This is a genomic window from Nostoc sp. (genome assembly GCF_036917635.1).
GTDB lineage: Bacteria > Cyanobacteriota > Cyanobacteriia > Cyanobacteriales > Nostocaceae > Nostoc.
Genome location: NZ_JBALCW010000032.1, coordinates 1 through 57,671, shown reverse-complemented (window position 1 = coordinate 57,671; position 57,671 = coordinate 1). Strand labels below are relative to the sequence as shown.

Here is a 57,671-nt window from a genome sequence, read left to right as displayed (position 1 = left end):
AAAGTCAACCCTTTGCAGGACTCCCATAAGCAATGCTGACTGAAATTTTACCTTTCCGCTTTGAGTTAGACACGATCGCGATCGCTGGAGCGAGTTTGTGGTCATTAGCGCTATATCTAGGTTTATCAAGAGTTAATCAATGGGTAATCGAGCAACTCAATCGCTGGTTTAACTTTGCCGAGCGATCGCTTTATACCAGCCAATCAGAATTTGAAAAGACTCGTAAAGCCAGAGAATCCCAAAACTCTTTCTACGCTTCATTATTTAGCATTGTACCTTTTTTGGTAGTTGGTGCTTTATGTAACTGGGTTCTGGAAATTAGTCTAGGTCAGAGTTGGGGAATTAGTACAGGTATATTAGCTTGTATGGGCGCCGGTATTTATGAACTTGGGCGCAGGGATGGCGAATCTTCAGATTAATTGCAAAGTTATATTTTACCAATAGAAGGTGCAAGGGCTTCATGCACCTTCAACAATCAGTATTTCTTCATCTGTTAATCCATAGAGTTCATACACTAATTGATTTATTTGTCTATCTGTAGCTTTAATTTGTTGTTGAATTCTTTTTTTAGCTGGGGGTGTTTGTGCTTGATTTAGTTGTTTATGGAGTGCAAGCATTTGTTCAACAAGCTGAATTATTTGATTATAAATGTTTTTTTCCTGAGAATTGGAAAAATCAATCAATCGAATTGGTAATTGTTCAATAAACTGAGTAAAATAACGAAAAAAGCCTCCTCGTATTGTGGTACTAATATTTTTTAGATAAAAATCTAAAACTTTACTGTTGAGTAATCCTAAAATATATTTAATTGATTCTTGAACATTATTTTTAAGTATAATTCCATAACCACTGGTAAATGCATAATCTCCTTTTTCATCCCAAGCAAAAGAAGCTCGATTTGCAATATCAGGGACTAATATTTTTGGTTTTTTCATCAATTCTATATTTTTAGGGTAAATATAAGCATACCAATCTAAACCAAGCATTTTTCCTTTTTCTCTATTTTCCAAAAATTGTTTAGTTTGCATTAGATAAGCAAAAGTTAAGGGATAGTTATTACGAAATTTATCTTCATTGATAAGATGAACATTTCCATTTGTTTGTTCATAAGGAATAATTAATAACTTACTGGAATATAAAAGTTGATACGGCTTTATTTCCCTACCCTGTAAAAAGAGAGAAGTTAAATTAGATTCAATTGTAACTATTTTATTTAAAGCTTTAGAATATACCTGTAGCAAATTATCTTCTTGACGAATAAAATCTACAACATATATTTCATTAGCACTTGTTCTAATACCTTGAGAGATATTAGTTTTTAGCTGACTTAAACTGATAAATTTATCGTTATTGAATTTATCAAATAAAACAGAATTTTTACTTTTACCAAAATCCCAAGTTTGACTTGTAAGAGATTTATCAATTACCAGCGTTTCTTCTGCATTCTCATTAATAATCCATTTTAACAAATCTTTAACTTGAATAAAACTTACCTCTGATTGTTTTGTTTTAGACAAGAAGCACAAACAAGTATAAGTTGAAACCTTTGGAAAAACTTGTTGATCTCCAAAATGAACAATCTTTTCAAGAAATTTACCTTCAGAAATTAACCTTCTTAAAGATTCTCCATACTGAGCATTAAAAAACTTATGGGGTAAAATAAAACCTAAATAGCCATCCTTTTTTAATAAATTCAAACCCTTTTCTACAAAAATAACATAAATATCATAATTTCCCTGACTAGCAGAAACATATTGTTTTTTATAAAACTTAACTTCCAGAGAAGCCCATTCTTTTAAAGCTTGAATTCTAATATAAGGAGGATTACCAATAACCACATCAAATCCCCCTTGCTTCATAATATTTGAAAAAGCTGATTTCCAATCAAATATATTAACTCGATAAGCTGTATCTTCATCTAGCAAATTAAGCTTATTATTTTGATAAAATTCTCCATCTATCAAAGAATTACCACACTGAATATTATTATCTAAATCGGGTAAAGCTCTTTCCTTAAATAATGTTAACTGTTTCGTGATTGTTTCCCCTGACTCACCCTGTAAAACCTTTAACAACAAAGATAACTTAGATGTTTCTACCGCTTGCTGATCAATATCGACCCCATAGATATGAGTTAATAAAATTCGCTTTCTTTCGGTTGAAGTTAAACGCCAATTACTAGCTGTGATTTGATATATTTTACTTTTGTATTTTTTGAAATTTTTAAGATACTGCTGTAAATACCAATCTAATAAAAATTGATAAGCCACAATTAAAAAAGAACCTGAACCACAAGCCGGATCAAGGATTGTGATTTCTTGTATTTTTTCTGGTTTTTTACCCTCTAAAACTTTACCAATAGTTTGTTTAACAATATAGTCAACAATATAGCTAGGAGTGTAATAAACACCTCCTGCTTTTCTAACTTCTGGTTTATCTTCAATAACTGCTTGGCGACTTGCTGATAAAGTAATTACTTTACCCAAAAACTGCTCATAAACCTGGCCTAAAATTTCCACAGGAATAACGGAAAACTCATAAGGACTTTCAGGAAGATAGAGTTTTCTGATAATTGGTTTTAAAGTAGTGTCATCAATTTTGAGGTTGAGGGTAAAATCGTCTGGATTATCCCGTCCTTTTTCAGTTTGAAAATGAAACAATCCAGAATTATAACGATAATCTGCATTTCTAAATAAACGCCCTAATTCTCCATAAATATTTTCTAATCTTAATAAATTAAATAACTGCTCATAGATTTCAATTCCCCTATCTTCGCAGATACGTAAAAAAACAATTCTGTTAATTGTCATTTGCACTGCACAATTTAACTCACGTTGTTGAATTTGCAGGTTGCGCCAAGCAATATTAGCAGCTAAATTTTCTCGCCAATTTTCAATTTCCTGTAAAAAAGCTTTATCAACGGTAATCCCTGATTTAACTTTAGTTCCGGCAAATTTATCTAAAGAACCATTTAATACCGCTTCTTTAGATAAAAGATTATAGATTTCGTGCCATTTATCTACATATTCTGTATATTTAAAATATATAACTCTAGCTGTGGATGCTGAATCATTTTTATTCGGCATGATTCGACAATCATAAATAGCAAATTCTTCAAAATCAGTTAAAATGCTCAGGGGTAATTTTGCTGACCATCCATAACGCCTAAGTTGAAAAGCAGCACTAATATTTGTTCCTACATTCACCGCAGGTTTTTTAGCTTCGACAAAAAACTTTCTAGCTCCACCAATACGAAAACTATAATCAGGAGCTTTAGCTTTTTTGGTATCACTAATTTTTAAACTATCTTCGTGAACAACATCTTTATAAATATCAGAAGCTTGTTGTTCATTTCTAATATCCCATCCTAACGCTGCAAAAAAGGGATCAATAAATTCAATTCTAGTTTGTGTTTCATTTAAACTACCAGCCCGATATAAATCTATTGAAGAGTGAAAATGATCAATGAGTTGAATAATGCTAAGTGGTACAGTCATAATTAGTCTTTAAAATGGTTGAATTGAACGAGGAATCGCTCACTACAAACCAATTTTATTTTACCTTAATTCTAATCTTCAAAATTATCAATTTCTTCCTTCACCAAAATTGCTATCTTCTGGGCTGCACCGCTTTCGCCACGAATATTACGGAGTTTAGCGTGCATATCGTCCAATTTTTCTGGATGCGCCAAAAAGTCTAAAACCATTTCCCCAATTTCTGGCGGTTGGACTTCACCCATAAGTTCTGGCACTATCTCTTCTTGTGCCCAGATATTTGGCCATGCTAATAAACCTTTACGTCTTACAAATGTTAGGAATAGCCAATTGATCGCGTTTGCAAATGCCGTACCTACCCCTGGCAGATTTGCCAACAACCCAGGTAAACCATCCCAAGCACGCATGGCATCAAGTTGCTGTGTTGGCAGCAAAACAATCATTGGCACTGCTAAAGCACCGAGTTCGGCAGTGTTTGCACCCACTGTAGTCAAGCAGATACAGCACTGGGATAATAAGTGATATGCAGGGTTTTCTTGCCACAGTTCCACAGTTAAGCCCGTTGTTGTTTTGAGCAATGCCTTGCTGTTAGCGTCCTCTGGGACAATTAAGGAAGCACCGCCAAAGCCAAATGTTTCAGCAATAGGGTTCTTTTGGGGATCGGCAAAACTAGCTAAAGTTTGTAAATCCAAAGTTGGGGCTACAGGAATCACAAATTTAGTTTGCGGCCTTTTAGCGTGGATGTATTCGGCAATGCTTAGACTTAATGGCACTCCTTGGGCTAATTTTGCCGCTTTTGAACCAGGGAGTAAACCAATTAATTCAGTCTTGTCTTCTACCTTGTGGGAAGTCGCTGACGCGTCTATGTCATTAGTCATTTGTCCTTTGTCGTTTGCTAAGGACAAATGACCAATGACTAATGACGAATGACTACTAGCTTCTACCATCAAATCACCGACAACGGTAAATTTGTGAGCATATTTCTGGGAGACATCGGCAACAACTTCAGGTTTCATCACGCCAAAGCGATCAATCCACTTATGCCAACGGGCTGACCATTCGGCGTAAATCACTGTGCGATATCCGAGCTTTTTGCCTATGACTACAGGGAAAATTTGATCGCCACCGAGAAAAACTACTACACCGTGACTTCTCCAATCCCAATTCTCAAAGGTTTTACCCCAAAGCAAAAATTGCCAAAAATGCTCTGCTGGCTGTACTCTATCTACTTCTGGGTAAGAAAGAGCGATCGCAGCCTCTTTACCACTACCATTTGAGCAAGGTGATAATACCACAGAAATCCTCACTACAGAGCGATCATTCCCCAGTTCTTGCCGCAATGCCTTCACTACTGGACGCACCCAGGTTGTTACTTCACCGGGGCCATTGGAAAGGATGAGAATATCTACTTGAGTCATTAGTCAAGAGGCAAATATTACCTAATTCGTTCTTATGTTATAGGTATATACTGTAGCTTGTGGGTGGGATTTGATAACGTGTTCTATATTTAATTTGCATAAAGTCGGCAGTCAGAATACAGTCTAATCTTGGATTTTGAATTTTGAATTGCTTATCTGTCGTCTAAATGCCTAGCCTGAAACTATCCTTAAATGGACTGCAAATTGTCAAACAAGCTCGTCAGGAAAAAGGTTGGACAATTGATAATCCACGCTGGTTAGAGGAAGCAAGTCAAATCCTCGAACCTGGTCGTGACTGGGAAAATGCAGAAGTGTTTGCTGCGGGTATATCTTTACCGACATGGAAACGCTTCCTCAAAGGAAATGCCATTGATGCTTCTGTATTCAAAGCGTTTTGTCAAGTTTTGAGTTTGAATTGGCAAGACTTGCTCGAACGTCCTCTTCATTCGTCTCTATCTGGTATATCCCAAGTTCCAAATATTCCTTTGTTCTTTGGGCGGCGTTACGAACTGGCAACACTCACCCAGGCAATTGAGCAAGGAACGCGCCTGATTGCAATTACAGGGATGGGCGGTATCGGTAAAACGGCTGTAGCAGCAAAACTTGCCACAGTTTCTGAATCCAGGTTTCAGCAAACTTTGTGGTTTCCGTTTCATCAGACTCCACCAACAATCGATTCACTTCTACTTCTAGCGCCAAAAACCCTGTTAGTTTTTGATGGTTGGGAGCGGATTTTGGGTGGCGGGCTAGGCCAACGTGCGGGGCAATATCGTTTAGAATACGAGTCTTACGCTGGTTTTCTGCGATCGCTAGTGCAAACAAATCATTCAAGTTGCGTAATTTTGACTAGTCGAGAACAACCAGAGGGATTAAATCTCTTGAGTGGGAATGGTGCAGTTATTTTCCCACTCGGTGGTTTGATGGAAGGTGCAATTGAGCTTTTGCAGCATCATCAACTCATCTTTGATGCCCAGCAATGGATTGCCCTGGTAAATCAGTATGGTGGCAATCCCTTATTTTTGAACATGGCAGCAAATTTTATTCACGAATTATTTGCTGGGGATGTGGGAGAGTTTTTAGCCTCTGGAACCATAGTTGCTGGTGAATTTGAGCCACTAGTGGGGGAATGGTTGAGGCATATTTCGCTGCTGGAACAAACCCTAATCAAGTATTTGGCTACACAAGTGCAGGGATTGACTCGTAAAGAGATACTATTACAACTTACAAATTATGCCTCAAATGGAGATATTTTAGCTGCGCTTCTATCTTTAAAGCGCAGAGCATTAGTAGAAACGATGAAAGACGGTGAGCAGGAACGCTTTTTTTTACAACCTGTGATTCTCAAATGTGTACAGCGTTTGTTTAAATCGTAAGAGTAGTAGCCAAACTTATTTAACCACCGCCACCGCCCCCCACTATTTGCTAAAAAGAAGGATTTTTACGTTATGGGTAGTGGCCAACGCTAGTTGCTCTACTTGAGGAAACCCCATCGCCTTTGGCGTCTCCCCTTGCGAGAAGACCGCACTGGCTCCCCTACAGTTATTGACAATGGTGCAATATTTCAGTACTGCGAATATAGAATAATGGTGCAGATATGATGCAAATTCAAAAATCATCGTTTGTTTTCTTCACTTGTTAAACTACTAGGATTAATATTAATTAATGGGACAGAACCATTACCACCAATTACCATTGGAAAGCGTCCATCCCATTTTTCTATTGCTTGTTTTTGTAATAACTGTGATGTTAAAGTTAGTCGCTGTAATCTTTGTGCTTCTGCTTGACCTTTGGCACGGTTGATTTCTGCTTGAGCTTCTTGAGTGGCTTTTTTTACAATAAATTCTGCTTGTTTAGCCTCTTGTTCTGCTACTTGTTTAGATTCAATAGCTGCACTAAACTCTGGAGAAAATTCAAAATTTACTAGAGAGATATCATCAACAATCAAATTATAAGCTGCCATACGTTTTTTGAGAGATTGATCAATTTCTTCTTTAAGTTCTGTTCTTCTAGTTATAATTTCTTCCGCTGTTTTTTTAGCAGTTGCTGCTTTCAGTACCTCAGATACAGCAGGAGTAATTATTCCTGTAATGATTTGTTGCTTATCGCCTATTCGTTGAAAAATTTTATTGACTCGTGTCGGCTCTACGTGCCAGTTTATGGTGAGTTCTGTTGTAATTTTTTGAAGGTCTTTAGAAGCAGCATAACATTGGAAGCTATTTTGTTGTACACGCACGCTCAGTTTTTTGACTGACGTGACAATTGGCGTAATTGCGTGAATGCCTTCATCTAAAACTTCATCTTGGACTTTGCCAAACTTCATCACAACGCCCCGTTCACCAGCGTTAACAATGCTGAAAGGACGGAAAATAATTACCAAAAATAACAAAAATATTCCCATTCCCCCGGCAAAATAAAACTTCATTGGAGATTCAGTAAAAGTGTTTCTCATATAGCTAATATTTCTCACTGCAAGTTTTTACAATCTCATTATCGGGATTTGATATAAGTCAAGCAAGGTCAAGTTTTAGATCATTTAAACTGAACTAAATTTGCGCTTGACAAATATACGAAAACATAATTTTTTTTAATAAATTCCCAATATAAAGATACTGACCGGGCTGTGACATGATTGATAGAAAACCCTAGACTGAGCAAGAAAGCCAAGCAGAATACAACAATTCTTTGGGCTGATTTAGTCCACATAATTTAAATCACTCTATAAGTTGTAAATAAAGTCCGCCTTTTTAAGGGAAGTGCGGTCTTCTCCCTACAGCCCTTCTGGCATTTTACGGCAGGCGCTAGCCTCTATCTTTGGAAGAACTACGATGTATATACATCTCTCTAAAAAAGAAAACTCGTTGTAGATCCCCTATCTTAGTTCGCGGTATAATACTGCTTTAACTGATTGCCACAATGGAATAGTAAGCGTATGGAGCAATATGGCAAAAATAATCGATAAGCCCAACCCTTGGAGGAGGTGAATCAAAGGGTTAAGTGCTAAAAGAGACAATTCTGAGTGTTGCCATTCTGCTAGCCATACTGCGATCGCAGGGGAGAACGCTAATATATAAAGTGGCATTGTCAAGAACCAAGTAGCGACCAAAATAAAACCGATCTGGATAATATACGAGGCTGATTGCTGTTTGCTAATGCGTAGAGATTGCCTTATATTGCACTGCTCCACAGCAATTAATAAATTTGACAGAAACCATCTTGCTTCAAGCCAGACTCGGAGCAAAATACTCAGCAAAATTAGCCAACCTCCCCACTTTGAGGTAACAATCGAAAGACTATAAAGAATAAAATTTATGTAAATATCGGCAAGCCAAAATTGCCAAATTTGATGTCGAATTCGTTGAGTATTAACCACCAGCATTTCAGGCTGCCCGATTAACGCTTGATAAGCCAGTAAACCAATCAAAGATTGTTGTGAGAGTCCTTTCGCCCAAGCAAAGATACCCAGAGCTAACATGATGATAAGTAGAATTCCGGCAATCGGTAGAGAAATTGAACTTGCGAAGTTTTGGGATTGCGGAACCAGGGTCATAAAAGCAAAAGGGTAGATTAACAAAAGTGCTGTAATCAATAAAATGAACCACAGCAAATTACAGACTAGAAACCAGATGCTAGAAGCCAGAGCAATCTGGAAATATTGGATAAAATTTGCGCGGTAAAGCGTCATGCCTTGGTGAATGATGCTCCAAGGCGCAAGGATCACTCGTTGGCTGCGATAGTTCATAACTTCCTCTAATCATTGAAAGCGGCTCATTAGTAATTTCGCTGTTTTGGATTGTGTAATCTAGTTAAGTTTCGGCTCACCGCCTAACTGATCTAAAATTGAGCTTGAAAAAGCCGGAATCGAGAGGGAAGAATGTGTTCTATGGAATTATTACTAACCTCAACACAAAATAGAAGCCGCATGGAACTGCTGCACCAAAAAGAAGACATCATTGCCCATAAGTATCGGATTCTAGATACCTTGGGACAAGGTGGAAGTGGGACGACATACCTTGCTCAAGACTTAAAAAGTACTCAACAAGTGGCTCTCAAAGCCTTATCGCTGCACCGAATGACCGACTGGAAAATGATGGAGTTGTTTGAGCGAGAAGCAAAAATTCTCTCGCAACTCAATCATCCGGGTATTCCTCAATATTTAGGATATTTTCAGATAGACACCCTTAAAGACCGTTATTTTTACATTGCCCAGCAACTGGCAGAAGGTAAGACACTGGCGGCGTTGGTGGAGAGTGGATGGCGCACCAGTGAAGATGAGGTGCGGCAAATCGCTATACAAATATTAGAAATTCTGGTTTATTTGCACTCTCTCAAGCCTCCTGTAGTCCATCGAGATATCAAGCCGCAAAATATTATTCGCCGTGACGATGGGCTGGTGTTTTTGGTGGATTTTGGGGCTGTACAACATACCTATTACACAACTTTTATGCGTGGAAGTACAGTAGTAGGAACTTATGGTTATATGGCTCCCGAACAATTTCGCGGACAAGCTGTGCCTACCACTGATTTGTATGCTTTAGGAGCAACTTTATTATTTCTTTTGACACACTGCTCCCCCGCAGATTTGCAGAGTGATGGGTTAAAAATTAATTTCCGTCCCCGCGTGCAGATTAGTGAAGAATTTGCCGATTGGCTAGAGAAAATGTTAGAGCCAGATACGGAAGATCGTTTCTCTTCGGCAGAGAAAGCCTTGGAAGTATTGCAGGGTAGGCGAAAGCTGACTGTGAAATCGAATGTCTCTGTTCGGTGGAAAAAAATAGTTGGAGTTGCTGTTACTGTTGTTGCTGCTGTTAGTGCCGTTACTGCTATTACCCTGTTAAATTCCTACAACTCGCATATCTTAAGCAGCATTGGATTTACGAATATGGCTGGCAGGAATACACTTGACATAGCAGTAGAACAAACCAACCAAGTTGCAGAACAGCTGGTTTCCAAGGGTGCTGACCCAGACGCTCCTATTACTACTGCTATTATTATTACTGCTATTACTGCTATTACTGCTATTACTCTGTTAAATTTCTACAAGTGGGATATCTTAAGCAGCATTGGATTTACGGATATAGCTGGCAAGACTCCACTGCATTTGGCAGCTGAACAAGGCAACAAGCAAGTTGTAGAACGGCTACTTTTCAAGGGTGATGATGTCAATGCCAAGAGCAGCTATGGCGAGACTCCACTGCATTTGACAGACGACCTAGACATAGTAGAACTGCTGATTGCCAAGGGTGCTGATGTCAATGTCAAAAATAAATTTGATAGGACTCCCGCGCAAGAAAGGAGACTACGTGAGATAGCGCGTAGAGAGCATTAGTTCTGTCAATTTACTTAAGTATCGATAAATCTAACAAAATAGCACTAAAAAAACATGGAAGTATTGCACAAAGCCGAAGAAATTATCAATCAACGGTATCGCATTCTACGTAAATTGGGACAGGGTGGAGTCGGTATTACCTACGCAGCCGTTGACTTAGAAAACGATGAACAAGTAGCGCTGAAAGTTTTGTCATTGCGCCGCATGACTGACTGGAAAAAGATGGAGTTGTTTGAAAGGGAAGCACAAATTCTTTCTCAACTCAACCATCCAGCAATTCCTCGCTACTTGGATTATTTTAAAGTAGATACTAACTCTGACCGTTCCTTTTACATAGCTCAACAATTAGCGCCTGGAACTTCTCTAGCAACGCTAGTAGAAAATGGCTGGCTTCCTGACGAAGAAGAAGTTAGGCAAATAGCCACTGAAATGCTGAAAATTTTGATTTATTTACACTCCCTAACACCGCCAGTTATTCATCGTGACATCAAACCGCAAAATATTATTTTTGCTTCTGAAAAAAGGACGTTATTCATATTTCTTAGAAGAAAGTTATTGCTATCTGATATAAAGAGCTTATTCCTAGTAGATTTTGGAGCAGTAGCAGACACATATCATAATACTGTGACTGGCGGCAGTACAGTCGTAGGAACTTTCGGCTACATGGCACCAGAACAGTTTCGTGGACAAGCTTTTCCATCTACTGATTTATATGGTTTGGGAACAACTCTACTATTTTTGTTGACAGGAAAATCTCCCTCTGATTTACCACAGCGTAAACTCAAAATTGATTTCCGTCCTGACGTTAATATTTCCAAAGATTTTGCAAACTGGTTAGAACAAATGTTAGAACCAGTCAGTGCTGATCGTTTTCCTTCCGCAGAGGTAGCCTTAGCAGCATTATTAGGTCAAATAGCACTCATACCCCGGCGACCAAAGAAAAGTCATCTAATTGTGAGCGTAACTGAGAATAATTTAATTGTAAAGATTCCACCAGGGTGTTTTTACAACAATTACAGTTTTATATTTTTATTTTTTTGTCTAGTTTTTTCTGGTTTTTTGGGGCTAGTTTATTGGGTTATATTTTTTGATTATATTAGTTATTTTTTGTCGCTAATATTATTATTTTTTTTATTTGGGGGATTGTATATTTCAGTCATAATATTATGTATTTTTCCACCCATTTTATTAACTGTTCAATTCTTATTCAAGCTACTATTCTACAAACCTTTGTCTCAATCCATAACTTTATTTCTTAATTCTGTATCAAGTACTCTGCTGGAAATTGATCAGGACTATATCATCTTAGAACGATGGTTACTTGGTTCGTGCATTCAGTCAATCAAAATTTCCAAGTCAGATATTATTAGTGTGGGATTGAAGGGTATAATGCATTATAATTTTTCTAATATCCTAATTCTTTATTCTTTGAAAAACTATCAGATGGAAGAGAAAAAAAGTATTAAAATAAATAAACGTTTTCGGTTTGGTGCATTTTTGACGCAGCAAGAGAAAGAATGGCTGGTGTGGGAGATAAATAATCGCCGATAGACAGTATTGTTGACCTCAAAGCTTAGTGTCTTCGTCATATGGTAAGCTAGAATTTTGTGTCTGCTGTCTTGAGTCTGTCTGCAACTCTATCGTCTCTGTCCATTCCATCTGTCTAATTTTCAGTAATTTCAATGCTGTTTGCATCTAGCCACTGCTGAATTTATGACGTACTGCATCAATCCCGATTGTTCGCAACGAGAAAATCCTGATAATTGTGCAGTATGTGAAAACTGTGGGACGCCACTGATACTGCAAAATCGTTACCGAATTAAGCATCCTATGCAAATTGATAGGTATCGCTATACAGAAGTATTTGAAATTGAAGATTTAGTTAATCAGGATCAGCCCAAGGTTCTCAAGTCACTCAAGGAAGTTACACCGGATTTACTACGATTATTTGACCAAGAAGCATCAATCTTAACAAGTTTGCAGCATCCTGGTTTACCTGCTGGTGAAATGCTATTTCCTCTAGTTTTAAATACAGCTCGCCAATTGCGCTGTTTTGTCATGGAGAAAGTTCCAGGTGAAGATTTACAGAATTGGCTTGAGCGTCATCAATGCGTAACATCCCATAAAACAGCATTAGATTGGCTAAGACAATTGACGCAGATTCTACAATTTGTGCATGAAAATGGGTTTTTTCATCGAGATATCAAGCCGTCTAATATTATGCTCCGCCCCGATGGTCAATTAATTTTAATTGATTTTGGGACGGCGCGTCAGTTGGCGCAAACTATTGTCAATGGCAAATCGGTAACGGTGATTCATTCTGTTGGATATACTGCTCCTGAACAACTTGAGGGACACGCTGTTGTCCAATCGGATTTCTACGCACTTGGCCGGACTTTTATCTATTTAATCACAGGTATTGATCCAGCAGGCGATCGCCGTCAAGATTTACGCCATTGGTATAAGTACATTAAGGATCAACAAACCCCTCAAAAATTTATTGATCTAATTCAGGCGATGACCAATTCTCATCCACAGAAACGTCCGTCAACAACTCAAGCAATTCTAGAAAAGATTGAGAATATTCATAAATATTCATTGGTGCGATGGCAAAAATTATTACTGGGTGCGACTTGTGTTGTTTTACTGTTCGTCGGTGCAAAATGGCTGTATGAGGCAATAACTCTGGCTCAGACTTGCGACTATATTCTAGGCGATCACCTTAGTTGTGGTGAAGAAAGTCTAATTCCTGCAAGCTTTTTGGTAAATGATCACCCGCCACCAGCAAAGCAATTAGCTATTGAACAGTATAGCAGGAAAAATTTTTTGGCAGCTAAGGATCTATTTAAAACTGCTTTCAATCAGGATTCAAATCCAGAAACTTTAATTTACCTCAACAACGCCAAAATTCAAAGCCAATTTCCAGCAGCGCAGATTCGGACGATCGCTGTTGCAGTTCCCCTGGAAAGTAGTACCGATAAAGGTCTAGAAATACTCAGGGGTGCTGCTCAAGCTCAGACTGAGGCATTGAAAAACGGTCTACCATTACGGATGATTATCGCTGATGATAGTAATCGTGACCATAGTAAAGCTGAAAATGATGCCCGCAAAATTGCCCAAAAGTTGGTGAAATATCCAGATTTACTGGCCGTTTTGGGTCATTACAGCAGCGAAGCCACCAAACAAGCCCTACAAATTTATGCCCATGCAGGGGTAGTTTTAGTTTCTGCAACCAGCACCTCAGATAATCTCAAAAGTCCTTTTTTCTTCCGTACTGTCCCTAGCGATCGCATTACCGCTCAAAAAATGGCAACCTACGTGTTCTCCCAACTACGACAGAGACAAGTTGCTATTTTTTCTAGTCAGGGTAGTGAGTATGCCCAATCTCTATCTGGGGCGTTTCGAGAAGCGGCTAAACCGTTTCAGGGTCATGTTATTGACTACCAACCAGCTTTCAATCTCGCCAGCTATGACTTTGATGTCAAAGCCGCATTAAATCAAGCAAAAACCAAAGGTGCAACGGTGATTGTCCTCATCCCAGATGCCGGAGTAGGATTGTATAATGCGATTCCCAATGCTTTACGAGTAATTCGGTCGAATGTCAACCAATCTTGGATTGTTGCGGGTGATAGTCTTTACAGTTCTGAGTTACTCAAACCAGATAAAGCCCTGTCGCTACAGCAAATCCAACGTCTGGTATTAGCGATCGCATGGCATCCCTTAAATGATATTAACTCCTTGTTTGTACACCAATCTCAAATCCTTTGGAAAATTGATCCAACTGATATTACCTGGCAAACCGCCACCACCTATGACGCAGTATTGGTCTTAAGTAAAGCTTTGAAGGCAGATCCAGATCCTACCCGCATCGGCATTCAGAAAACACTTGCAATGCCGAAATTTTCCGTTACAGGCGGCGCAACCGGAGTCATTCAATTTCAAGGGAGCGATCGCCATAATGGCACAATTGCGATCGTTGCAGTGCGTCCCAAGTGTAATTCCAGTGGTTTTGTGTTTACACCGAGCGATCGGACTCTAGTCTGTTATTAAACTGATATAATATGCTCTATGTTTGATAATGTCTGCAAGTTTCTCGCGGAGTCATTTTCAGCCGACTTTGTAATATGGCTACTCGGTGAACCAACAACTCTCACCGAACTGAGTCCATCTGAATTATCCCTCGAACCCATCCGCGCCGATACACTGATTTTATTGCAGTCGGATGAAATTGTCCTACATCTCGAATTTCAAACCGTACCTAAAGCCGATATTCCCTTTCGGATAAGTGATTATCGTTTGCGAGTTTATCGAAAATTTCCCCATAAGCGAATGCGTCAGGTGGTAATTTACCTAAAACCAAGCGATTCTGAGCTAGTTTACCAAACAGAATTTGTTTTAGAAAATAGCCTGCACCGATTTGAAGTAATTCGACTTTGGGAACAGCCAACCGAAATATTTTTTAATTCTCCAGGTTTGCTACCGTTTGCAGCTTTAAGCCAAACCGACGATCAAAGGCGAACTTTAGAAGAAGCTGCTCAAGTTATTGAAGCAATAAACGATACCCGAATCCGCAGTAATGTTGCTGCATCAACAGCAGTATTAGCTGGGTTAGTATTAAATAAAGACGTGATTAAAAGAATTTTGCGGAGTGATATTATGCGCGAATCTGTGATTTATCAAGATATTCTTCAAGAAGGGCTTGCACAAGGTCTTGAACAAGGTATTGAACAAGGTATTGAACAAAAAACTCAAGAGATTGCAGTAAATATGCTCAATGAAGGAGTGGCGATCGCATTAATTGTCCGTGTTACTGGTTTAACTATTGAGCAAGTTCAGCAATTACAAGCTAAAACGGACAATAATCAAGCTCAGTGACATCATCCACAAATTTGTGATTTGATCCAACATATTTTGCAAGAAGGGCTTAAACAGGGGATTAAACAAAAAGTTCAAGAAGTTGCAGTAAATATGCTCAATTCAGGAATAATGATGGCTGGAATACACAATCGAATGCTGTTGATTTCGCTATTAGTCCCGGTACTCCAGTATTGGCACCTGTTGATTCAACAATAATCAGCGTTTGTCAAGCTAGAGGAGCAGATAATCATAATGCTATTTTATTTAGCTCTCCAGATGGTAATTACACACTAATGCACCTTAAAGCATTTGGTTTGTATAGAGGTCAATTTTTCAAAAAAGGACAACAGATAGGTGTAGTAGCTGCTGACACTCCTAATGATCCTAAGTGTGCGATATCTACAGGCCCCCATCTTCATATAAATTTCCCAAACCGCAACCTAGTTGTGGATGGTTATCAAGTTGTAACTATGACGCGTGGGACATACACTTCCAGAAATGGTACTGTTATTGACGACCCCACCCGTGTCAATTTCAGTGGAGTTACTGCTCCTACTGGAGTTAATGTGCGCTCTGGCACTTCCACATCTGCTTCAATTGTTGGAAGATTGGGGGGTACTGTAAGAGTTAATTTTGATGGATGGAAATATGGCGATCCTGTAGCAGATACTTGGACAGGTAAGCCCGATCGCCGTTGGTATCGCATTGCTGGTACTAATAATTGGATAGCAAGTGCTGTTGTTAATGGTAATGCTCCTGGTTCCCAACCTTAATGTTTTTATAGCAATTCTAAATCATTCGTGAAAAACAAGATCCCTGACTTCTTTAAGAAGTCGGGGATCTAAACCTCTGAATTTTAAGCTTATCTATAGCGGGGTTTTTTCTGCAAATTTTCTCGGCAAAAAAGCCCAGATATGCTATCTCCGCCTTGGTACTGCTAGTCGATAATGTTGTTAACAAACATTAGACATCTCCAGAAATTAAATATGCGTAACCTGAAACTCTTGTAGAGACGCGAAATTGTACTTCGTCCCGCAACGAAGAAAGCGTCTCTACATTCATTTTCGGAGATGTCTATTTAAAATCTCTCCCCTCAAAAAATATATTTAATAGTATTAATAACTAAATAGTTAAATATCTATGTAAAGAAAAATTTACATTTAAGTGAGCAAATACTTTTATATAAAGTCAACAATTACAAAGAAATATTTCGTTTTTTATATCGATTTGTGTCAGATACACGATAAAATGCCCTCTGGGTAAGCGTTTTCTGATAAAAAACACATATTGCCTAAAGATCAGAATTTAACGGTGGCTGATAATGCCGCTCTTAACTTCCAGTAGAGAACACGCATCAAAGGAGCCGAAGAAGCATGTTCACCCACGTCAAGTCCACCATTAGACACATTGCGCCTGATAACTTACGCGGACGTAGTTTAATCAAGGTGGTCTATGTCGTGCTTGAGTCCCAGTACCAGAGTGCATTGTCGCAAGCGGTTCGCACGATTAACGCGAACAATCCCAACTTGGCGATTGAAATCAGTGGGTACTTGATTGAGGAACTCCGCGACCCAGAGAATTACGAGGAGTTTAAACGAGAAATTGAGGGTGCGAATATCTTCATCGCTTCCCTCATTTTCATCGAAGACTTAGCACAGAAAGTAGTAGCAGCTGTAGAACCACACCGCGATCGCTTGGATGTTTCGGTTGTCTTTCCCTCAATGCCAGAGGTGATGCGCCTGAGTAAAATGGGCAGCTTTTCCTTGGCACAATTGGGTCAGTCAAAAAGTGCGATCGCGCAATTCATGCGGAAACGCAAAGAAAAATCTGGTGCGGGATTCCAAGATGGGATGCTGAAGCTTTTGCGGACTCTCCCGCAAGTGCTGAAGTTTTTACCGATGGAGAAGGCACAGGATGCCCGAAATTTCATGCTCAGTTTTCAGTATTGGCTAGGTGGTTCTCCAGAAAATCTGGAAAACTTCTTGCTGATGCTAGCTGATAAATATGTATTTAAAGATTTAGACAAACAAAGTTTTGCACCTTCTACATATCAACAGCCGGTGGTTTATCCCGATTTAGGGATTTGGCATCCTTTGGCTCCCGCTATGTTTGAAGATGTCAGAGAGTACCTGAATTGGTATACAGCCCGTAAAGATATCTCTAGCGATCTCAAAGATCCCTTAGCTCCTTGTGTCGGGTTAGTATTACAACGCACTCACCTAGTCACCGGTGATGACGCCCATTATATCGCAATGGTGCAGGAATTAGAAGCATTAGGCGCACGGGTATTACCAGTTTTTGCTGGTGGTTTGGATTTCTCCAAGCCTGTTGAAGCCTACTTCTACGAGCCAATTACCAAAATACAGTTAGTAGATGCGGTGATATCGCTGACTGGTTTTGCTTTAGTGGGTGGACCAGCTAGACAAGACCATCCCAAGGCAATTGAGGCACTCAAACGCTTAAACCGTCCTTACATGGTGGCGTTACCCTTAGTATTCCAAACCACAGAAGAGTGGATGGATAGCGATTTAGGGTTACATCCAATTCAAGTCGCTTTGCAAATTGCGATTCCTGAATTGGATGGGGCAATTGAGCCGATTATATTATCGGGTAGAGATGGGACTACAGGGAAAGCGATCGCTCTGCGCGATCGGGTGGAAGCAGTAGCAGAACGCGCTTTAAAATGGGCGAACCTCCGCCGCAAGCCGAAACTGGATAAAAAAGTTGCGATCACCGTTTTCAGTTTCCCGCCAGATAAAGGCAATGTGGGAACCGCCGCTTATTTAGATGTATTTGCTTCCATCTACGAGGTGATGAAAGCGCTGAAAAATAACGGCTACGACTTACCAGAATTGCCAGAATCAGCCGAAGCATTGCTGCAAGAAGTCATCCATGATGCACAGGCGCAGTACAACAGCCCAGAATTGAACGTTGCTTACAAAATGTCGGTTGCTGAGTATGAGGCGCTGACTCCATACTCTCAAAGACTAGAGGAAAACTGGGGTCCACCTCCGGGACATCTCAATAGCGATGGGCAAAACCTGCTAATTTATGGTAAGCAATTCGGCAACCTCTTCATCGGTGTACAACCGACATTTGGTTACGAAGGCGATCCGATGCGGCTGTTATTCTCCCGTTCAGCTAGTCCTCACCACGGTTTTGCTGCTTACTACACTTACCTAGAGCAAGTTTGGAAAGCTGACGCTGTACTCCACTTTGGTACACACGGTTCCTTGGAATTCATGCCAGGTAAACAGATGGGGATGTCTGGCGATTGTTATCCAGATAACTTAATTGGCTCAATTCCCAACCTGTATTACTACGCAGCGAATAATCCAAGTGAGGCGACAATTGCCAAACGTCGGAGTTATGCCGAAACAATTTCTTACTTGACACCACCGGCAGAAAATGCTGGGTTGTACAAAGGTTTAAAGGAACTCAGCGAATTAATCGCTTCTTATCAAACCTTAAAAGATAGTGGACGCGGTGTTTCCATTGTCAACAGCATCATGGATAAATGCCGGATCGTGAATCTGGATAAGGATATTAACCTGCCAGAAACCGATGCCAGAGATATGAGTACCGACGATCGCGATAATATTGTTGGCAACGTCTACCGCAAGTTGATGGAAATCGAGTCACGGTTGTTGCCTTGTGGATTGCATGTCATTGGGAAACCTCCGAGTGCAGAAGAGGCGATCGCAACTCTGGTAAATATTGCTAGTCTAGATCGTCAGGAAGAAGGACTTCAAGGCTTGCCGGGAATTATCGCCAATAGCATAGGACGTAACATTGACGATATTTACCAAAGTAATGACCGAGGCATTTTAGAAGATGTCCAGTTATTGCAAGATATCACCTTAGCAACCCGTGCAGCAGTTACCGCCCTTGTCCAAGAGCAAATCGACGCAGAAGGGCGAGTTTCTCTAGTTTCCCGGTTGAATTTCTTCAACATGGGCAAAAAGGAACCTTGGGTAGAGGCATTACATAAAGCAGGTTATCCCAAAGTTGACACAGCCACACTCAAACCCCTATTTGAGTATTTAGAATTCTGTCTCCAGCAAGTTTGTGCCGACAACGAACTCGGAGCATTACTCAGAGGTTTGGAAGGTGAATACATCCTACCCGGCCCCGGTGGCGATCCCATCCGCAACCCGGATGTATTGCCCACAGGTAAGAATATCCATGCACTCGACCCCCAATCCATCCCCACAACCGCAGCAATTCAATCAGCTAAAATCGTCGTAGACAGGCTATTGGTGCGTAACAAGTCAGAAAATGAAGGGAAATGGCCAGAAACGATCGCCTGTGTCCTCTGGGGAACCGATAACATCAAAACTTACGGTGAATCACTAGCCCAAATTATGTGGATGGTTGGCGTGCGTCCAGTTCCCGATGCCTTGGGACGGGTGAACAAGTTGGAATTGATATCTTTAGAAGAGTTAGGAAGACCAAGAATTGATGTAGTAATCAACTGTTCTGGTGTATTCCGCGACTTGTTCATCAACCAAATGAACCTGCTAGATCAAGGCGTGAAGATGGCGGCGGAGGCAGATGAACCCTTAGAAATGAACTTTGTTCGCAAACATGCCTTGCAACAAGCTGAGGATATGGGGATTAATCTGCGTCAAGCAGCAACTCGTGTTTTCTCCAACGCTTCTGGTTCCTACTCATCAAATATCAACTTGGCGGTAGAAAACAGTACTTGGGATAGCGAAGCCGAGTTACAGGAAATGTATCTCAACCGGAAATCCTTCTCCTTCAATTCCGATAACCCCGGAATTATGGACGAATCCCGGCAGATTTTTGAAAGTACATTGAAAACTGCTGATGCAACTTTCCAAAATTTGGATTCTTCTGAGATTAGCTTAACGGACGTTTCTCATTACTTTGATTCAGATCCTACTAAGTTAGTTGCAAGTCTGCGCGGTGATGGTAAAAAACCAGCATCTTATATTGCAGATACAACCACAGCTAACGCCCAAGTGCGGACATTATCAGAAACCGTGCGTTTGGATGCGCGTACCAAATTATTAAATCCCAAATGGTACGAGGGGATGCTAAATCACGGTTACGAAGGTGTGCGCGAACTCTCCAAGCGGTTGGTGAATACAACAGGTTGGAGTGCAACAGCCGGCGCTGTGGATAACTGGATTTACGAGGATACTAACGAAACCTTCATCAAAGATGAAGAAATGCAGAAACGGTTGCTGAACCTCAACCCCCATTCTTTCCGCAAGATTGTATCAACTTTGTTGGAAGTGAATGGACGCGGTTATTGGGAGACTAGCGAGGATAATTTAGATCGTCTGCGCGAGTTGTACCAAGAGGTTGAAGACCGGATTGAAGGAATAGACTAGAATTACATGGGCAGGCGTTATGCCTGCCTTAACTTTTCAATCCGAGATATGACTATGAATGCTTTAACCGTCAACCTTCAATCAGTATTGGAACTGACAGATGAGCAGTTTTTTAATCTATGTCAGGTAAACCGTGACTTGAGGTTTGAACGCACTGCAACCGGAGAATTAATTATCATGCCACCAACCGGGGGAGAAACTGGAAATCGTAATGGTAGACTAAATCAACAATTATTTAATTGGTCAGATACTGATGCTACTGGCATCGCTTTTGATTCTTCTACTTGTTTTAAATTACCTAATGGTGCAGATCGTTCACCTGATGCTTCTTGGATAAAGTTAGAACGATGGGATGCTTTAACTGAAGAAGAAAAACAAAAGTTTCCTCCCATTTCTCCTGATTTTGTAATTGAGTTACTTTCGCCAAGTGATAGTTTGAAAGTTGCTCAGGAAAAGATGAGGGAATACATAGATAATGGTGTGCGTTTGGGTTGGTTAATTAATCGTAAATCGCGGCAAGTGGAGATTTATAGATCCGAAAAAGAAGTTGAGGTGTTGGAATCGCCTGTTACTTTGTCAGGAGAAGATGTGTTAAATGGCTTTGTGTTAAATCTTGGACTAGTGTGGTAACAAAATGAAGGCATCCATTGTCAAATAATTTATGTAGGTTAGGAAGGTCAAAATTGAAATGATTCAAACATTTCAAAATAAAGCATTAGAAAATTTATTTAAAGAAAATTTTAATAAAGGAGTCCCTGCAAACTTAGAAAAGAAAATTAGAATCAGACTTGAAGTTATAGACTCAGCGTTAATTGTAGAAGATATTAGATTACCGGGTTATGATTTACATGAATTAAAAGGAGATAGGAAAGGAACTTGGTCAATTAAGGTATCAGCAAACTGGCGTATAACTTTTAAATTTGAAGATGGTGATGCTTATGATGTCAACCTTGAAGATTATCATTAGCTCCTGTGTTAATATTATATTTGGCTAAACAATGCTAAATTAAGTTAACCCAATTATTAAGTAAGAAGTATTAATTATGGATAATTGGCAAGATATTACTGATGATAGATTAGTAAGACCAATACATCCTGGTGAAGTAATTGCAGATATTTTAGATGATTTAGATATTAATACCGCAAATTTTGCAGAAATTTTAGGAGTATCTAATCAAACAATTGAAGAAATTATTAATGGTCAAAAGTCAATTACAGTAGATATAGCAATACGACTTGGTAAAGCTTTAGGAAATGGCCCAAGACTTTGGCTTAATCTTCAGCAAAAAGTTGAGCTTTGGGATGCTTTGCAAAGCCATAAAGAAGAATATGAGCAAGTAATAACATTGGTTTAAAAAAAATTGTGAATAATTATTTTTTAAATAATTGAAATTTACAGCAATTTTCAGGTAGATGAACCAAATTTTTAAATTTCACACAAAGGCATGGTAATACCTTGCCTTTGCATTTATTTGACTTTTCACTGGATGTAAAAAAATAACCGACTTTCCGCACTTCATCGTGTAATATGCGTAGATTTCCCATATGTGGAAAAAAATGGTTAAATCAACAACATAAATCGCCAATGGTATTCAATATTAATACTTAATAATTTGAACATTATTAGGAATTTTTATTGAAAAGATAGATAATACATTTTGAAGTGCGGAATGTGGGAAATAAGACAGGTTAGCGGCAGCTATTTGCGGGTAAGACTGCTTACTCTTGACTCAAGTTGCACTGGTTTTGTTCAAGTGAACAAATTGCTCGCGTACCTTGTAAACGCTCTCCCCTCTGTAAAATTTTTACATTACCAGACAGAATAATTTGCCGTTCTGTTGGCACATATCGAATCTCATCAGCACTGGCTTGAATTTGAGCTTCTGGATATACCCAACTAGCGTTACCGATTGCCCTGACTTCTTTTGTACTCTCATCGTAGTCTTGAACATCTGAGGTGAGAATAATTTGTCCTGTTTCGATCAATTGGGCAATAGTCTGCCCGTTTGCTTTTGTATCATCCTTTGAGTAGAGGAATGCTGAAAACCATTCAGGGATTCGCCCTGAAGTCATGGTTGGAATGACAAAAACAGCAGCGATCGCAAGTGAGGCACAAGCGACTAGAGAGACACGGCGATTTAACCGCCCAAGCAAAAAGTTCATTCGATTCACTCCTTGGTGAGCTTTTTTATTTGCAGGTGATTGGTGAGCCTGTAATAGTTCGGCTTCTAGTTGAGCCTTAAATGTCGGATCTGGCTCAATACTTTCTGCAAGATGAGTGATATCTGAAAGGAAATCTGCATCTTGCTGGGAAAGATTGGTAGGTCGATTGTGTCTAGAATTCATAGTTTTACTCACACTTAGTTTCCAGATACTTGCGTAGGTCTTTCAAAGCTCGACAAACTAGCATCTTGACGGCAGCTTCGCTTTTTCCCATAACCTGAGCCACTTCAATCGCACTCAGTCCAGCAAAAATTTGCAAGGCAACTGCTTCTGCTCGTTCAGGAGTAAGTAAACTTAGGGCTTGGGCAATTTGCTCTAAAGACAATTGACGAGCCACTAATTCATCCGGTGAAATAGAGCCATCTACGATCTGACTGGCTGCTTCCAATGGTAATGTTGGGCGTTTGCGGCGAAAGTAGTCTGCTGTTTTCCGACGAGCAATTCCTAGCAACCAAGCAGCAAATTTGCCTCGCCCTTGAAAACTAGAGATTGCTTCTTGGGCGACTAAAAACGTTTGAGATGTCAAGTCTTGTGCATCATGAATGTTACCAATCCTTGCTAAATGGTAGCTGTAGACAGCTTTGAGGTTGCGTCGGTAAAGTTCTGCAAAAGCCTCAGAACTCTGCTGCGCCTCCTGAGCTAACTCTTCGTCTGATTTCATCCTAAATTCTGGAAGAAATTGACTTTGAAGTGGACAAAACCAGGGGTGATTCATTCATACTTTCCTTTAAATCAGAAATATGGTTCTATTTGGTATGTCGTAGAAAACCATAATTTCGTAACAGCCAGTATCTGAAAAATTGTAGTCAAGGAGCCGAACATTGGTATGCATAAGTTACACTCCGTGAAAGTGCGATCACAACTCTCTAATTAGTAAGCGTTATTGAGAATTGAATGCCTAGATAATGCAATACTGCTCGGTTAAGGAAATAAAGTAGGCTGGAACCCTTCAAATATCGTTTGCCTACCGTGATATTCGACGAGCATTAGTACGACGATTTCCCTATGCTGTGTACTATCGAATTGTTTCGAGTCGAGTGATTATCACAGCAATTTTTCATGGTCGCAAAGATCCAAAATCGTGGCAGACGCGAACCTAATACTGCAATGCAGTGGACAGATAAAAGCCCCTATGCGTCTACGCTTTATTTTTGAGGTTTTCTGCAAGGCGATCGCACTCACTCTTACACAACAGCGATCGCTCACAGGCAAGTTATGAAGTTTTTAGACAGTTAAATTGTCAGTTGCAGCGTTCAATTTGATGGACAAAATCTTCTCCGTTATATTTGAGGTGTACCAGTCGCTTACTTTTTACTCTAAATTAATCAGCATGGATATCACAGCTACTTTGAACGAAATTGCAACTCTGAGTGTTGAAGATAGAATCCGTATTGTGCAGGCAATTTGGGATAGCATTGCGGCTGAGCAAGTTTACCCTGATTTAACCGATGCACAAAAGCAAGAGCTTGATCGTCGAATAGCTGATTCCGATTCAAATCCAGACAACGTGCTGACTTGGAAGGAAATCAAAGCATCAATTAAGGGACAGCAATGAATTATGTCCTGGTATTTCGCCCAGAGGTTCAAGAAGAACTCAATGAAGCGTACAGTTGGTACGAGAGCCAAAAACCTGGTCTGGGCGATGAGTTTTTGGATTGTGTAGACGAGACGGTGAATCTAATTTGCCAGATGCCAGAATCCTATGCAGTTGCCTACCGTGATATTCGACGAGCAATAGTACGACGATTTCCCTATGCTGTGTACTATCGAATTGTTTCGAGTCGAGTGATTGTCACAGCAATTTTTCATGGTCGCAGAGATCCAAAATCGTGGCAGACGCGAACCTAACGCTTAGATATTGCACCATTCTTACACAACAGTCTAACGACAACCTGCTTCTCTACGAGAGGCTACGCCAACGCGTCTACGCACTTTGGGCGATTTTGGGGGTGTAGATTGCGATCGCGCCCAATCTTCCACAAGAAGCGATGTCTAACGACAAGCCGTTACGCGTCTACGCTATGTTTTTGAGATTTTCTGCAAAGCGATACATACGGTGAGCTACGCTAACGCACGTTGGAAAATTTTGGAGGTGTAGTGTACCCCAGCTACGCCCGTCGTAGACATCGCTTATTGAAAATGTAAGGATAAGCGATCGCTTCTATATTTTCAACGATATCATAATATGATATCATTAAATCTGTGGCTATATTCAACTTAACTGTAAGATGGCTGTAATTGTATTGATTAAATGGATCTCAATAACAAACAACGTCAGATTTTAGAGTTAATTTTTACAAATCCTGTACCATCTAATATTCTTTGGAAAGATATTGAAAGTTTATTTATAGCTCTTGGTGCTGATATTACTCAAGGTAGAGGTTCGCGGGTTCGTGTGAAATTAAATGATGTGAAAGCTGTTTTTCACGAACCGCATCCTCAAAATGAGACAGATAAAGGAGCAGTCAAATCTGTTAGAGAATTTTTAATTAAGGCAGGAATTGAAATATGATGACTTATAAAGGATATACAGCTAGTATAGAAGTAGATGTAGAAGCGGGAATGCTTTTTGGCCAAGTCCTAGATATTAATGACGTAATTACCTTTAAGGCAAAAACTGTAGATGAAGCACGTCAAGAATTTCAAATCTCTGTTGATGATTATCTTACTTTCTGTGAAGAACTAGGAGAGGAGCCTGATAAACCATTCTCTGGTAAACTCGCATTCCGCACAACTCCAGAACACCACCGCAAAATATTTATTGCTGCTAAAAAGGCTGGTAAAAGCATAAATGCTTGGATGGATGAAATATTAACTGTTGCTGCGGATAAAGTAATCAATACCTAGAATCAAGCATTATAAATATATTTTTTGTCAAGATACATTCGCTTTTGGTATTGAAGCGATCGCTTTATTTTTGAGATTTTCTGCAAGGCGATATAAATAAACATATTTAGCTTAAAGATAATCGTACAATTGATCTAATTGGTAATATATGAGCAAGCGTTTCGTGCTTCTCATTATATAATTATGAATTTTAGGAATTGCTGAGGAGCAATCATTATGATAGATTGTAAAGTTATTTCTATTTCCTTATTTACAGGTGCTTTTAGTCTAGATTTGGGTATAGAACAAGCAGGGTTTGAGACACTAAGCATAGTAGAAAAAGACCGTGATGCCACTCGGACAATTGCTCTTAATAGACCATTATTACAAGAAAGTGCTGTTCCAAGAGTTATACAAAAAGTCAGTTCCCAAGAATTACTTGAAGAAGGGGGAAGATTTTTAGATTTAGGTAGAGCCTTAGCCCAAAGGTAAGTAGATTTAGTAACAGGTGGTCCACCTTGTCAGCCATTTCTCCCGATGCATTTATGCATCGGGAGTATCAAAACATTGAGTCTACTTTGTTTGTGCAACTGGCTGCACGCGCAAACCCTCAGTCTGATCAACCGTAGGAGTGGCAATCAGCGATTCATTTCCTGTCAAACCTGATGTAATTTCTACTTCAGTACCATAATCTCGCCCAACGGCAACTTTTTGATAATGCACTGTTTGGTCTTTGGTTAGAGTTGCTACCTGCGTACCTCCGGCGTTAACGACTAAAGCACTATCTGGCACAACAAAGGGAGTATTAGCGCGGTTAATAGCAAATTTAACAGTGGCATACATCCCGGGTCGCAGCATAGCGTCGGAATTCTGCACTTCTAATTGTGTTAGCAATGTGCGAGTATTTGGATCTATAGCGTTGCTAGTACGCACTACTTTACCCGTAAACAATCGTTGTGGTAACTCTGTGACTGTAATTTGTGCTGTTTGACCAGTCTGAAATGACGGTGATAAACTTTGTGGAACATTCACATTCACATCTAGCTTGTCATAAGCAGCAATGGTATAAAGGCTGGTATTGCTAGTGTTGCTGTTGCTGGTATTGGTGCTGCCACTACCTGCTGAAATTAAAACACCTGTATTTACGTTACGTGCGGTAATCACTCCTGAGAAAGGAGCAGTGACTTTCTTATAAGACTGCAACACAGTATTGCGCTGGAAGTTTGCTTGACTTGCGTAGACGTTAGCTTGTGCTGCTTTGATGTTGGCAGAGTCAGAATTAACAGTGTTTTGTGCTGCCTCAACGTTGGCAAGATTAGCCTGATATGTAGCATATTTTGTATCTGCATCTTGTTGAGGCACTGCACCTTGCTTTACAAGAACACTCCAGCGTAGCCAGGTTTGACGTGCTATCAATAGATTAGCGCGGGCTTGCTTCAAATCAGAAACACCTTTAGCTAAACTAGCACGACTTTGAAGCACGTTGGCTTGTGCTTGTGCTAACTCTGCCTTCGCTTGCAAAACTTGCTGATCTATGTCTGGTGAATCAATCTCTGCTAACAACTGACCAGCCTGTACGCGATCGCCAATGTCTGCGTACCACCGCCGCAAATATCCAGTACTGCGAGCGTAGATAGTTGTTTGGTTAAGGGCTACAACACTACCAGGGAGTTCCAAATTGCTAGTAGCAGCAGCACGATGGGGAGTGATAACGTTGACTGAGGGTATGGTGCTTGCTTCTTTGACTGCTGCTTGTAATTCTGACCTTTGGCTTAACCGGGGCAGAATACCTATGAGCAGTAGGCTACCAAAAAAAACAGCACCAAGTACACCCCAACCAATTCGACCGATGCCGCGCTTTTGTTTTCTAGAAGTCGTTTGTTGTTGAGAATCAGGAGATAGAGGAGGCTGAGAATCCATAGGTAATACTAATTCGTAATTCGTAATTCGTAATTCGTAATTAAGAAAGTCAGATTCAGTCTGGGTTTGAAGGTTTGAATCTGTTGCCTGATTTTACAAAATTAGTATAATTTGCATGAATTCGGCAGCTAGAGTCATTACCTTCATCGGCTTTGGCAATTTTGAACAATGAAATTGCTTATGACTTACCTTGGGATGATGACAAGGAGTATGCAGTCTGTGGATGTGAGAAAGTTAAATCGTCATCATCCTCATCAATAGGACGAGGTTGTTGACGCCGTAACATGCTATATATAACAGGTACAAAGATGAGAGTCGCAACTGTTGCAGCTGACAAGCCGCCAATTACAGCGCGACCCAAGGGTGCATTCTGCTCGCCACCTTCACCAAGACCGAGAGACATTGGCACCATACCGATGAGCATGGCTAAGGCAGTCATCAACACAGGACGCAACCGCGTATGACCTGCCGCTTGGGCTGCTTTATAGGCATTTTGCCCTTCTTGACGCTGGTCATTAGCAAAAGTAATCAGTAGAATACTATTTGATGTGGCTACACCTATACTCATAATTGTACCCATTAACGAAGGGACGCTAAAGGTGGTGCGGGTGACAAACAGTATCCAGACAATACCAGCTAAAGCACTTGGTAGCGCCATCATAATAATCAGGGGATCGAGCCAAGATTGGAAGTTCACCACCATTAAGCAGTAAACTAGCACAATTGCAAACACAAGTCCTAAACCAAGTCCCAGGAAGGAAGAGTTCATCGTTTGCACTTGCCCTCGGACATTAATCTGACTACCGTGAGGCAATTTTTTCTGATAATCAGCGATGATTCGATTCACATCATTGGCAACTCCCCCCAGATCGCGATTGGAGGAGTTAGCGTAGATATCAAAAACTGGCTGAATGTTGTAATGATTCACAACTTGCATTACTGTGTCGCGTTTGACACTAGCCAAATTACCTAAAAGTTGGGGTGCAGTTTGACCGTTGCCAACTGGCGTATTTTTCAGGCTGTCAATAGAGTCAATTTTGTACTGGGGAACTTGTACAGCAAGGGTGTAACTCACGCCTTTTTTGGGATCGAGCCATTGGTTAATTGCGGCTTGACCGCTTGAACTTAAGGAAGTAAGGACGCTATTGGCAACATCACGCTGAGTCATACCCAGTTGTTGAGCCTCGGTGCGATCTACATTAAGACGTAACTCTGGAGCATCGACAACTTGCTGCATGTGTACATCTACAGCACCAGCAATGCGCTTCATCCGCCCTTCGATTTGTTTGGCAATTTCAAAGTTGGCTTTTGAGTTTTGCAGAGGGCCAGATATTTGCACGTCAACAGCAGCAGGTAAACCGAAATTCAGAATTTGAGTCACAATATCAGCCGGTTCAAAAAAGAAGGTGTAATTGGGAAATGTCGCTTTCAATTTCTGGCGGAGTTGCTTGATGTAAGAAAAAGTTGAACCAGATTCTTTTAAAGACACCAGAATATCAGCATCAGCCGGGCCAATTGTCGCTCCGTTGTAGCCATAGGTAAGGTTAATACCACTATTGGGTAAGCCGATGTTATCCAAAATCTTCGAGAGATTTTCCTTCGGTACAGTCTGGCGGATAACGCCTTCAACTTGGCTGACAATTCTTTCTGTCTCTTCCAAACGAGTACCAGGTAAGGCTCGAACATGTAAGCTAAACTGACCCCCATCGACTTCAGGGAAAAAGTCTTGACCGACGAAAGGCAACAAAACTCCTGCACTTACTATAAAAGCACCAAACAGCACAAAAACTATGCGACGGTGATTCAATGCTGAGGTCAGGACATCGTAGTACCAACTGCGAAATTTCTCAAATTGTCGGTTAAACTTTTCGTGTAGCCCCCATATCCAATCTTTCTTAACAGGTTCGGCAGTTTTCCTTGTTGCCTCTGACCTTTGGTAGTTTTCGCTACCATTACTACCATTATTATTTTGCACTAGCGAATCGCTGTGGCGATCGCTATGACCATTATGATCATCGTTTTCTCTATCCTCGTTTTCTCTATGCCAGTCCGCTTCATGTGGTAGGAGATAATTTGCCATCGTCGGTACTACAGTCCGAGATAGCAGATAGGAAGCAAGCATGGCAAATACTACCGCCATCGCTAGCGGGACAAATAGGTACTTTGCCACTCCACTGAGAAACACAACCGGCACAAAGACAATACAAATACATAATGTTGCTACAAGTGCTGGAGTTGCAATTTGCTGCGCTCCATCTAAAATTGCTCGCTTGATTGGTTTACCTTGTCCGAGATTTCGGTGGATATTTTCAATTTCTACTGTGGCATCATCTACGAGAATACCGACGGCTAAGGATAAACCACCCAAAGTCATAATATTGAAAGTTTGTCCTAAACGACTCATCACAATAATCGAAACCAGCATCGAGAGGGGAATCGATACGGCGACGATTACAGTGCTGCGCCAGCTTCCCAGGAAAATCAAAATCATCAGCGCGGTGAGACACCCAGCAATCAATCCTTCTTTGACAACGCCTTGAATCGAAGCTTTAACAAATACAGATTGATCGAACAAAAACGCTAAATTCAGTCCTGGGGGTAAAGTCGATTGGATGCGAGGCAAAGCTTTCTTTACCCGAGCAATCACATCAATGGTTGAGGCATTCCCACTCTTGAGAATACTCAGTAAACTCGATCGCCTGCCATTTTCACGGACTATGTTCGCTTGCACGGCAAAGCCATCTCTTACCTGCGCCACATCACGAATGTAAGTAACATTACCATTGACTTGCTTAATCGGCAAGTCGTTGAGGGCTGCCACTACATCTGGACTATTGTTAATTCGGACGGCAAAATCCCGAGTGCCTATCTTCATATCGCCTGCGGGCAAAACCAAGTTTTGGGCGCTGACAGCGTTAGTCACGTCTTGGGCAGAAACGCCTTTAGCCAACATCGCTTGGGGATCGATATCAACCATAATTTGCCGAGGTTTACCACCATAGGGCAAAGGTACACTCGCCCCTTGTACTGTTGCTAACTGGGTGCGGACAAAGTTAGTAGCATAGTCGTTGAGTGCTTGTTCTGGCAAGTTTTTGCTGCTAACACTCATCTGGATAATCGGCACGCTAGAAGCGTTGTACTGAATGATGAATGGCGGCGTGATCCCAGGTGGCAAAGGACGGAGAATTGTTTGGCTGACAGAGGTGATTTGAGCGACTGCTGAGGCTATATTAACGCTCGGTTGGAAGAAAACTTTGACGACGCTAACACCACTTAAAGATTGAGATTCAATGTGTTCAATGTCACCAACTGTTGTTGTCATGGCGCGTTCGCTAATTGTCACGATTCGCTCTGCCATTTCCTCAGATGTTGTACCACTATAAGTCCAAACTATGCTGACCACCGGAATGTTGATTGCCGGAAAAATATCAACCGATGTGCCAAATATCGTTACTACACCCAAGATCACAATCATCAAGGCAGCGATCGCGAATGTATACGGAAGACGTAAAGCAATTTTGACGATCCACATGCAATTTCCTTTTAAATGGGTTTAACGCTCTATCAGCACTATTGCCAGAGAAGAATTTAGAATCTTTCTTGAAAGTGGCTTTTGTCAAAAAGTCACAATTTTCTGCATTGCATTAGAAAATAAAAACTCAAACCTATTTCTTGTCTTGTATTAAAAATGGCATCTGATTTTTCATTTTCTAGAGTGATGAAACAGAGTTAGATATATAAAGGTCTACTGAAGATATCGTAAATAAATGTAACGCGTTTTATCTTTTGCGATCTACGTCAGCAGTTATAGATGCTATTAACAAAATATTTCTTAACATTAACCAGACAGGTGACTTGACAATAGGGTTCGGTTAAGCTTTAGACAGTATTGAGTATAGAAACTCCAGTGACTAAAAATATATACCCAAAAATATTAAGTCTACTGAAGTAGACTTTAGCTGAAACTAAAGTTCTTTAGTTCCAGGCGGGTAAGGAAACCAACACTTAAGCTATTTCTAGGCTTTTGTTGACATTAATCACATCTGTGCTACCTTACTTCAAAATCCACGCAGCCTGAAAAAAGTCGCGTTCACAAAACATAGCATAACGATAGGTTGAATGCACAACAGAATTGCTAGCGGCATAATTGTCAACCAAATTTTCTAATTGTTGTGTTAGTGGTTGAAAATCTGTGCTGCTGTAAGTACGAATCCAGTCTGCATATTGATGATTAGGAATGCCGTTACCAGCTAACTCTGCTCCCAAAAAGGCATACAAACGCATACAGGGAGACATCGCCGCAGCAGTTAAGCCCACATCTCCACCCCAAGCAGTTGCTAACAAAAAATCAGTATAGCGGCGGGTAGCGGCTCCTGGTTCTACAGAATGCAAATTGACTCCCCATCCAGAAGCATAGCCACTATGCAGCCGCAGTTCTTCTAAAACTCCACTAGCTAAGTTATGAAATGTGGTGAAACCTAACCAGTCTGGTGCTTTAGCTGCGGCGATACTGTACGCACGGGCAAAAGCTTCTAAGAAAAAAGCATCTTGTCCTACGTAGTAAGCAAATTTAGCTTGCTCAAGAGTACCATTGCCAATGCCTTGAACGAAAGGATGCTTTAGGCAAGCTTGGGCTAAGTCTTGATTTGCTGCCCATAATTCCTGAGATAAAGTCATTTGTTATTTGTCACTTGTCATTTGTTATTATCCCTCTTAAAAAGGGAAGAACTGGAGCAAGACTGAGCCAAGACTTCCCAAAAAGTCCACGAAACTGGGGCTACCAGCGCTTACCTTCTCATTTACGGGTGTTTGCAGTTCTTTAATAAAAGCTTGGGCTGTTTGAGTTCCAGTGGCATTGTTTTGGGATGTAAAGAATTTTTCAGCAACTTGGGCATCTTGGAATGCACCTTGTCTATCTAGTATTTGGTAACGGGCTATACCACGAGCTAAATAAGCACCCGCATATTCTGGTTTAATAGCGATCGCTTGATTAAAATAACTAATTGCTTGCTGTTGGTTACCTTTTTGCCCTTCTGCTACACCCAAAGCATAAAATTGTTCTGGTGAAGCAATTTGTGATGGTATACCAACTGCACCATTCAAGTTAGCACCATTTAAGTTAGCACCAGTTAGTTGTGCATTTGCTAAATAAGTATTTCTTAAATCAGTACCCGCTAAATTAGCCCCACTAAATTTAGCTTCACTCAGGTTAACACCAAATAAACTCGCCCCACTCAAGTTTGCACCTCGCAAATCTGCGCCGCTCAAATTTGCCCGACTGAGGTTAGCACCTGTGAGATTAGCACCGCTCAAATTGGCTCCAGATAAGTCAGCCATCACTAAACCTGCATTGCTCAAATCGCAGTTTTGACATTGCTTGGTTGCCAATAACTGTTTAACATGTTCAGAATTTGCTGCTTGTACGGTTGTTGTCAAACTAATCGTGGTTAAAAAGGCAACTATGGCTAGAATTTGGTTCTTCATCTTCCTGTAATATTTATTACTCAATATTTTACGTTAACTGAGACGGATTTATACCTCAGCATTATGATATGAGCAATCTGAACAGTTTGCCCTCTGTAGTTGCCTATATCATTTGTAAATTTGAGTAAACACTCATATATACCCTGATTTTAAATAAATATGAGACTATAGAAGCATTAAGACAGCCATAAAAACGTGAGTCAGCAAGACAAACTCTTAGAAAAGATCCTCTCTGGGACTTCTGATACAGACATTCCTTTCGCCCAACTGTGGCAACTTTTATATCGATTGGGCTTTGAGGAACGGATTCGTGGCGATCATCGTATTTTTAGCAAAGCCGATGTTGAAGAAATATTGAATCTGCAACATAAGAGAGGAAAAGCCAAAAGCTATCAAATTAAACAAGTTCGTGCAGTAATTATCAAGTATAAGCTAGGAACTAAAAATGATGTTTCGCTATGAAGTTATTCTCTGCTGGAGTGAATTAGATAAAGCCTTTGTTGCTGAAGTACCAGAATTACCAGGCTGCGCTGCTGACGGTGAGACTTATCAAGAAGCCCTGCATAATGTAGAATTAGTGATGCAGGAATGGATAGAAACGGCTAAAGATTTAGGGCGGTCAGTTCCTCAGCCTAAACGACGTTTGATATACATTTAATTGATGCACAAGCCAAGTCAAACTGATTTTTTCGCATCATTAAAGTTCTTTGGCTTTTAGCTAAAGTCTACTAAAGTAGACTTCATATTTTTCGGATTATTTAGTCATCAAAAGATGACTTTCGCTAAAAGCCAAGGAACTGAAGTTCCTTGCAGGACAAGGCTTTTACCATTAAGTTGCCACTAATGCAATACAGTTCAGTTAAGCATTTCTTCCTTCTCTTCCTTCTCTTCCTTTGCGTTCTTTGCGTCCTTTGCGGTTCGTTAAAAAAATTGACTTTGACAAAGAATTAAGCCTTAACCCAAGCGTATTGGCCACTAATGGGCATTCCGTGTCACTACGAGTATCTGTGTTCATCTGTGGTTAATTGTTTGTTCTGTACTTACCCATACGGGAAGCGCTATATATCCCTATGTTCTGTAAGTTCAGTATTTTGGAGATGACAGAGAAAATATAATTAAAAAGGTTAGCTACTGGCAACTTTACAAATCACCATAATATGTGATTTGTATTTGTCAATACTATAGTGAATAAGTTCCAGTCCAGAACGTTCTAGTTCTTGCAAAAGTTTAGGTATATCATACTTATGATGTCGCCAAATAGTAATTTCTTCACCAAGAGATATTTCAATTTTCTTATCTATCCCCATTCGACTGAAATTTAGAGTGTAATTATGACGAAATTTAATATTAGCAACTATACTATCTGTTTTTAAATCATACTTTCTCACCAATTCACAATCCTCAGATTTAATTCCAATCTTGCTTTTAACCCATCCATATATTTCTTCTACATGATACTTGCAGCCACCTCTGACGTTTCCATCCCATTTAGAGTTAGTACCAGTTTCATTAGTAAACACCAGAAAATCATTTTCTCCCATGCTATCCCGAAAGTTTTTTAGTACCTCATCTCTATTTTGATGATTACCAATGGTAACACCTAAATGGAAAAATATTTTTGCTGTGTCGTCAATTTCCAAGTTAACTTTATTTTGGAATAATTTTTGGGGTATACAACTATTTTCTATGTCAATTGTGGAACTGATGAACTGGACTAGAGGAAACCATTTGTTAAAATTATTTTTGGATAAATGAAGCAATTGCTCGCTTATATCTAAAGCAATATATTTATTAATCTTTTCTAATTTATTAAGTCTTTGAATAAAATTTTTGAGTGGATATGAATTTCCGGCACCAACATCTACAATATTGACTTTTTTCCCACTGGGAATATTGTCATTCAAGTATTTAAAATTGTCTTTTAAAAGGTCAATTTCTACATTTGATGTTCGATACCATGTTGGGATAACATATTTTCGATAAAAATCGTCCCATATTTTTGCGCCTCTACCTTTATAAGAATACTTTAGAGGGATTTCTCGTCTGACTTCTAATGCATGAATTATCCCTAAAACTTCTTCTTCAGAAAAAATAGAGTAGAACTCAGAACTTGGCTGTGCTGTGTGATTGATAGCAGTTGACATATCCGAGGGAAGTTGGGAATTGCTATGAAAATTTTGAGCCATTATTCTTGTTCTTTGGTTTTCTGAGGTATTTTATTTTAATGGATTAGCTGCAATGCTTGCCAAATAGGTATTTTCCCATGCCGTTGTCCCAAAATTTGAACCAAATTTTGGACTTACAAGCGCAAATAGATATCACATTCCGTACTGATCGATTGGTTTTTTACCATCAAATACGAGATAATTTTCCTAAGATACAGGGGTGAATTTCAGTGGTTCAGCAACCAGAACTCCAGGAAACTTCGTCGATACAGCCAATTCAGCGTGTGCTTAAGAGTTTAAGCACTTACCGATGGACTTCGCTAGGAGCATTGGTTAGCCTGTTGCTGTTGACGATCGCAAACGCAGTTACCCCACAACTATTTCGGTGGGGAATTGATCAGGGTATTACGCAAGATAACCTCCAAATTGTGCTATATAGCGCTGCTTGGATGGTAGTCGCCGCGATCGCTCGTGGTATATTTAACTTCGGACAAAGCTATTTAGCAGAAGCAGCGTCTCAAGGTGTAGCTTATGACCTGCGAAACAAAATTTTCAGCAAAATCCAAAATCTCAGTTTCAGTTATCATGACCAAGCGCAGACTTCCCAACTGTTAACCCGTGTCACCAGCGACATTGAGCAGATCCGTACCTTTGTTGGTACCAGCTTAATTCAGGTCGTCGGTTCACTTGTGACATTGGTAATTATTTCAGTGCTTTTGCTGGTGATGAACTGGCAACTAGCACTGATTACCCTAACGGCAGTCCCCCTAAATGCATGGTTGATGGTACAATTTATCACTCGCAATAACAAACTTTTTCGGCAAGTACAAGAGCAACTAAGCGACCTGAATGCTGTATTGCAAGAGAACTTGCTAGGAATCCGGGTGGTAAAAGCGTTTGTGCGGGAATCAACCGAAAGGTCGCGTTACACCACCATGAATGATGGTCTAGTTAGGGCAAACATGAAGACCATTAACGCCATCCACAATACCTTCCCCTTTATCTTTTTGGTGAGTAACTTAGTAACACTGGCAGTTTTCGCCTATGGGGGAGCGCAAGTGATTGGGCACAAGTTCTCTATTGGCGAACTGGTGGCGTTTAACTCTTACCTAGCCTTGATTCTCCAACCAATTTTGTTGATTGGATTTGCTGCACCGGCGATCGCTCAATCAGCTGCTTCCGCCGAACGAGTCTACGAAGTTGTAGATGCAGAGGTAGAAATTAGCGATCGCCCTGGTGCTGTCCCATTTAACACCTGTGGTGGTAGAATCACCTTTGAAAATGTATCCTTTCGCTATCCGGGAGCGACAAATGAAACTCTCAAAGAAGTTTCCTTTGAAAGCAAACCCAACGAACTGATCGCCGTTTTAGGAATGACTGGTTCCGGGAAAAGCACAATTATGAACTTAATTCCCCGCTTTTACGATGTCACAGGGGGAGCAGTTCGCATTGACGGACGAGATGTAAAAAGTTTCACCCTCAAAAGCCTCAGATCGCGAATTGGTATTGTATTTCAGGAAACCACCCTCTTTTCTGGCACAATCCGCGAGAATATTGCCTACGCAAAACCCAATGCAACCCTAAATGAGGTAATTGAGGTTGCCAAAACTGCCCAAATGCACGATTTTATCAGTAGTCTACCCGATGGCTACGAGACGATTGTCGGTGAACGGGGCGTGGGCTTGTCTGGTGGGCAAAAACAACGAATTGCGATCGCTCGTACCTTACTAACCGATTACAGCATTCTGATTTTGGACGATAGCACCTCGGCTATAGATGCCAAAACGGCTGCCCAGATTCAAGCCGAACTAGATAGCTTAATGCGCCAAAAAGCTTGTACAACTTTTGTAGTAGCTCAACGCATCAGCACCGTCAAGAATGCCGATCGCATTTTTCTCATGGATAAAGGACGATTAGTAGCACAAGGCACTCACGAGGAATTGATGCAAACCAGCCCCCTCTACAGTGTGATTTTGGAATCTCAAGTAAAGCAAAAGGAAAAAATAATACCAAATTATCAAAAGTAATCTAATACACTTCAGTTAAATATTTCTTCTTTCTCCTCTTTCTCTTCCTTTGCGGTTCGTTAAAAAAATTGACTTTGACAAAGAGTTAGGACTTACGCAAAAAAACCTCAAACTCTTATTCCTCCGTGTCCTCTGCGTCCTCTGTGGTTCGATTTTCCGTTACCTGCGCGTAAGTCCTGAGAGTTAAGCCTTAATCCAACCGTATTGATAAATAGTCTTGCGTGAGATTTTTATAACAGCCTTCTAGTAAAGACAAACACTTTAAATCCAAAATCTAAAATCCAAAATTGCTATGAGAGGCACAGTTCCCGTTGTTGCATCTGAGGATAAAGCGAGTCAGCAAATTTCAACCTTGCGGCGCTTTTTGCAATACCTGCTACTTTATCGTAAAGAAATTCCCATCGCCCTGACATTAGTATTTATTGGTGCTGTAACCCAAGCAATTGGCCCATTCTTTATCGGCTGGTCGATTGATCACCTGATTAAACAAGGGAATTTGCAGGGACTACTACTGTTATTAGGACTACTAGCGCTAAACTACGCACTAGGCGTATTAGCAATCCGAGGTCAAATTATTCGAGTCGGCTGGATTATGCAGCGATTGCTGGCTCAACTGAGGCAAGATATTTTCACTAAAATCCAAAGTCTGCCACTTAGCTTTTTCGATCGCAGCGAAGCAGGCGATTTAATGAGCCGTCTGCTGAATGATGTCAATACCGTAAATCAGGCATTTGGACTAACGATCGCCCAAATGCTAGGCAACACTTTCAGTTTGGTAGGTATCATCATTGCAATGCTATCAATCAACCTGAAGCTCGGTTTGTTGAGCAATCTGGTTGTACCACTGATGATTTTTACCACCAGCTTATTTGCTCGTTGGGCAAGAGCCAGGTTTCGCGTTACCAGACAAACTATTGGGCAGCTTTCCGCCAAGTTAGAAGAAGATATTAGCAGCGTCAGAGAAGCACAAGCATTTAATCGTGTGCAGATGAATATTGAAGAGTTCGACGTTCTTAACGCTGCCAATAGAGATGCTAACGTCGAGGCTGTAGCAATTACTTCGGCTTTTTTGCCCTCCATTGATTTTCTCAACACCCTAGCAACCGCAGGCGTGCTGGCTTATGGTGGTTATCTTGCGGTTACTGGATCTGCAACAGTGGGTGTGGTGACAGCCTTTTTACTTTACGTCCAGCAGTTCTTCCGCCCGATCCAAATTCTCAGCCAGTTTTACACCCAAGCTCAATCTGCCTTCGCCGGATTAGAGCGAATCTTTCTATTGCTAGATGAACCGTCACAACTTAAAGACGCACCCGATGCGACAGAAATGCCGCCTATTCAGGGTGAAGTGACATTTGATAACGTCAAGTTTAGCTACAACCCAAATCAACAGGTTCTCAAAGGGGTAAATTTGCACGCCTATCCAGGGCAGATGATTGCATTAGTAGGGCCGACCGGTTCGGGAAAAAGTACAATTATTAACTTGATTTTGCGTTTCTACGATGTATCTAGCGGTGCAGTAAAAATTGATGATATTGATGTGCGTAGCGTTACTCAAGCAAGTCTGCGGCGACAAATTGGCATCGTTCTGCAAGACAATATTCTGTTCACTGGCACCGTCGCCGAAAATATAGCTTTTGGCGCTTCCCATGCTACCCAAGCTGATATCGAAGCGGCTGCACAGTTGGCAAATGTGCATCAGTTTGTTACCTCGCTACCACAGGGTTATGCAACTCAATTAGGTGAACGGGGCGCACCCTTGAGCCAGGGACAGCGACAACTGATCAGTATTGCTCGTGCGGTGTTGATTAATCCCCGAATTCTGATTCTTGATGAAGCCACCAGCAGCATTGACACGCGTACAGAAGCGCTAGTACAAACTGCGATCGCTCGTTTGCTCCAAGGTCGAACCAGCTTCGTAATTGCCCACCGCCTCAGTACAGTTACTCAGGCAGATCGGGTATTAGTAATTCAGCAGGGAGAAATTGTAGAGCAGGGTAGTCACGCCGAACTCATCAATCAGCAAGGTGTCTATGCCAACTTGTATGCTCTCCAACTGGGTGCAGCAGAAACAATGGTTCTTCAAAATGAAAAGTAAAATATATATAGCTCTAATTTATCAATTGCCAGCAAAGAGATGAAACTACCTGACCTCGATTCACAAACCATCGATCGCATCATTGAAATGGCATGGGAAGATAGAACATCTTTTGATGCTATTGAGGCTCAGTTTGGGCTGCTAGAGAAAGAGGTAATCGCCCTAATGAGGCGCGAAATGAAAGAATCTAGTTTCCAAATGTGGCGAGAGCGAGTTACCAAACGCAATACAAAGCATTTATCTAAGCGACAATTTGTTGCAGGACGCTTTAAATCGCATAATCAAAAAACTTAAGTAATTGGGTGAAAACTACCAAATTCAAAAGCACAATGACAAAAGTTACACTATACATTGCAGCTAGTTTGGATGGCTACATCGCTCGCAGTGATGGCGGAATTGATTGGCTATCAATCCTTGATACAGAAGCTGAAGACTACGGTTACACTGCTTTCTACGAATCGATTGATGCTATTGTGTTAGGTAGCAATACATATCTTGTAGGGCTTGGTTTTGATAAATGGCCTTATCCAGACAAAAAATCCTTCGTTTTCACCCAACGCCCTCTCCAATCTGAACGTGAGGACGTTGTATTTGTTTCTGATACAGTGAAACCCGCCTTAGCAAATATAGAGGCTCAAGGTTATGAAAACATCTGGTTAGTTGGTGGTGGAGCATTAATCAATTCGTTTCTTCAACACAGCTTGATTGACGAATATATTATTTCAACTATTCCAATTATCTTAGGTGGCGGTATACAGCTTTTCCCACCGCCTAGCCCCGAAGAAAAATTGGATCTAATTGACTCAAAACAATATTCTACTGGCTTACTTCAAGCACATTATAGGCGAAAACAGAAGGTTTAAAAAATTCATAATTCATAATTACGTGACTGCCATCATTAGGCAGAGGAATCATATCATGTTCAGTTGAACACTTATCATTATAATTTACGTCAAAAGATTTTAATCCCACATTCCGCACTTCAAAATGTATTATCTATCTTTTCAATAAAAATTCCTAATAATGTTCAAATTATTAAGTATTAATATTGAATACCATTGGCGATTTATGTTGTTGATTTAACCATTTTTTTCCACCTATGGGAAATCTACGCATATTACACGATGAAGTGCGGAAAGTCGGTTTAATGATGTATGATTAGCCAGACTTGATATCAAAACCTTTTTAATTACGAATTACGAATTACGAATTACGAATTAGCTAAAGAAGCTTCTTAACAGCTTCGCTAAACTGCTCGTAAGGCGAAACTCCTACGATAGTTTCTGCTAAAGCACCATCTTTGAAAATTAAAACTGCTGGAATACTGCGAAGACCGAATTTTTTGAAAATTGGCTTGTTGCTGTCAACGTCTACCTTAACAACTTTAGCGCGACCTTTGTATTCCCCAGCAAGTTGATCCATTAACGGACTGATCAGGCGACAGGGACCACACCAAGTAGCAGTAAAATCAACAACAACAACTTTCTCTTCACTTTCAGTTAAAACACTATCAAATTCACTTTCTTCAACGTAAGCAACTATGTGAGTATCTGTAGACATTTTTTAATCCTTTAGTGTGAAACTAAAATTTCAGCAAAAAGCTAACTATACAAACTATACTCCCTTCTGCCTGTCAAATTCACTAGTTACCTACATTGGTGAACCCCCACATCTGACTTTTGCTTAAGTAAGTCGGTGCGAATAAATCGAACTATGTGTTTTGTAATGTAAAATTATAAAAATTAGAGTTCGTACTAAAGACTTCACTCCTTCTTTTAGGACTAAAGATTCTTACCCAACGGGTGACGCTCGTACCTCGCTCATAGCGTTGCTACGCGCAGCGTCTCGAAGAGAAGGCTTTACGCTGCTTTCGACAGTTAGTCGCTCATGGGGGAAACCCCCAAGGCATTAGCCTCTCCCAATGTGAGAAGACTGCCCTAACTCACTACAAACCTTTAATTATTTACGTTCTTTTACTTAGTAGCGTGGATTTAATAACTCTTACGTAAGGTGTGTTAATCCACCCTACCAACCGACCTAATCCAAAAACCCATACTTCAAGGCATAGAGGCATCAAGAGTCATTCTCTGAATCAAACAGTTCTAACAACCCAATTGTACCTACGAAAAAAGTATAAGTAGCATATTTTATTGGCATCTTTTTTCTTGAAGGTGCATAAAAAGCTGCTATAATGCTTTCGAGAAAATGGCTAGTCATGGCAAAACGCTCAATCCAAAAAATTGGATTAAGGCTGCTTGGTAGATTAGTATTCGTTATTACTGCATAAATATTCCATGATTCCAATCCAATCGCGCTTGTTATAAGGATTGTAGATATAATTTTTACAAAGGCAAAAGTGTATCTTTTTATAAGCTTTAATTTCATATTATTCACAAAAAAATGTTTAAAATATCTAGGAATACTCGGTGAAGTAAGAGACAAAATAATGTCTGAGGAATTACGCAAAAACTTTCTGAAAGTTTTATTTCGCCCTGTCTTATGTTGAAGTCTGCAACAAGCGTAGCTTGCTTCGACCTAGTATTATGACTCTACGTTTTTCAGGGACTCATCTGTAGTTCGATATGTGTTATCTACAATTCCTCTTAAGTTAACCAATCTTATATCATGATTGACATTTTTGTAAAAGCTTCTAAAAATACGGGTATGGTGTATTAATGTTATATCCGTAAAAAATACTACCGCAAGGCAAAAGTCACGCATTCACGCATAATTATATTCCAAGCTTTTGCGCCATTTAAAATGATATGTTTATTTACGCTCTGGTTTACTACAACTAGCAAAGATTAAATCAGCAGATATTTAAAAAATGGTGAAACTGTGGAATAATACATAGGTGGTAAATTTAATTCCATTCCGTAGATTGACCAAAAATATAAACCTATGATTGCTCAACATCACAATTCAATTCATGTTGAAAAGAACTTGCTTAAACAAATCAAGATTAAAGAAAATCAGCTAAAAATTGCACAAGAATCTAATATGCTCTATGTAGCAGAAGCATTACAAGATGAATTGTTAAAGTTACAAGGTCAATTGTCAGAGCCGCAAGACGTTGAAGTTCAAGCGTTAATGGGTTTGCTAGATGATTGAGATTGTAAATTTTTGTCGCAAAGTTTATTAAAACACAAAATCTCTGTAAAAAGGAAGCAAGCCATACTGATTATGATGCCTGGGGTTATAAGGTTTTATAAACGCATGAGGATTGTTACCTAATTAAGATATTAGGGTTTTGCTGAGTATGGGGTATTTTTATCTGCGGTAGTGAATCAATCTTAAGAACAGGTTTAATTGAGCCCAGTTGCCTTAGCCTAAGAATTTGAATTTCTCTCTCAATCGAATTTTTTCCTTGTGTAAAAAAGTCTTGAGAATTATATGGTACTAGGTCACGGGATAAATGTTGAGCTTGTGCTGGAGTCAAACTAGGAAGGGGTTGTTCAGCATTAGCAGAAGTCTGTATAGCCAGCAAAAAAGCTGTTGAAAGCACCAAGGGTTTTATTTTTATACATCCGGTAAATATCAGGTTTGACATGATTGATACATCTATTGCGTGAATGCTATTTCAAACCATCTTGTGTTGGTCTGATTATAAGCAAAATACACTTATTGGCTTACTAATTACTTCCTACAAATGGGTGAATTAATCAGTTAAAGCTTTATTATGTTAGGTTGGGCAGATACGCGATCGCACCCTTGGCAATGTATCATCTATACTAGTCAACAAATCTGGATATTAGGGACTTCCAAGAAATAAATTATTCCAAAACAGGACTTACGCAAGAACCCTCTAAAACTTTTATTCCTTTGTGTCCTTTGCGGACTTTGCGGTTCGTTTTATCCTGATTTTGCGTAAGTCCTACAATAAACGAACCACAAAGCCACAGAGAACGCAGAGAGAAGAAATAGAGAGAGTTTTTGCGTCAGTTTTGGAACATTTTTTTATTTGTAAGTCCCTTAGTACGAGACAAGTGGTATTTCGCCACAGTTATTGGAGTTTGGGATGATTTGTTGTGGTTTAAACATAGAACTTACAACAAAGATAGAGAGGAGGATACAATACTGCTCCGATAAGACTAAAAACCTTGTGTAGAGAAGCGAAATTTTGCGTCTCTACAGGTCTAAAACACTATCGAAAAATCCAAAAACCGAGCAGTATTGGAGGAGGATACTCTCTGAGAAGTGGTTGTCAAAATCAGTGAAGTAGTTGCTATTGATAAAATTAGGTCTGTTATTAATAGAAAAGCAGACGTGCTGATTTCACGGTATAAACTGAACAAGGACTAAACGATTATCATTAAGAGCATGAACATTAATTAGCTAAATAGTAAAATACTTGCTTGTCTCCTACATGAACGGATAAAACTTGAGACAAGCAGTATAAATCAGTATGATAGAAGATTGGCGGATCTCGTAGCTCCCTTTGAGTTGGTTGCCGATAGATACATTAGATTAATCCAGCTTCAAGGGTTATCTTGAAGAGGCTAGGCTTACACTAAGACAATAAAGATGTTCGCACAACGAAGGTTGAATAGTAATCTGATAAACTATCTTAAATTTGAAATTATAAAAGCTGGTAGCTCAGAGCTGATAACTAACTATGAGTGAAGCCTTATTCTGTATCGAAAATCTGCAAGTTGCCTATCCTGCGCGGAGTGGAGAAGAAGCAAGCTGGGCGGTTGATGATGTATCTTTCACCTTGCAACCAGGTGAAAGAATGGGATTAGTGGGAGAGTCGGGTTGTGGTAAGTCAACTATAGGACGGGCAGTAATGCGTTTACTACCAGCCTCTAGTCGCATTGAGGGACGGGTGACATTTCGAGGACAGTCGGTGCTTGACTTGATGCCTAACCAGTTGCGGAAATTTCGGGGAGAAACGATCGCCTTAATTTTTCAAGATCCCATGACACGCCTCGATCCGTTAATGACGATTGGTAAGCATTGTATCGAAACCCTCCAGGCGCACTCACCAGAATTATCAAGGCGCGAAGCGAAAGAAAAAGCACTTGCTACTTTAGCAAAGGTGAATATTCCGGCTAGTCGTTGGAATCAATATCCCCACGAGTTTAGCGGGGGAATGCGCCAACGAGTAGCGATCGCTTTAGCTTTACTCCTCAACCCCAAGTTAATTGTTGCCGATGAACCCACCACCAGTTTAGATGTCACCGTCTCCGCGCAGATATTGAAAGAATTAACTCGCCTGTGCGGTGAAGAAAACATGGCATTGTTGCTGATTTCTCACGATTTAGCAATGGTGGGTGAGTATTGCGATCGCATTGGCGTGATGTACAACGGCAAAATGGTAGAAATGGGTTCTACAGAAACCGTATTTAGACATCCTCAACATGAATACACGCGATCGCTCTTAAAAGCAGCTTTACATATTCAAGCAGTAAATGATGATGGAGAATTAATAATTGCCAATGACTCAGAAAAGCAATTACCGATTGTTAATCATAAATCCCCAATTTTGAGCGTCAGTGAACTCAAGCAATACTACACCATAGAACCTAACTTTATCGAACGACTGCTTAAGACACAAGCCCAGACAATTAAAGCAGTAGATGGTATCAACCTGGATATTTATCCCGGAGAAATTCTCGGTTTAGTTGGGGAATCAGGTTGTGGAAAAAGTACACTATCACGGACAATTTTGCAACTAATTCGTCCCACTAGTGGCAAAGTTGAGTTTTTAGGACAGGATTTAACAAAACTGTCGCCTCAAGAAATTCGCTCCTGGCGGCGACAAATACAAATGGTTTTTCAAGATCCCCATGCTTGTCTCAATCCAGCGATGACAGTAGGACAAAGTATCGCCGATCCTTTATTTATCCACAATCTAGCCGATCCCGTTAAGGCAAAAGAACAGGTTTTGTGGATGCTAGAGAAAGTTGGGTTAACACCGCCAAAAGTGTATTATGAGCGTTATCCATCAGATTTGTCTGGAGGACAACAACAAAGAGTTGCGATCGCTCGTGCCTTGATTACTCACCCTAAACTTTTGATCTGCGATGAACCAGTGAGTATGTTAGACGCTAGCGTGCAGTCGCAAGTACTGGATTTGATGTTGCAATTAAAAGAAGAATTTGAGTTAACTTATCTGTTCATCACTCACGATCTTTGGTTAGCTCGATTTTTGTGCGATCGTATTGCCGTGATGAATGGCGGTAAAATTGTCGAACTCGGTTTGACAAAAACTATTTTTGCTAATCCTCAGCACCCTTATACCAAAACCTTACTAGCTGCTGCCCCCTTACTAGCACGCGCTTAACCAAACAAAGTCAGGTAATATCAAGTCCGGGTAATTAGTTATGATTCCCACAGTCGTAGCACCCCACCCCCAGCCCCTCCCCAAAGCATCGGGGAGGGGAGACAAAGCATAACTTTGGCGGGGTGAGGTTCTTGAGGTTTAATTAGGACTTACGCAAAAAAGCACTGAAAGCCTTGATTTATCGTAGGGGCAATTCATGAATTGCCCCTACATTTCGTACTTGATGCGTAAGTCCTATTAATAAGTAATGAAGTGGACATGATATAACTCCTAACTCCTAACTCCTAACTCCTAACTCCTAACTCCTAACTCCTAACTCCTAACTCCTAACTCCTAACTCCTAACTCCTAACTCCTAACTCTCTTCCCTCCCCTCAAGTAATTTAGTTGGTTCTCCACTCGAACCATATAGCTCAACATATCTTTTAAACAGCAACGCTGTCTCGTGATTTGGAGCTTTGCTTAAATTGAATAAATGCCCTATCTTTTTATCAGCTAAAGCTCTTAGATATGGCAAATCTTCAAATAGTGTCAAACAAGAAGCAAAATGCAATATTATTTGTAATAATGGTTTTGGCCACTCTAAATCACTATAAATATCTATAAAGAAATGATGCTCTAAGTCATTTAATGGCAAAGCATGAAATATAACAAATATCCTTTTGTTATTGTAGACTGGGATACTCAGTTCAACAGTATAGGGAGTATGTAATATTAAATCCACCTCTACAATCGGTTGTCGCCAAATTCTCAGAGCATTAGCTGGCGAATCTAATATTGTTTGAAATTTGATTATTCCACCAGTGCTTGTGGGCTGAAAGTGGCTAATTTGAAAAATCTTGAGGTTATTAAGGCTAAAGCTATGAACTGTTTCCAAATGCCTTAAATTCAATAAATGATAAATTTGGCAAATATAAGGAAACGGTAAAATATACTCCTGGCTAATCATGTGGAGCTTTTTTACTTGAAGCTTGTTAGCTTGAGTACGAGCAAGATATTCTTGATATTGACTGGGGCTTAAATCATTGCTATTAAAGCTTTCATCAGGCTTGAGATATAGCCAACTCAGAAAAAAGAAAGAGGCTGTAAGTAGCTGAAATATTTCTATAGGAGATAAATAACCATCAGCAAATGCAGCTATGCTTCTATCGCTTATGCCAAAAAGCCAAGATGGAATACCAAATAGCCAGATGTTACTTTTGATTTGATCTATAAAAAGCGCTATCTCAACATTTGAGATATTCTTTGCCTGATTTGTGCTTAATTTATCATTTTTTTTGAAACAATTAGTAAACATAATATTTTAATTATTACTACTAATCCATCTAAGTGATATTTATATTAATTCTAAATACCAAATATAGTTATCACCTCTATCTTTAGCTGTATATACAACTTCTATTTTTTCATAACCGTTTAATATCAAGTTCTCATGATTCTGGCTAAAAATATCAAGCTATTGTTAGATGTAATCCCAAACCTATGCATATACAGCAAGAATATAATTATGTTGTAAGTCTTGCCATTGAAGGATTTGATATTGAATTATCTGATGCACAAATTAAAAATAACAGCCTTGCTAAAATCTTTCTGTTAGCTGAGTACAAAGCTTGAATATTTCATTTTTACAAAATTGGTATATATATCTAAATAAAAAAGTTTATTTTTACTGACACGATAAAATATGTTAATCCGGTTTGATTTCTGAAAAAAATTATCTATTATAGGGTGTATTAACGCAATCAAATATAGCGGTTTTTGTATGGAATACAGACCTAACCCTCAACCCCTTAAGAGCTAGCGTTGGGGAGTCAATTTCAAAGCTTCTACCCTTAAAGGAAGAGAGGAATGGAGAGAGGTAAAAGTGTATTTTCCATTCGAGAATAGCTATAGTAACCCTATATAGGACTGATATTTTTTGGGGATTTTCGCGTAAGTCCTGATAATTTATCTTGTTTGATGCCAAGCTATCTGGGGAGAATATATCAAAACTCCAGTCAGGTTAAGCAATGGTTAATCAAACATACACAGCTGATGTTTTAGTTGTCGGTGGTGGAACCGGGGGAACTGCGGCTGCTATCCAAGCGGCGCGACGGGGAGCCAAAACGATTTTAGTGAGTGAATTTCCTTGGTTGGGGGGAATGCTGACTTCGGCTGGAGTATCCGCACCCGATGGCAACGAATTAGAAGCCTTTCAAACAGGATTATGGGGCGCGTTTTTGCAGGAATTGCGACAACGACAGCCCGGAGGATTAGATAACAGTTGGGTAAGCTTTTTTAGTTACAATCCTCGGATTGGGGCAGAGATTTTTGCCGATTGGGTGCAGGAATTGCCCAATCTACACTGGATTTCTGGACAAGTGCCAATAGAAGTGTTCCGACAGGGTGATTCTATTACTGGTGTGCGCTTTGCTGGTTTTGTTGTCACAGCCAAGATTATTCTCGACGGCACAGAATTAGGAGATTTATTGGCTTTAGCTGAGATAGCGTATCGCTGGGGCTGGGAATTGCAATCTGAGTGGGGAGAACCCAGCGCCCCAGTAGCTTTTAACTCTTTAACTGAAAGATATCCAGTGCAAGCGCCCACTTACGTAGTGATTATGCAAGACTTTGGTGAAGCGATGTCTACGACGGGCGTTGCTAGCGCACCAGAAATTCCGCCTGCGCCTAACTATAATCCATCCCAGTTTACAGGTGCTTGGGATGGCTATGGAGCAGAGACATTTTTGAATTATGGACGTTTGCCTAATGGACTGTTTATGATGAATTGGCCAATCTGTGGCAATGACTACGGCGAAGGAGTAGGGCGATTGATAAAGTCAGATGTATCCAGAGGTGAGTTTATCCAAGAATCTCGCTGGCACAGCCAAAATTTTGCCCATTTTATTCAAAATCAGCTTGGTCGTCGTTATGGTTTAGCAGAAAAAGTATTTCCTCACATTCCTACAGCTTTTGCACTGCATCCCTATTACCGAGAAAGCCGCCGCCTTGTGGGGCTAACTACTGTCCGAGAACAGGATATTTTGCCGATCGCTGGAGGTAGAGTTGCATCTATATATGAAGCGATCGCAGTTGGTAATTACGCCAATGACCATCATTATCCTAATGTTCAATTCCCACTCCAACCTAAATCTATCCGTTGGGGAGGACGCTGGACTGGAACTCCTTTTACAATTCCCTACAGTTCCCTAATTCCAGCCACAACAGATGGTTTTTTGGTTTGTGAAAAAAATATTTCTGTCTCCCACATTGCCAATGGGGCTACCAGATTACAACCTGTGGTTATGGGCATTGGTCAAGCAGCAGGGATGGCAGCAGCGATGTGTGTTGAGTTAAACTGCCAGCCGAGGGATTTACCTGTTAGGGCGCTGCAAACGGCTTTATTAGAAGATAATCGCTCAAAAGCAGCAATTATTCCTTTATTTAATCTTCCACCCAATCATTCGGATTGGCTTCACTGGCAACTGTATTACTTAAATAACCCACAAGCCTATCCAGCTAGTGGTGATTGCCCTTGCCCATCGTGGAATCATTACCCTGACTCTACTTTTGGTAAGGGATTAATTCGGGAAAGTAACTGTTTCCAAGGCATTTTCTACCGCTTCGATCGGCAGGAATACAGATTCACTGTCACAGCACCAGCCGCATATCAAGGTCAAAATTGGCAGCTTGTGACTTTGCGATCGCATATCGACGAGCAATTACACGCTTATCCTAACGAACAATTAGTTACATTGTGGGGTCATCAGAACCACTTTGGTAATTGGTTATTAGTTGAACATTTAAACGGAGGATAAGAAGAGTTTATTTTCAGTAAAGCAGAATACTTTTTGATGAATTGTCCGGATATTAATCAAAAAGCTAAGTATCAGTGAAGTAGAGAGTTTCAAAATAGACATCTGCTATGCGTGCTGCCATTTCTCTTTTAGTCTCAAGTCTGATGTTCGGCCCCTTAGCTTTTAACTGCCAAACAATGGTCAATCATTTATCCTATGGGCTGCCCTCCACGCCTGCTGCAAAACAGTGGCTCTCGGCGGCATCTGAAGCTTCAGATGATGCGCCACGTCATCGCGGTAGTGGGCGCAGAGAAGCTACGCAAAAATCTAGAAATATCCATGTGGTTTAACTACCTTGAAGTAATGCTTTTTTTAAAGGAAACAAAGTATCAGAAAACACAGCGTTCTGTTAACATCGTTTACACAGCTTTTCTGGCAAATATATATACAGTTGACACACGAAAATCTTTAGCGATGGCTTAGTATTTCAACTGCAAGCTTTGTATATAGTTAGCGTCAATCCTGGCGATCAAAACGCAAATTAAATTAAGTGCCTCGCTCAACAGCATCACCAAAGCATCACCAATTTCTCAAAAGGTACACAACTCTTGCTCATATTCGGTGGGAAGCTTTGCGTCTCAATCCTCAACTGTTCTAGAAATAGATGTTACTTAGGCTATCAGTTAATCTAAAGCACATCTAATTCAGACATTTTGCTTGTTGAGGAAACACTCTTAAGGCAATTTCACTTTATTCCTAAATAGTTTTTCTCATACATTGAGTAGCTGGCTATCTACATCAGCAAATAATTGATTTTCGCTTTGGCGTGCTTTGCCGAAGCATAAAATGTCTTACGCTGCATCTGAGCTTATCTAGACGATAGATTCGCACAAGTAGTATAGGTTTATTGCACTTGGCAGCGAATCTTACTATTTTTGACTTACTTTTGCCCCTGGTTCCTTGTTCTTACAGATGGCTGCCAACGAAATAAATATTAAGAAGGATCTGCTACCTCCTCTTAGTCTTCTTAATTATTCTACACTCAAGGGCAGATGCAAAATTTTGCATTTGCCCTTTTTAGGTAAAGTTTATTTAAAGATAAGGGAATGAGAAGGTTTTATCTCAAGCTGGCTTATGAGCAATGAAATACTTGCTCATAAAATGGACTTGCGTCTCAATATTCTCAAAGCCTGCTCTCTGTAAACGTTCTAGCAAGTTATCAGTGGTGTAATGCCTGTAATAGGGTTCATGGAAAGTTTCGGGAAAAGAATCCATTATATATTCCAACTCAGGTGAATCACTCAACTGAATTGAGTCACAGATAATAAAGACTCCTCCTGGTTTTGTTACCCGGAAGCATTGCTCAATGACTGTCTGACGTACAGATGCTGGTAACTCATGGAAGAGAAAAACAGAAGTTACAGCATGAAAATAGTTATCTAGATAGGGTAACTCTTCGGCATTGGCTTGTAAAAGTTGCGGCAGTTCTCCTGGAATTTGCGATAGTAGTTCATTTGCTTTACGCAAATATGTTGGTGACAAATCCGTACCAAACAGAGATGCTTGAGGCAAGGCTGCCCGAATCAACTTTAGAGTTCGCCCAGTTCCACAAGCTACATCCAAAATACGGGCTTGCCGTGGTGCAACCGAATTAATTGCTTTCACCCCTTGCTTGAGAGGAGCGAGAATCCGCCGCCGCATTGGATCAGCCGCCCCACCAAAAAGAATTTCTACTTGTAAGTCATATAAATTGGCTGACAACTCACTCAAGTAGCCATTGCTTTGGTGATGGAAATTCTGCACGTAGTAGCTGGGATAACCACCTGTGTCAATTTCGGGCGAAAAATCTTGGTAATTCTGTTGTTTAACCCGCTCCCACATTTGAGGGGAATCTAGCCATAACAACGGATAGTAGCGGAAAAAGTCATCCCAAGGGTTGTCAAACAGCAAACTTTCCGGGTACACACCCTTTTGGGCATCTTGCCAGTCTGTTTCCAGTAACTGATTCAATCTCTGTTGAAGTTTGAGTAAAAGCTGGTTCGGGATGGGTTTGGTCTTTTGTTCAAGTGTCGGATACACCAGCTTGCTCAACCGTGAAGTTAATATTTTGTGAGCCAGACCAAAGTAATTTTTGCTCTGCTGAAAGGTTTGATAAGTCAGCTTAGTTAAACTCTCAGGCATAAAAATAGCTCAAGTTTTGATTACTTTATATAAATAATTGTAACGAATAAATTACCTACTGTTGCAAAGGTAAAACTCGCAGGTGAGACAAATCTGAAGCCAGATGATTTTAGCCATCAAAGGTAGATTAGGGGAGATTTTTCGAGCTTTGGGGAAAAATACCTAATATTGTCAGCAAAGGCAAATATAAAGTTTTCCAAAAAGTAGCTTATGTTACAGAATTTTTGCTATAGTAGTATTCAGAAGAACCAAAAATTATATACTTACAAAATAGAGAGGACTATGGTTATGTCTATCGCAGAAAAATCTCGTGCGTTAATGGTGCGTGAACATCAGCAAGTCAAGAATCGCCAACAATCAATACTGATGCGGGCTGCACAAGAACTTGGTCTTCCTGAAGAAGCATCTCACTACTGGAACCCGATTCAAGGGAAGGTAGATGCTAACACTCGGATGATTTATGGGCCAAGTCATGCTTCTATGAGCTAAGTTTCAAGAGTTTTAAGGTTGATTTTTGAGTGATATCATGTCCGCTTAATTGCTTATTAAACCAGGAGTTCCCCAAAGAGCCAAAGCTACGCTTCGTCTCCCCTAAGAGCAAGCGAAGAGGGGGTTGAAGGGTGGGGTGCAATGGCTGTGGGAATCATAACTAATTACCCGGACTTGATATGAATGTCTCAACTGCCAACTCTGAAAAAAAAAGCCACCCTATACTCTAGGGTGGCTAAACTTATATATTTAGATAGGTACGGTACTTAATTAAGCATCGTAGTAGAGATAAAACTCGTAGGGATGAGGACGTAGCTGCAACTGCTTGACTTCGTTGCCTAGCTTGTAATCAATCCAATTTCCGATAAAGTCTTCGGTGAAAACGCCTGATTCTGTCAAGAAAGCGTGATCTTTTTCCAATGCTTGCAACGCCAATTCTAAAGAACCTGGAGTTGAAGGAACCTTAGCCAGTTCTTCTGGAGAGAGTTCATAGATATTCTTATCTAAGGGTTCACCAGGATGGATTTTGTTCTTAATACCATCGATACCAGCACAAAGCATTGCAGCAAATGCCAAGTAGGGGTTAGAAGTAGCATCTGGACAACGGAATTCTAAACGCTTGGCTTTGGGGTTAGTCCCAGATAAAGGAATACGGATAGAAGCAGAACGGTTACCTTGGGAGTAAGCCAAGTTTACTGGTGCTTCATAACCAGGTACTAGGCGCTTGTATGAGTTGGTGCTGGGGTTAGTAATCGCTAACAGCGCTGGTGCGTGTTTGAGAAGACCACCAATGTAGTACAACGCCATTTCGCTCAAACCAGCATACTTATCACCTGCGAACAGAGGTTGTCCACCTTTCCAAATGGACTGGTGACAGTGCATTCCCGAACCGTTATCACCAAAAATTGGTTTTGGCATAAAAGTAACGGTTTTGCCGTGTTTTTTAGCAACGTTCTTGATGACATATTTGTAAATCATCAACCAGTCAGCCGCTTCGATCAACTTCCCAAACTTGAAACCTAGTTCGCACTGACCACCAGTAGCAACTTCGTGGTGATGCTTTTCAATAGGCACACCTAATTGTGCCATCGTCAACAGCATCTCTGTACGGATATCTTGAAAAGAATCCGTTGGTGCGACTGGGAAATAACCTTCTTTGAAGCGTGGTTTGTAAGCTAAGTTGGGTTTTCCTTTTTCAAATTTACCAGAATTCCAAGCACCTTCTTCAGAGTCTAAGAAGTAGTAGCCTTCGTTGGCGGTTTGGGCAAATCTAGCACTGTCAAAAATAAAGAACTCAGCTTCAGGGCCAAAGAAGACTGTATCACCAAGACCAGTGGAAACCAGGTAATCTACAGCTTTTTGGGCGATAACGCGTGGACAACGGTTGTACCATTCGCCTGTGCGGGGTTCTTTGATACTACAAATTATACTTAGCGTTGGCTCTTCCATAAATGGGTCGATCCAAGCAGTGTTGGGGTCGAGTACCATTGTCATGTCCGATTCGTTGATCGCTTTCCAACCCCGGATGCTGGAACCGTCAAAAGGTACGCCATCAGTGAATGCAGTCTCATCGATTTGGTCTTGGTACAGTGTGAGGTGCTGCCAAGTCCCTACTGTATCGATGAATTTGAGATCAATCAGTTTAATTTTTTCATCTTGAATTCTCTTCAAGACTTCTTGTGGTGTTGTCATTGTTACTCCTTCTCTACCAATTTTCTAAAGTAAACCAGAATCTTACATTGCATCCTAACCCTGCTGATCTCAATCAGACCGTGACACACCAGAAATATCTTAAATAGTAGACATTAGCGAATTTTGTAGCTTATGTAACAGATATCTGGATTACAGGTTATATTAACCTTTCAGCGATCATCTGTACAAAACTGGAAAGTTCATCACATCAGGGGTCAACTTTGGCATAGAATCCATAGATAGTGGATAAATTGTTTTTGTGCCGAATCTATTTTTAATAGCACAAAAATTTACTGGTGCATAAGTGCAGCCAAATAAAAATCAAACCATAAATAGTAATGATTGGGAGAAGAAGTAATGCGCGATGCGGTAACAAGTTTAATTAAGAATTATGACTTAGCTGGTCGGTATTTTGACCGGAATGCGATCGATAGCCTGAAGTCTTACTTTGACAGTGGTACAGCACGAGTACAAGCGGCGGCGGCAATAAACTCTAATGCAGCTGCACTTGTCAAGCAAGCTGGTTTAAAGTTATTTGAAGAACTGCCAGAATTGATTCGCCCCGGTGGAAATGCTTATACAACTCGTCGTTATGCAGCTTGTCTGCGGGATATGGACTACTACCTGCGCTATGCCACCTATGCGCTGGTTGCTGGAAACACGAATGTGTTGGATGAACGAGTGCTACAAGGGCTACGGGAAACTTACAATTCTTTAGGAGTGCCTATTGGGCCTACAGTTCGTGGTATCCAGATTCTCAAGGATCTGATTAAGGAACAAGTGGCAGCAGCAGGTGTGGTTAATACTACTTTTGTGGATGAACCGTTCGATCACATCACACGCGAGTTGAGCGAAGAGGATATTTAGCATCTATTTCTAGTAACTAGAAATCGCAGAACTATACAAACAAAGTTCGCGTAAGTGGGCTTAATAAATATCGCACTTTGGCTTGATTGGCAAGGTGCGTTTACTTTTATTCTCAATAGCATAGAAATAAACCTAATTGTCTTTGACGAGCAACTAGAAAGGATTATCAGATGGATAAGCTAGCTCGGTATCGTGAAATTATTCGTCAGTTGATATTTGACTATGCTAGTCACAAGCCTGCTAACGGTCAAATAGAGACAGAACCCGTCATTGACACGGAGCGAGACCACTACGAAGTGTTACATGTCGGTTGGGATGGAGTACGCCGCGTACATGGTTCGGTGGTACATATAGATATTATTAATGATAAAGTGTGGATTCAATATGATGGTACTTCCCAGCCAGTAGCAGAGGCATTATTGGAAGCGGGTATTTTGCGCGAAGATATTGTCTTGGGTTTCCATCCGGCTGAACTACGGCAATACACGGATTTTGCTGTATCTTAATTATTTTGATGTTTGTATTCGCAAAAAATAATACATTAAGTAGCGATCGCTCAAAATAGCTTATTAATCCAAAAAATAGCGATCGCAATTATATACGAACTATGGCAGATGAAAAAATATAACCGGATCAAACTTCGGGAAGGGCTGCGCTCTAGCTACTGGTTTGTGCCATTACTGATTACAGGCGCAGCGATCGCACTAGCGTTCTTTATGCTCAGACTTGACTTAACAGGCAAGTCAGAACTAATGGAAAAGTCGGGGTTGAAGATTTACACTGGCGGCGCGGATAGTGCGCTAACTCTGCTTTCAACCATTGCTAGTTCAATGATTACCGTAGCTGGTACTGTCTTCTCAGTCACCCTTGTTGCTCTGACGCTGGCTTCTCAACAGTTCGGGCCGCGAGTGCTGCGAAATTTTATGCAGGACATCAAATTTCAATTCGTACTCGGCACGTTTATTGCTACGTTTATTTACTGTTTGCTCGTGTTATGGAGTGTTCATACTGATGGAAAACAAGCATTTATACCGAAAATTTCAATCGCTGTCGCCATCCTGCTGGCGATGGCCAGTATCGCCGTACTAATTTACTTCATCCACCACGCCTCAACTTCAATTCATGCATGGCATATCATCAGGGAAATTAGTGACGAATTGGAATCTAATATTGATTATGTATTCTCTGAAAATCTGGGAAATAGTCACCCCAATCACAAGGGGCAACTTGTTGAGGAAATCGCAAGGGATTTCGAGCAAAAAGCCTATCCAATCTTAGCGACTGGCAGTGGTTATATTCGGGCAATTGATTACGACTGCTTGATGAAGATTGCTAAGTCGAAAGACCTGGTGTTGCATTTAAAGCAGCGCCCAGGTAAGTTTATTGTGCGAGGTAGCAAGCTGGTGAGGGTTTTTCCTTTTGAACGTGGGAATCAAAAGCTCACAAAGCAGATGAATCAAGCATTCATTTTGGGTAGAGAACGCACTGCGTTTCAAGATGTAGAATTTTCGATTAAGCAACTAGTGGAGATTGCTATTCGTGCGATTTCCCCTGCGGTCAACGACCCATTCACGGCAATTCGGTGTATTGACCAGCTTAGTGTAGCCCTATGCCGTTTGACTCAAGGAGAGTTCCCATCCGCCTACTGCTACGATGATAATGATCAGCTGCGTTTAATTGCCGACCAGGTGACGTTTGCAGGACTAGTTGATGATGCCTTTCACCAGATTCGACAGTATGCGCGGCAAGAGGTGGCAGTTACAATCCGCTTGCTGGAGGCGATCGCAACTATTGCTGAGTATACACACAACAAAAATAACCACGCGGCGCTATTACGTCATGCCAATATGATTAGACGTGGCAGCCAAGATTTATTGGAGAAATTGGATCGAGAGGATGTTGAGTTCCGATACCAGGTTGTTTTGCAAAGACTAAATAATTCGTAATTCGTAATTCGTAATTCGTAATTAAGTTTTGTGACCAGGAGAATCAAGTTAATTGACTAAACAGCGACTCGATACATTATTAGTAGAGTTAAATTTATGTTCTTCTCGCGCCTTGGCACAACGGCTAATTCAGGCGGGGGAAGTTACAGTTAATCAGCAGTTAGTTGATAAAGCTGGTACTGAAGTTGATATTACTGCTCAAATAAATATTAAAGAGCGATCGCCTTTTGTTTCTAGAGGCGGTGAAAAACTCTCTAAAGCTTTATCAGTATTTGCCATTCCCGTAGCCGAACGCATTTGTTTAGATGGGGGGATTTCTACTGGTGGTTTTACTGATTGTCTGTTGCAAGCTGGAGCAAAAAAAGTTTACGGAATTGATGTCGGTTACGGACAAGTTGACTGGCTCTTAAGAAATGATTCGCGGGTGGTTTTGCGCGAACGCACGAATCTACGCCAACTAAGACCAGATGAGTTATATGGTGAAAATGACCCGATTCCTGATTTAGCGGTAGTCGATGTATCGTTTATTTCTTTAACGAAAATTCTGCCTGCTTTGTGGCAACTAACTCAAGCTAACCGAGAAGCTGTATTGTTAGTCAAGCCACAGTTTGAAGTTGGCAGATCCCGTGTGGGTAAAAAAGGTGTTGTCCGCGATCCAAACGACCAAGCTGATGCCATTTTCCAGGTGTTGCAGACAGCCCAGGAATTAGGATGGAAATACAAGGGCTTAACTTGGTCGCCGATCACTGGCCCGGCTGGGAATATCGAATATCTTTTATGGTTGGCAACTGAAAGTGAAACGCCATCACCTGATTTAGAGGCAATTAAGCAGATTACGCAATCAGCAATAACTGATTTACGTAAGAGTTAAACGTCGTAGATTAGACATTCTACAGAATCAGGATGGCGATCGCAGTAGTTTTCCAAAGAGGTTTTCTTTGATTTTGCTTGCTGTTGATCAGCTTTTTCAGCTTGTAATTCTTCTACAGTGTCCCAGGCTACGGCACAACCAGCTGAATCACTGCCATCTTGCTCACAAGTTGTCCGCGCTTCAGTAATGGCTTCAGTAATGGCTTGTTGAATATTTGCTGTTTTATCAGCTTCAAATGAGTTTAGGGTTGTTGTCATGATATTTTCACCTTTCGTTTATAGAACCCATTTGACATCTAAGAAGGTGCAGCAAGCCTCTTAACCATCAACCGAATAAAACAAAGATTAACCTTGGCAGTCGCATTAGCTA

The 57,671-nt window shown here is 40.4% G+C and carries 49 protein-coding genes and 1 pseudogene; 32 read left to right on the top strand and 18 right to left on the bottom strand.

Annotated elements, in window-relative coordinates:
• The first annotated feature begins 32 nt into the window (after nucleotides 1-32).
• Entirely contained in the window at nucleotides 33-419 is a 387-nt protein-coding gene (locus tag V7K32_RS08995) for a hypothetical protein (RefSeq protein ID WP_334992276.1), read from the top strand.
• A gap of 39 nt (nucleotides 420-458) precedes the next feature.
• On the opposite strand, the gene V7K32_RS08990 is transcribed toward V7K32_RS08995, so the two are convergent.
• Nucleotides 459-3,497 carry an Eco57I restriction-modification methylase domain-containing protein gene (locus V7K32_RS08990; protein WP_334992274.1) on the bottom strand — a complete coding sequence of 1,013 codons (3,039 nt, stop codon included), beginning with the start codon at nucleotides 3,495-3,497 and terminating at the stop codon, nucleotides 459-461.
• A 71-nt stretch (nucleotides 3,498-3,568) separates the two neighbouring features.
• A complete protein-coding gene (locus V7K32_RS08985; protein ID WP_334992272.1) occupies nucleotides 3,569-4,912 on the bottom strand; it encodes a lipid-A-disaccharide synthase in 1,344 nt (447 codons plus the stop codon).
• 167 nt (nucleotides 4,913-5,079) lie between these two features.
• On the opposite strand from V7K32_RS08985, the gene V7K32_RS08980 reads away from it, so the two are divergent.
• Nucleotides 5,080-6,285: an ATP-binding protein gene (locus tag V7K32_RS08980; RefSeq protein ID WP_334992270.1), complete on the top strand. Its 1,206-nt coding sequence runs from the start codon at nucleotides 5,080-5,082 to the stop codon at nucleotides 6,283-6,285.
• Nucleotides 6,286-6,524: 239 nt separating this feature from the next.
• On the opposite strand, the gene V7K32_RS08975 is transcribed toward V7K32_RS08980, so the two are convergent.
• Together V7K32_RS08975 and V7K32_RS08970 are read right to left on the bottom strand one after the other, a co-directional pair.
• Complete coding sequence (locus tag V7K32_RS08975) at nucleotides 6,525-7,361, bottom strand: prohibitin family protein (protein WP_442938715.1); 837 nt, start codon at nucleotides 7,359-7,361, stop codon at nucleotides 6,525-6,527.
• 420 nt (nucleotides 7,362-7,781) lie between these two features.
• Complete coding sequence (locus tag V7K32_RS08970) at nucleotides 7,782-8,651, bottom strand: hypothetical protein (protein WP_334992268.1); 870 nt, start codon at nucleotides 8,649-8,651, stop codon at nucleotides 7,782-7,784.
• A gap of 141 nt (nucleotides 8,652-8,792) precedes the next feature.
• Between V7K32_RS08970 and V7K32_RS08965 the strand changes: the two genes are divergently transcribed.
• The 9 genes and pseudogenes from V7K32_RS08965 to V7K32_RS08925 all read left to right on the top strand — a co-directional run bounded on the left by V7K32_RS08965 (nucleotide 8,793) and on the right by V7K32_RS08925 (nucleotide 21,810).
• The gene (locus tag V7K32_RS08965; protein WP_334992266.1) at nucleotides 8,793-10,238 is read left to right on the top strand and encodes a protein kinase domain-containing protein; all 1,446 of its coding nucleotides are present in this window, start codon (nucleotides 8,793-8,795) and stop codon (nucleotides 10,236-10,238) included.
• A gap of 54 nt (nucleotides 10,239-10,292) precedes the next feature.
• Nucleotides 10,293-11,789, top strand: a complete 1,497-nt coding sequence (locus V7K32_RS08960) for a serine/threonine protein kinase (RefSeq protein ID WP_334992264.1) — start codon at nucleotides 10,293-10,295, stop codon at nucleotides 11,787-11,789.
• Nucleotides 11,790-11,951: 162 nt separating this feature from the next.
• Complete coding sequence (locus V7K32_RS08955) at nucleotides 11,952-14,288, top strand: bifunctional serine/threonine-protein kinase/ABC transporter substrate-binding protein (protein WP_334992262.1); 2,337 nt, start codon at nucleotides 11,952-11,954, stop codon at nucleotides 14,286-14,288.
• An 18-nt stretch (nucleotides 14,289-14,306) separates the two neighbouring features.
• Nucleotides 14,307-15,113, top strand: a complete 807-nt coding sequence (locus V7K32_RS08950; protein WP_334992260.1) for an Rpn family recombination-promoting nuclease/putative transposase — start codon at nucleotides 14,307-14,309, stop codon at nucleotides 15,111-15,113.
• Nucleotides 15,114-15,256: 143 nt separating this feature from the next.
• Nucleotides 15,257-15,868, top strand: a pseudogene (locus V7K32_RS08945) (peptidoglycan DD-metalloendopeptidase family protein); the annotation flags it as partial.
• Nucleotides 15,869-16,468: 600 nt separating this feature from the next.
• On the top strand, nucleotides 16,469-20,455 hold the full coding sequence (locus V7K32_RS08940) for a magnesium chelatase subunit H (RefSeq protein ID WP_334992258.1): 3,987 nt from the start codon (nucleotides 16,469-16,471) through the stop codon (nucleotides 20,453-20,455).
• 54 nt (nucleotides 20,456-20,509) lie between these two features.
• Entirely contained in the window at nucleotides 20,510-21,085 is a 576-nt protein-coding gene (locus V7K32_RS08935; RefSeq protein ID WP_334992256.1) for a Uma2 family endonuclease, read from the top strand.
• A gap of 58 nt (nucleotides 21,086-21,143) precedes the next feature.
• Nucleotides 21,144-21,422: a type II toxin-antitoxin system RelE/ParE family toxin gene (locus V7K32_RS08930; protein ID WP_334992254.1), complete on the top strand. Its 279-nt coding sequence runs from the start codon at nucleotides 21,144-21,146 to the stop codon at nucleotides 21,420-21,422.
• 76 nt (nucleotides 21,423-21,498) lie between these two features.
• Nucleotides 21,499-21,810, top strand: coding sequence for a HigA family addiction module antitoxin (locus V7K32_RS08925; RefSeq protein WP_334992252.1), 312 nt, complete (start codon nucleotides 21,499-21,501; stop codon nucleotides 21,808-21,810).
• A gap of 364 nt (nucleotides 21,811-22,174) precedes the next feature.
• Here the strand turns inward: V7K32_RS08925 and V7K32_RS08920 are convergent, their stop codons facing one another.
• Together V7K32_RS08920 and V7K32_RS08915 are read right to left on the bottom strand one after the other, a co-directional pair.
• A complete protein-coding gene (locus V7K32_RS08920; RefSeq protein WP_334992250.1) occupies nucleotides 22,175-22,801 on the bottom strand; it encodes an LptA/OstA family protein in 627 nt (208 codons plus the stop codon).
• Between the two features lie 4 nt (nucleotides 22,802-22,805).
• Entirely contained in the window at nucleotides 22,806-23,339 is a 534-nt protein-coding gene (locus tag V7K32_RS08915) for an RNA polymerase sigma factor (RefSeq protein WP_334992248.1), read from the bottom strand.
• A 420-nt stretch (nucleotides 23,340-23,759) separates the two neighbouring features.
• Between V7K32_RS08915 and V7K32_RS08910 the strand changes: the two genes are divergently transcribed.
• From V7K32_RS08910 to V7K32_RS08885, 6 genes are all read left to right on the top strand, one after another.
• Nucleotides 23,760-23,897 (top strand): hypothetical protein, encoded by a 138-nt coding sequence (locus tag V7K32_RS08910; protein WP_334992246.1) that lies wholly within the window; start codon nucleotides 23,760-23,762, stop codon nucleotides 23,895-23,897.
• A gap of 111 nt (nucleotides 23,898-24,008) precedes the next feature.
• Nucleotides 24,009-24,233 (top strand): addiction module protein, encoded by a 225-nt coding sequence (locus tag V7K32_RS08905; RefSeq protein ID WP_334992245.1) that lies wholly within the window; start codon nucleotides 24,009-24,011, stop codon nucleotides 24,231-24,233.
• Nucleotides 24,230-24,526, top strand: a complete 297-nt coding sequence (locus tag V7K32_RS08900; RefSeq protein ID WP_334858860.1) for a type II toxin-antitoxin system RelE/ParE family toxin — start codon at nucleotides 24,230-24,232, stop codon at nucleotides 24,524-24,526. The genes V7K32_RS08905 and V7K32_RS08900 overlap by 4 nt, the downstream gene beginning before the upstream one ends.
• A 403-nt stretch (nucleotides 24,527-24,929) precedes the next feature.
• Nucleotides 24,930-25,190 (top strand): type II toxin-antitoxin system HicA family toxin, encoded by a 261-nt coding sequence (locus V7K32_RS08895; RefSeq protein WP_174711983.1) that lies wholly within the window; start codon nucleotides 24,930-24,932, stop codon nucleotides 25,188-25,190.
• Entirely contained in the window at nucleotides 25,190-25,525 is a 336-nt protein-coding gene (locus V7K32_RS08890; RefSeq protein ID WP_334992463.1) for a type II toxin-antitoxin system HicB family antitoxin, read from the top strand. Before V7K32_RS08895 ends, V7K32_RS08890 begins: the two co-directional genes overlap by 1 nt.
• Before the next feature lie 216 nt (nucleotides 25,526-25,741).
• Nucleotides 25,742-25,996 carry a hypothetical protein gene (locus tag V7K32_RS08885; RefSeq protein ID WP_334992244.1) on the top strand — a complete coding sequence of 85 codons (255 nt, stop codon included), beginning with the start codon at nucleotides 25,742-25,744 and terminating at the stop codon, nucleotides 25,994-25,996.
• A gap of 81 nt (nucleotides 25,997-26,077) precedes the next feature.
• Here V7K32_RS08885 and V7K32_RS08880 read toward each other — a convergent pair whose 3' ends face one another.
• From V7K32_RS08880 to V7K32_RS08865, 4 genes are all read right to left on the bottom strand, one after another.
• Nucleotides 26,078-27,424, bottom strand: coding sequence for an efflux RND transporter periplasmic adaptor subunit (locus V7K32_RS08880; RefSeq protein WP_334992242.1), 1,347 nt, complete (start codon nucleotides 27,422-27,424; stop codon nucleotides 26,078-26,080).
• Nucleotides 27,425-27,602: 178 nt separating this feature from the next.
• Nucleotides 27,603-30,956, bottom strand: coding sequence for an efflux RND transporter permease subunit (locus tag V7K32_RS08875; RefSeq protein WP_334992240.1), 3,354 nt, complete (start codon nucleotides 30,954-30,956; stop codon nucleotides 27,603-27,605).
• 521 nt (nucleotides 30,957-31,477) lie between these two features.
• Complete coding sequence (locus V7K32_RS08870) at nucleotides 31,478-32,101, bottom strand: TenA family protein (protein WP_334992238.1); 624 nt, start codon at nucleotides 32,099-32,101, stop codon at nucleotides 31,478-31,480.
• A gap of 36 nt (nucleotides 32,102-32,137) precedes the next feature.
• Nucleotides 32,138-32,908: a pentapeptide repeat-containing protein gene (locus V7K32_RS08865; RefSeq protein ID WP_334992236.1), complete on the bottom strand. Its 771-nt coding sequence runs from the start codon at nucleotides 32,906-32,908 to the stop codon at nucleotides 32,138-32,140.
• A 195-nt stretch (nucleotides 32,909-33,103) separates the two neighbouring features.
• On the opposite strand from V7K32_RS08865, the gene V7K32_RS08860 reads away from it, so the two are divergent.
• Together V7K32_RS08860 and V7K32_RS08855 are read left to right on the top strand one after the other, a co-directional pair.
• Nucleotides 33,104-33,370 carry a type II toxin-antitoxin system HicA family toxin gene (locus V7K32_RS08860; protein ID WP_334992234.1) on the top strand — a complete coding sequence of 89 codons (267 nt, stop codon included), beginning with the start codon at nucleotides 33,104-33,106 and terminating at the stop codon, nucleotides 33,368-33,370.
• Nucleotides 33,354-33,566, top strand: coding sequence for a type II toxin-antitoxin system HicB family antitoxin (locus V7K32_RS08855; RefSeq protein ID WP_334992232.1), 213 nt, complete (start codon nucleotides 33,354-33,356; stop codon nucleotides 33,564-33,566). Before V7K32_RS08860 ends, V7K32_RS08855 begins: the two co-directional genes overlap by 17 nt.
• Nucleotides 33,567-34,032: 466 nt before the next feature.
• On the opposite strand, the gene V7K32_RS08850 is transcribed toward V7K32_RS08855, so the two are convergent.
• A complete protein-coding gene (locus V7K32_RS08850; RefSeq protein WP_334992230.1) occupies nucleotides 34,033-35,094 on the bottom strand; it encodes an L-histidine N(alpha)-methyltransferase in 1,062 nt (353 codons plus the stop codon).
• Nucleotides 35,095-35,303: 209 nt separating this feature from the next.
• On the opposite strand from V7K32_RS08850, the gene V7K32_RS08845 reads away from it, so the two are divergent.
• The 4 genes from V7K32_RS08845 to V7K32_RS08830 all read left to right on the top strand — a co-directional run bounded on the left by V7K32_RS08845 (nucleotide 35,304) and on the right by V7K32_RS08830 (nucleotide 40,058).
• Nucleotides 35,304-37,100 carry an ABC transporter ATP-binding protein gene (locus tag V7K32_RS08845; protein WP_334992228.1) on the top strand — a complete coding sequence of 599 codons (1,797 nt, stop codon included), beginning with the start codon at nucleotides 35,304-35,306 and terminating at the stop codon, nucleotides 37,098-37,100.
• A 292-nt stretch (nucleotides 37,101-37,392) separates the two neighbouring features.
• Complete coding sequence (locus V7K32_RS08840; protein ID WP_334992226.1) at nucleotides 37,393-39,195, top strand: ABC transporter ATP-binding protein; 1,803 nt, start codon at nucleotides 37,393-37,395, stop codon at nucleotides 39,193-39,195.
• A 39-nt stretch (nucleotides 39,196-39,234) separates the two neighbouring features.
• A complete protein-coding gene (locus V7K32_RS08835; RefSeq protein WP_334992224.1) occupies nucleotides 39,235-39,489 on the top strand; it encodes a TIGR03643 family protein in 255 nt (84 codons plus the stop codon).
• A 35-nt stretch (nucleotides 39,490-39,524) separates the two neighbouring features.
• Nucleotides 39,525-40,058: a dihydrofolate reductase family protein gene (locus V7K32_RS08830; RefSeq protein ID WP_334992222.1), complete on the top strand. Its 534-nt coding sequence runs from the start codon at nucleotides 39,525-39,527 to the stop codon at nucleotides 40,056-40,058.
• A 358-nt stretch (nucleotides 40,059-40,416) separates the two neighbouring features.
• Here V7K32_RS08830 and trxA read toward each other — a convergent pair whose 3' ends face one another.
• Together trxA and V7K32_RS08820 are read right to left on the bottom strand one after the other, a co-directional pair.
• On the bottom strand, nucleotides 40,417-40,755 hold the full coding sequence (gene trxA / locus V7K32_RS08825; protein WP_334992220.1) for a thioredoxin: 339 nt from the start codon (nucleotides 40,753-40,755) through the stop codon (nucleotides 40,417-40,419).
• A 513-nt stretch (nucleotides 40,756-41,268) separates the two neighbouring features.
• Nucleotides 41,269-41,580: a hypothetical protein gene (locus tag V7K32_RS08820; RefSeq protein WP_334992461.1), complete on the bottom strand. Its 312-nt coding sequence runs from the start codon at nucleotides 41,578-41,580 to the stop codon at nucleotides 41,269-41,271.
• Nucleotides 41,581-42,096: 516 nt separating this feature from the next.
• On the opposite strand from V7K32_RS08820, the gene V7K32_RS08815 reads away from it, so the two are divergent.
• Nucleotides 42,097-42,306 carry a hypothetical protein gene (locus tag V7K32_RS08815; RefSeq protein WP_334992218.1) on the top strand — a complete coding sequence of 70 codons (210 nt, stop codon included), beginning with the start codon at nucleotides 42,097-42,099 and terminating at the stop codon, nucleotides 42,304-42,306.
• A gap of 115 nt (nucleotides 42,307-42,421) precedes the next feature.
• Here the strand turns inward: V7K32_RS08815 and V7K32_RS08810 are convergent, their stop codons facing one another.
• Nucleotides 42,422-42,745 (bottom strand): hypothetical protein, encoded by a 324-nt coding sequence (locus tag V7K32_RS08810; RefSeq protein ID WP_334992216.1) that lies wholly within the window; start codon nucleotides 42,743-42,745, stop codon nucleotides 42,422-42,424.
• 1,065 nt (nucleotides 42,746-43,810) lie between these two features.
• Here V7K32_RS08810 and V7K32_RS08805 point away from each other — a divergent pair.
• A complete protein-coding gene (locus V7K32_RS08805; protein ID WP_334992214.1) occupies nucleotides 43,811-45,481 on the top strand; it encodes an ABC transporter ATP-binding protein in 1,671 nt (556 codons plus the stop codon).
• 354 nt (nucleotides 45,482-45,835) lie between these two features.
• Here the strand turns inward: V7K32_RS08805 and V7K32_RS08800 are convergent, their stop codons facing one another.
• A complete protein-coding gene (locus V7K32_RS08800; RefSeq protein WP_334992212.1) occupies nucleotides 45,836-46,777 on the bottom strand; it encodes a hypothetical protein in 942 nt (313 codons plus the stop codon).
• Between the two features lie 712 nt (nucleotides 46,778-47,489).
• Between V7K32_RS08800 and V7K32_RS08795 the strand changes: the two genes are divergently transcribed.
• Both V7K32_RS08795 and patX read left to right on the top strand, forming a co-directional pair.
• A complete protein-coding gene (locus tag V7K32_RS08795; RefSeq protein ID WP_334992210.1) occupies nucleotides 47,490-49,277 on the top strand; it encodes an FAD-dependent oxidoreductase in 1,788 nt (595 codons plus the stop codon).
• Nucleotides 49,278-49,384: 107 nt separating this feature from the next.
• A complete protein-coding gene (gene patX / locus V7K32_RS28700; RefSeq protein WP_442938713.1) occupies nucleotides 49,385-49,606 on the top strand; it encodes a heterocyst-inhibiting protein PatX in 222 nt (73 codons plus the stop codon).
• A gap of 772 nt (nucleotides 49,607-50,378) precedes the next feature.
• On the opposite strand, the gene V7K32_RS08785 is transcribed toward patX, so the two are convergent.
• Nucleotides 50,379-51,437 carry a class I SAM-dependent methyltransferase gene (locus tag V7K32_RS08785; protein ID WP_334992207.1) on the bottom strand — a complete coding sequence of 353 codons (1,059 nt, stop codon included), beginning with the start codon at nucleotides 51,435-51,437 and terminating at the stop codon, nucleotides 50,379-50,381.
• Between the two features lie 288 nt (nucleotides 51,438-51,725).
• Here V7K32_RS08785 and V7K32_RS08780 point away from each other — a divergent pair, with 288 nt between their 5' ends.
• Nucleotides 51,726-51,926, top strand: coding sequence for a hypothetical protein (locus tag V7K32_RS08780; protein WP_334881400.1), 201 nt, complete (start codon nucleotides 51,726-51,728; stop codon nucleotides 51,924-51,926).
• 270 nt (nucleotides 51,927-52,196) lie between these two features.
• Here V7K32_RS08780 and glnA read toward each other — a convergent pair whose 3' ends face one another.
• Complete coding sequence (gene glnA / locus V7K32_RS08775; RefSeq protein WP_334992205.1) at nucleotides 52,197-53,618, bottom strand: type I glutamate--ammonia ligase; 1,422 nt, start codon at nucleotides 53,616-53,618, stop codon at nucleotides 52,197-52,199.
• 357 nt (nucleotides 53,619-53,975) lie between these two features.
• Here glnA and apcB point away from each other — a divergent pair, with 357 nt between their 5' ends.
• From apcB to V7K32_RS08755, 4 genes are all read left to right on the top strand, one after another.
• A complete protein-coding gene (gene apcB / locus V7K32_RS08770) occupies nucleotides 53,976-54,485 on the top strand; it encodes an allophycocyanin subunit beta (protein ID WP_334881404.1) in 510 nt (169 codons plus the stop codon).
• A 170-nt stretch (nucleotides 54,486-54,655) separates the two neighbouring features.
• Complete coding sequence (locus tag V7K32_RS08765) at nucleotides 54,656-54,991, top strand: XisI protein (RefSeq protein WP_334992203.1); 336 nt, start codon at nucleotides 54,656-54,658, stop codon at nucleotides 54,989-54,991.
• A gap of 108 nt (nucleotides 54,992-55,099) precedes the next feature.
• On the top strand, nucleotides 55,100-56,431 hold the full coding sequence (locus V7K32_RS08760) for a DUF2254 domain-containing protein (RefSeq protein WP_334992201.1): 1,332 nt from the start codon (nucleotides 55,100-55,102) through the stop codon (nucleotides 56,429-56,431).
• Between the two features lie 52 nt (nucleotides 56,432-56,483).
• Complete coding sequence (locus V7K32_RS08755) at nucleotides 56,484-57,302, top strand: TlyA family RNA methyltransferase (RefSeq protein ID WP_334992199.1); 819 nt, start codon at nucleotides 56,484-56,486, stop codon at nucleotides 57,300-57,302.
• Here V7K32_RS08755 and V7K32_RS08750 read toward each other — a convergent pair.
• Nucleotides 57,299-57,559, bottom strand: a complete 261-nt coding sequence (locus tag V7K32_RS08750; RefSeq protein ID WP_334992198.1) for a Calvin cycle protein CP12 — start codon at nucleotides 57,557-57,559, stop codon at nucleotides 57,299-57,301. The two genes, V7K32_RS08755 and V7K32_RS08750, sit on opposite strands and share 4 nt — an antisense overlap.
• Nucleotides 57,560-57,671 lie beyond the last annotated feature (112 nt).

Coding starts and splice junctions, on each gene's coding strand:
- V7K32_RS08890 (WP_334992463.1), top strand. CDS start 25,190: ATGACTTATAAAGGATATACAGCTAGTATAGAAGTAGATGTAGAAGCG.
- V7K32_RS08835 (WP_334992224.1), top strand. CDS start 39,235: ATGAAACTACCTGACCTCGATTCACAAACCATCGATCGCATCATTGAA.
- V7K32_RS08840 (WP_334992226.1), top strand. CDS start 37,393: ATGAGAGGCACAGTTCCCGTTGTTGCATCTGAGGATAAAGCGAGTCAG.
- V7K32_RS08920 (WP_334992250.1), bottom strand. CDS start 22,801: ATGAATTCTAGACACAATCGACCTACCAATCTTTCCCAGCAAGATGCA.
- V7K32_RS08965 (WP_334992266.1), top strand. CDS start 8,793: ATGGAATTATTACTAACCTCAACACAAAATAGAAGCCGCATGGAACTG.
- V7K32_RS08855 (WP_334992232.1), top strand. CDS start 33,354: ATGATGTTTCGCTATGAAGTTATTCTCTGCTGGAGTGAATTAGATAAA.
- V7K32_RS08760 (WP_334992201.1), top strand. CDS start 55,100: ATGAAAAAATATAACCGGATCAAACTTCGGGAAGGGCTGCGCTCTAGC.
- V7K32_RS08815 (WP_334992218.1), top strand. CDS start 42,097: ATGATTGCTCAACATCACAATTCAATTCATGTTGAAAAGAACTTGCTT.
- glnA (WP_334992205.1), bottom strand. CDS start 53,618: ATGACAACACCACAAGAAGTCTTGAAGAGAATTCAAGATGAAAAAATT.
- V7K32_RS08880 (WP_334992242.1), bottom strand. CDS start 27,424: ATGGATTCTCAGCCTCCTCTATCTCCTGATTCTCAACAACAAACGACT.
- V7K32_RS08995 (WP_334992276.1), top strand. CDS start 33: ATGCTGACTGAAATTTTACCTTTCCGCTTTGAGTTAGACACGATCGCG.
- V7K32_RS08985 (WP_334992272.1), bottom strand. CDS start 4,912: ATGACTCAAGTAGATATTCTCATCCTTTCCAATGGCCCCGGTGAAGTA.
- V7K32_RS08805 (WP_334992214.1), top strand. CDS start 43,811: ATGAGTGAAGCCTTATTCTGTATCGAAAATCTGCAAGTTGCCTATCCT.
- apcB (WP_334881404.1), top strand. CDS start 53,976: ATGCGCGATGCGGTAACAAGTTTAATTAAGAATTATGACTTAGCTGGT.
- V7K32_RS08885 (WP_334992244.1), top strand. CDS start 25,742: ATGATAGATTGTAAAGTTATTTCTATTTCCTTATTTACAGGTGCTTTT.
- V7K32_RS08940 (WP_334992258.1), top strand. CDS start 16,469: ATGTTCACCCACGTCAAGTCCACCATTAGACACATTGCGCCTGATAAC.
- V7K32_RS08795 (WP_334992210.1), top strand. CDS start 47,490: ATGGTTAATCAAACATACACAGCTGATGTTTTAGTTGTCGGTGGTGGA.
- V7K32_RS08900 (WP_334858860.1), top strand. CDS start 24,230: ATGAATTATGTCCTGGTATTTCGCCCAGAGGTTCAAGAAGAACTCAAT.
- V7K32_RS08875 (WP_334992240.1), bottom strand. CDS start 30,956: ATGTGGATCGTCAAAATTGCTTTACGTCTTCCGTATACATTCGCGATC.
- V7K32_RS08915 (WP_334992248.1), bottom strand. CDS start 23,339: ATGAAATCAGACGAAGAGTTAGCTCAGGAGGCGCAGCAGAGTTCTGAG.
- V7K32_RS08930 (WP_334992254.1), top strand. CDS start 21,144: ATGATTCAAACATTTCAAAATAAAGCATTAGAAAATTTATTTAAAGAA.
- V7K32_RS08970 (WP_334992268.1), bottom strand. CDS start 8,651: ATGAACTATCGCAGCCAACGAGTGATCCTTGCGCCTTGGAGCATCATT.
- V7K32_RS08905 (WP_334992245.1), top strand. CDS start 24,009: ATGGATATCACAGCTACTTTGAACGAAATTGCAACTCTGAGTGTTGAA.
- V7K32_RS08780 (WP_334881400.1), top strand. CDS start 51,726: ATGTCTATCGCAGAAAAATCTCGTGCGTTAATGGTGCGTGAACATCAG.
- V7K32_RS08810 (WP_334992216.1), bottom strand. CDS start 42,745: ATGTCAAACCTGATATTTACCGGATGTATAAAAATAAAACCCTTGGTG.
- V7K32_RS08765 (WP_334992203.1), top strand. CDS start 54,656: ATGGATAAGCTAGCTCGGTATCGTGAAATTATTCGTCAGTTGATATTT.
- V7K32_RS08955 (WP_334992262.1), top strand. CDS start 11,952: ATGACGTACTGCATCAATCCCGATTGTTCGCAACGAGAAAATCCTGAT.
- trxA (WP_334992220.1), bottom strand. CDS start 40,755: ATGTCTACAGATACTCACATAGTTGCTTACGTTGAAGAAAGTGAATTT.
- V7K32_RS08980 (WP_334992270.1), top strand. CDS start 5,080: ATGCCTAGCCTGAAACTATCCTTAAATGGACTGCAAATTGTCAAACAA.
- V7K32_RS08895 (WP_174711983.1), top strand. CDS start 24,930: ATGGATCTCAATAACAAACAACGTCAGATTTTAGAGTTAATTTTTACA.
- V7K32_RS08990 (WP_334992274.1), bottom strand. CDS start 3,497: ATGACTGTACCACTTAGCATTATTCAACTCATTGATCATTTTCACTCT.
- V7K32_RS08750 (WP_334992198.1), bottom strand. CDS start 57,559: ATGACAACAACCCTAAACTCATTTGAAGCTGATAAAACAGCAAATATT.
- V7K32_RS08850 (WP_334992230.1), bottom strand. CDS start 35,094: ATGGCTCAAAATTTTCATAGCAATTCCCAACTTCCCTCGGATATGTCA.
- V7K32_RS08870 (WP_334992238.1), bottom strand. CDS start 32,101: ATGACTTTATCTCAGGAATTATGGGCAGCAAATCAAGACTTAGCCCAA.
- V7K32_RS08785 (WP_334992207.1), bottom strand. CDS start 51,437: ATGCCTGAGAGTTTAACTAAGCTGACTTATCAAACCTTTCAGCAGAGC.
- V7K32_RS08865 (WP_334992236.1), bottom strand. CDS start 32,908: ATGAAGAACCAAATTCTAGCCATAGTTGCCTTTTTAACCACGATTAGT.
- V7K32_RS08975 (WP_442938715.1), bottom strand. CDS start 7,361: ATGAGAAACACTTTTACTGAATCTCCAATGAAGTTTTATTTTGCCGGG.
- V7K32_RS08935 (WP_334992256.1), top strand. CDS start 20,510: ATGAATGCTTTAACCGTCAACCTTCAATCAGTATTGGAACTGACAGAT.
- V7K32_RS08820 (WP_334992461.1), bottom strand. CDS start 41,580: ATGAAATTAAAGCTTATAAAAAGATACACTTTTGCCTTTGTAAAAATT.
- V7K32_RS08800 (WP_334992212.1), bottom strand. CDS start 46,777: ATGTTTACTAATTGTTTCAAAAAAAATGATAAATTAAGCACAAATCAG.
- V7K32_RS08830 (WP_334992222.1), top strand. CDS start 39,525: ATGACAAAAGTTACACTATACATTGCAGCTAGTTTGGATGGCTACATC.
- V7K32_RS08960 (WP_334992264.1), top strand. CDS start 10,293: ATGGAAGTATTGCACAAAGCCGAAGAAATTATCAATCAACGGTATCGC.
- V7K32_RS08925 (WP_334992252.1), top strand. CDS start 21,499: ATGGATAATTGGCAAGATATTACTGATGATAGATTAGTAAGACCAATA.
- patX (WP_442938713.1), top strand. CDS start 49,385: ATGCGTGCTGCCATTTCTCTTTTAGTCTCAAGTCTGATGTTCGGCCCC.
- V7K32_RS08950 (WP_334992260.1), top strand. CDS start 14,307: ATGTTTGATAATGTCTGCAAGTTTCTCGCGGAGTCATTTTCAGCCGAC.